This is a genomic window from Pseudomonas sp., from assembly GCF_036404235.1.
Classification (GTDB): domain Bacteria; phylum Pseudomonadota; class Gammaproteobacteria; order Pseudomonadales; family Pseudomonadaceae; genus Aquipseudomonas.
In genome coordinates this window covers 1-57671 of sequence record NZ_DASWOT010000023.1, presented here as the reverse complement: position 1 = coordinate 57671, position 57671 = coordinate 1, and the positions used below count along the sequence as shown (strand labels likewise).

The window sequence follows — 57671 nt, the reverse complement described above, 5'->3', positions numbered from 1 at the left end:
ACTTGGGCTTGCCATTTTTGGCCTCAAGCTTCTCGTAGAAATCAACCAGTGGCTTGGTTTGCGAGTGGTAGACCGACAGGCGATGACGCACGGTGGCTTCAACATCGTCCTTGCGCTGGACCAGCGGCTCGCCGGTCACATCATCGACGCCTTCGACTTTTGGCGGGTTATAGATCAGGTGATAAACGCGGCCTGAACCTTCGTGTACGCGACGACCGGAAATACGCTGAACGATCTCTTCGTCGTCCACCTTGATTTCAACCACGTTGTCGATAGTCAGGCCAGCAGCCAACAAGGCTTCTGCCTGAGGAATGGTGCGGGGGAAGCCGTCGAACAGGACGCCTTTGGCGCAGTCAGGCTCCGACAGGCGATCTTTGATCAAACCGATGATCAGGTCATCGGAGACCAGACCGCCACTGTCCATGACACTTTTGGCCTTCAAGCCCAACTCAGTGCCAGCCTTGACAGCTGCGCGCAGCATGTCGCCAGTGGAAATTTGCGGGATGCCGAATTTTTCGGTGATGAACTTTGCCTGAGTACCTTTACCGGCCCCGGGAGCTCCCAGCAGAATCACGCGCATTGTTGTGCTCCTCAATTTTTTATAAAGATGTCGTCAAACGTGCCTTGCAGGCCCCATGGCAAAAGTCGACGAGCGAAGGTCAGGCAAGGCAAAAACAGGAAAGGAAGCGAAGTCTGGATGCCCTAGATGAGCATTAATCCGCTTCGGGTCGTGCTTCGGACGTTCTCCTTTCAAGCGTCCTGGCCTGTTTTTACGCAGCATCACCGAGCGCAGCCACTTTTGCCATGAGGCCTTGGGCCAACCTAAAAAGAATTACTGACCCAACGGCCAAAGGCTGATCAAGATACACAGCCCACACAGGCGGCACAAGACGTCAAAAGTCGCAGCGACCCCGGACAAATCGGTAGCTTGCTGACGTTTAACTGCTGGTGAGACTCGGCGCAACCTCATGGCGATATACAGTTCCCGCTCATCCCTGCGCCCCATACCTGAGATGAGCGGGGCAATCTTCGTCAGGCATTTGTGTCAACCCGTGTTGCGCAAACCGGCCGCAATCCCCGCGACAGACACCAGCAATGCTTGCGCAAGCGGACTGTCCAACGTGGCGTCTTGCGTGCGTGATCGCGCCAGCAGTTCCGCCTGTAATAGATGTAATGGATCAAGGTAGGTATTGCGCAGGCTGATGAATTCCAGGGTGACTGGGCTGTGCGCCAACAACTGGGTCTGACCGGTCAAGCCCAACACCACCTTGCACGCCTGCGACAATAGGTCGCGTAAATGCGCCCCTAAATGCTGTAGCCGAGGCTCTACCAAGCGCTCGTCATAGAGCTGAGCAATGTCGCTGTCAGCTTTGGTCAGGACCATTTCGAGCATGTCGATGCGCGTTCTGAAAAACGGCCACTGTTCGCGCATCCGGGCAAGCACTTCCCCTTCGTCACGCTCCAGCGCCTTGCTCAGCGCAGCTTCCCAGCCGAGCCAGGCCGGTAGCATCAGGCGAGTCTGAGTCCAGGCGAAAATCCATGGAATGGCCCGCAGACTTTCGACGCCGCCCTCGCGACGCTTGGCGGGACGACTGCCCAATGGCAAACGACCCAACTCCTGCTCCGGCGTGGCTTGGCGGAAATACTCAACGAACTCGGGGTTTTCACGGACCACGGCGCGATAGGCTGCAACACCGTCGGCGGCCAGTTGATCCATCATCGTGCGCCAAGCCGGTTCCGGCATCGGTGGCGGCTGCAGCGTTGCTTCCAGCACGGCCGCCAGATAGAGATTAAGGTTTTGCTCGGCGATGTCCGGCAAACCGAACTTGAAGCGGATCATCTCGCCCTGTTCGGTGGTGCGAAAGCGCCCCGCGACCGATCCCGGAGGCTGCGACAGGATCGCTGCGTGTGCCGGGCCACCGCCTCGGCCGACGGTGCCGCCACGACCGTGGAATAGCAACAGTTCGACTTGTTGCGCGCGGCAGATCTCCACCAGTTTTTCCTGCGCCCGGTATTGCGCCCAGGCCGCTGCGGTCGTACCGGCGTCCTTGGCCGAGTCGGAGTAGCCAATCATGACTTCCTGCGGACCGTTCAGGCGCAGGCGATAGCCGGGCAAACTCAGCAAATGTTCGATCACCGGGCCTGCGTTATCCAGGTCGGCCAGCGTCTCAAACAGCGGCACAACGCGCATCGACCGTTGCAGCCCCGCTTCTTTCAACAACAGTTGCACCGCCAGTACGTCAGAAGCAGCGCCGGCCATTGAGATCACGTAAGAACCCAATGATGCCGCGGGCGCGGACGCCACCACGCGACAGGTCGCCAGCACTTCGGCGGTGTCCGCGGCAGGCTTGAAATGGGCAGGCAGCAGCGGCCGACGGTTACTCAACTCGCGCAGTAAAAATTCAATGCGCGTTTCTTCGTCCCAGTCCTCGTAGCGGCCAAGCCCCAGGTAATCGGTGATTTCAGTCATGGCCGAACTGTGACGCGTCGAATCCTGCCGCACGTCCAGCTTCACCAAAAACAACCCGAAGGTCACCGCACGGCGTAGACAATCGAGCAGTGGCCCATCGGCAATTACGCCCATCCCGCACTCATGCAACGACTGGTAGCACAACTGCAGTGGCTCTAGCAGTTCACGGTTGTTGTGCAACACACCGTCCGGCGCCGGTTGCGTAACTGCCAGCGATGCATGCGCCCAATTACGTGTGGCGCGTAAACGATCACGCAGTTGCTTGAGTACTGCGCGATACGGTTCGGCGCTGTCGTCGGCCAGTGCTTGCAGGGCGGCGCTGGCCTGTTGCATGGAAAGCTCGGCGGCCAGTTGATCGACATCACGCAGGTAAAGGTCGGCTGCCATCCAGCGCGCCAGCAACAAAACGTCCCGGGTGACGGCAGCGGTTACATTCGGGTTGCCGTCTCGGTCGCCACCCATCCAGGAGGCAAAGCGAATAGGCGCCGCCTCCAGCGGTAGATGCAGACCTGTCGCGGCATGCAGTACTTTGTCGGCCTTGCGCAAGTAATTGGGAATGGCCTGCCAGAGTGAGTTTTCGATGACGGCAAACCCCCACTTCGCCTCATCGATGGGGGTCGGGCGAGTGCGGCGGATTTCTTCTGTGTGCCAGGCCTCTGCGATCAACAACTGCAGACGCTCGGTTATGTGCGCACGTTCATGCTTATTGAGGTCGCGATGATCGAGTGCGGCCAACTGCGCGGCGATGGCATCGTATTTCTGGATCAGCGTTCGACGCGCCACTTCGGTCGGGTGCGCAGTCAGTACCAGCTCAATCTCCAGCTTGCCCAACTGCCGTGCGAGGGCCTCAGGAGTATGGCCGGATTGCTTCAGCCGCTCCAACAACTCGCAGAGCACCCTGGACTCAAACGGCTGCGGGGCGCTGTCGTCACGGCGGTGAATAAGCTGGTACTGCTCGGCGATATTGGCCAGATTGAGAAATTGATTGAAAGCCCGTGCGACCGGGAGCAATTCATCGTCGCTGAGGCTTTCCAGGTTCGAACTCAACTGCTCGGTGCTTTGTGTCGACGCCTTTCGCCCCGCCTTGGCACTTTTACGGATGCGCTCAATCTTTTCGAGAAAGTCAGCGCCATGTTGATCGCGAATGGTATTGCCCAATAACTCACCGAGTAGGCGAACGTCCTCGCGCAAACGTGCATCGATATCAGCCATCTAGCCCTTCTCCTTCAGCGTTTTGTCCCGGGATGGTCAGCCTGAACAAGTTCGAAACTGAACGCACGCGAAAAATTCCTCTCTATCTAGAGTCTGTTGCCCTTTGGTTGTAAGCCACAGTCAAAGGGCAACAGACCCTAGCGTGCATAGAGCGACAAATCATACAAACGCGCAAGCCATTGCCTGACTTCTGCCAAGATGCATCTAGTCTCATCCACGAGCCCCACGAAGGCTCAACAATCGCCTGCGCCCGCCATCACGCGGGTCATTGAAGAGGTCTGTATGAAAATTCGCGAACTTGCAAAACACTGGGAGCAGACTGCCAAAGGTCGTCTGACGAAGACCGGCTACGAGGTTCATCTCGACGTAGAGGCCGCTGCACGCCTGGCCGCGATCTCAGAGATGTACCCAAAACGCGCTCCCGAAGAACTGTTGGGCGAACTGATTGGCTCAGCTCTTGAAGAACTGGAGGCCAGTTTCCCGTACATCAAAGGACAGCATGTGGTCGGGACCGATGAGGAAGGCAACCCGCTTTACGAAGACGTGGGCCCTACGCCTCGTTTTCTCGAACTGTCGAAACGTCATCTGCAGGATTTTTCCGACCAGCGAGACAGCCAACAGCACTGATAACGACGTCGTTTTTTCACCCCTGAAACTGCCCGCCAAACCGGTAAAAACGGCTTGGCGGGCATTTTTTTGTGTCAATTTTTCAGCGTCAAACTTACAACACGCAACAAAATCCTGAGACTTAATCCGTAAAAGGTCTGAACTATTCAAAAACCGTGTAGGTCCGAGCAGTTAGCCATTACAGGAAAAGCCGACAGCTGGCAGTGGATCGCAGTCCTTGGAGCCAGACCCTCGTGGCAAATAACTGTTATGGAAAAACCAAGTTTTCAGGAGTTACACAATGGAGTTGACCACCATGAACACCAGCACTGCCAAAACCACGTTCAATGGCCTGCGCGGGCTGAAACTGGCCGCGCTGGCTTTGGGTACCAGCTTCATCCTCGTAGGTTGCGCGGGTAATCCGCCTTCAGAGCAGTACGCAGTGACTCAGTCAGCGGTAAACGCCGCAGTGACTGCCGGTGCTACCGAATACGCAGCGGTCGAGATGAAGTCGGCGCAGGACAAGTTCAAGCAAGCTGAATTGTCCATGCAAGAGAAGAAATATGACGAAGCCAGGAAATACGCCGAGCAGGCCGAATGGGATGCTCGCGTAGCCGAACGCAAGGCTCAGGCCGCCAAGGCTCAGAAAGCTGTGCAGGACGCGCGTCAGGGCGTTAACGAGCTGCGTGAAGAAGGTATGCGTCAGGTTCAGCCTGTCAGCCAATAACTCCGCGCACTTCATGCATTGGCCATTGATTTAAAGGACGAAACTATTATGCGTAAACAAGTACTTATCCCTGCCCTGCTGGCCCTGAGTGTTGGTCTGGCTGCCTGTTCTTCACAACCTAACGTGAATCTTGAGCAAGCTCGTACCAACTATTCGGCACTGCAAAGTAACCCGAAAGCCACTGAACTGGCCGCGCTGGAAACCAAAGACGCCAGCGAATGGCTGGATAAAGCTGACGCCGCCTACCGCAGCCATGACGACGAGAAAAAGGTCGACCAACTGGCTTATCTGACCAATCAGCGCGTTGAGTTGGCCAAACAGACGATCAATCTGAAAACCGCTGAAAACGATCTGAAAAATGCCGCCGCTCAACGTGCTCAAGCACGTCTGGACGCTCGCGATGCGCAGATCAAGCAACTGCAGAACAGCCTGAATGCCAAGCAGACCGAACGCGGTACGCTGGTAACGTTCGGCGACGTGCTGTTTGACCTGGACCGGGCTGAGCTGAAATCCAGCGGCCTGGTGAACGTCAACAAGCTTGCTCAGTTCCTGCAGGAAAACCCTGATCGCAAAGTGATCGTCGAGGGTTACACCGACAGTACTGGTTCAGCCTCGCACAACCAGTCCCTGTCCGAACGTCGCGCAAACTCCGTGCGTACTGCGCTGGTGAAAATGGGCGTAAGCCCTGAGCGTATCGTGGCCCAGGGTTACGGCAAAGAATACCCGGTCGCAGACAACACCAGCGCCTCCGGCCGCGCCATGAACCGTCGTGTAGAAGTCACTATTTCCAACGACAACCAGCCGGTTGCACCGCGTACTTCGATTCAATAATCGACCAACGCTGGGAACCAAAGCCCCACCTGTGAATGACAGGTGGGGCTTTTTTGTTTTACCGAGCGACGCCGATCAAGGTTGTAACTGTTGCGGCGTCTCCTGCCCCATGCAGCGCACCGCTTGCTTCTTGCTATTGAGCAGCACACCGGTCAAGCCTTTTTGCTCGGTGTCGAACAGCACCAACACCCCATCGATGCACTGCGCCACTTGGGCGGCGGGCTCCAATGCGACTTTGTAGTCTTGGCCCGGGATGGTTTTAAGCAGCGTGAACTGATCGAGCAACAGCGCGTCTTCCGGCTTGGCGAAGTGCAGGTAACCGTAATACCACAGCGTACCTATCGTCCCCAGGATGCAGGCGATGCCAGTGATAATCAGCGGGATGGCATTACGCTCTTCGGTCATTTCAGGGTCTCGGCTGATGGGGTTGCAGGCTTGGCGTCAGGGTAATTGGGCACTTCGGCAAGACGTCGCAGGCCGTTGAAGTGCTGTGGATCGTCCAGATAGCGAACCATGACCTCACGCCAGGTTGGATCGGCAAACGTCTGAACATGGGCGCCGCGTGTCAGTTGCAGCACCCGAGGGGGTGGCGCGGCCTGATACAAACTGATGCCATTGGACAGCGGCACCTGCATATCGTCCAGACTCTGGAACAACAGCATGGGTGTGCCTGCCAACTGCGGCATGCCATTGATGGCGCTGTCGGTGTCAGGAATCACCCACGACAGTGGACGCTTGAACGGCCAGGTCAGCCAGGAGGTGCCCAGCGTATAGCGCGCAACCTCGCGGTAGCTGGCGGGCACACCATCAAGCACCAGCGCCTTGACCTGCGCGCGCTGCTGCGGATGCTCGGCCAGATAATGCACGGCCAAAGCACCGCCAATGCTTTGTCCCAACACCACCACGGGTTTGCCTTGAACTTCGGGGGCTTTGTTCAGCCAGTCGAACGCCGCATCGATGTCCTGATAGATCGCGGGCAGACTCGGTTCGCCTTGCGACAAGCCATAACCACGATAATCGAGCAGCAACACTTGGTAGCCCTGCTCAGGAAGCCACCAACTGCCACCCAGATGCCACGACATATTGCCGCCGTTGCCGTGCAGGTGCAGCACTGTGCCTTTGACCGCAACACCCTCTTTGGCAGGCAGCCACCAGCCACGCAGTTGTGTACCGTCGGCGGCGGTCAGCATGACGTCGCGGTATTGCAGATGGGCTTTATCAGGGGTCAGCGGCAGGCCGGACTCGGGGTAGAACAGCAGTTCACTGCAGCCGGAAAGGATGAGCATCAAGGCGAGGGTGAGAAGTGGCTTCAAGCGGGTTCCTTTTTATTTGAGCGTCGATCCCGCAGAAACCCGTGCCTCTGCAGGAGCCAACGTGTTGGCGAAGCGGCTATCACGGTGTCTTAGGCCTGACGCCCCGCGAACACGTTCGCGCCTCCAGAAAATCCATCTCACGAAGGAGCGGTTCTGCTCATAAAATATTCGAGTAGTCCGCTTCAATCCGATCCAGGCTCAAATGATTGAGGAAGTTGGAGAAACACATCCAGGCCGACAATGCATTCATGTCGCGAAATTGATCGGGCAGGTATTTGGGTGGCACTACCAAGCCTTCATCCACCAACTGACGCAAAGTGCGCATGTCTTCCAGTGTGGTCTTGCCGCAGAACAACAGCGGCACTTGCTCAAGTTTGCCTTTGCGTACGGCCAACTGAATGTAGTTGTAAACCATGATGAAGCCCTTCAGGTAGGACAAATCCTTGGTGAAGGGCAGACCATTGGGCACTGAACCACGGAAAACACGACTGGCGTTGCCATAGCTTTCAGACATGCCAAAGCCTTGCTCGCGGTAGAACTCAAACACCTGGAGAAAGTCCGCGCCCTCTTCGGCCATATGAATGGCGCGGGTGCGGTTGGTAAGCTTGCGCAAACGGCTGGGATAGGAGGCGAAAGCGATCACTTCCATGAGGATTGCCAGCCCTTCCTGCGTCACCGTGGAGGACGGTGGGCCCTTGGAGAGAAAGGTGCAGATCGGTTGATTCTGCCCGTTCAAGGTGGTGCCCACATGCACCAGCCCTTCATGAACCTCCAGCGCCCTGACATCGCGCTCGTTGAACATCGCATCGCTGCGGATCTTGATGTAATCGGCACCGGCGGCGGCATCGGCCACGATGCCGTCAGACTCGAACACCCGAATGGTCTCTTGCGCCTCACCAAACACCCGATTCAACCGGGTCTGCAACAACGCCACCGCATCTTTGGCGGTCAGGGTTTTCGGCTCGTCTTTCAAATCACCACGGCCAGCAATGTTGTTCAGGTAGTCCGAAAGCATCAGGCCAAGATCGGCCAACGTCGGATCACCGGCATGGAACGCATCGGACGCCGCGCCATACAGCTCTTGCGAGATCAGCCCGAAGTCTGCTGTGCCACGCGCTTCGAGCATGCGGATGACCATGCGGTATTCCTTGCACATACGCCGCATGATCTGCCCGACCGGGTTGAACTGACCCAGCTGGCGAGTGATGTCGCGCTCGATGTTCTGGAACTCCAGCTTCACCGCGCCGGAATCAAAACCCAGCGGGCGACTCTCGTAATAAGCGCGGTCGATGGCGGGCAATGCCTTGCCTTTGGCTGCGAGGAAACCCTGCTTGATGGTCTCATCCCACTTCACGGCATCAAGTACACGAATAGGGGTCTGCGCCACGACAATTCGGTCGGATAATGCGCGAATGGTTTGCTGGTAATCGTCCACTCAACATTCCTTTTTGATTAGCAGAACTACTGCTTGGTCATGCGCTGATACTGAGCCGCTTTGAGAAACACGTCCGAATTGGCGGTGTCGTCCAGGTAGGCGAATACTGTCTCCAGCGGGCTGGTGATCAATACGCCGGCGCCTTTCTCGGTCTCTGTCGCCTGCCCTTCGAATAGCTTCTGATCGACCAGTTGCTGCATGCGATCCACGTCCAGGTCATAGACCACCAACTCGTCGGCTGAGGTGTCGTTGTCGATCAACTCGAAACCGGCGATGACGTAATTTGCGCCATATTTTTCAGGCAGCGCCGCCGACAAATACCAACGGCTGCCGTGCCTGGATACCGTGAAGGTGTACTCATCGCGGTTCTTGCGATCGCCCTTGCGGTAGCTGACCGCCTTGTACTGATGAGTCCCGCTTCGGGTGATTTCCAGCTCCAGCGGCTCGCCCCAGGCATTTTTGCTGGTCCAGGTGCCCAACAGTTTGCTCGGGGCGGTTTCGTTGGCGGGCAAGGGATCCTTGAAAGTCACCAGGCATCCGCTTAACAGTACGAACGACAAAGCGAGCAGCACGCGCCAGGCTTTCATCGGGTTCTCCTGAAAATGAGCGATCTCACGCGTCTATCGGTTGCGCAGCCCCCAGAACCAAACGCATCTGGCGACTGAGAATAGCGAGCATTTCTTCGTCCGCGTGGGGCTGTGGCCCATTGAGCAGCCCCTGATATTCCATCCGACAGATAATGCCCGTCAACACTTGAGCATCCAGATGAGGCTGTTTAGAGCCAACGACCTCTAGAAATTGGCTACTGCCCTGCAACAATATCTGTTGATGAGCGCTCACCAGGCTCGCCAACCGCGGGTTGATCAGGGCCTCATGACGAAAGGTATGCTCGGCGACCAACTGGTCGCGCCGGGTCAGCAACTGGTGACGAATGTAGTCCATCGCCATACGGGCGACTTCGTCTGCCAGCCATGCGCGAGCTTCAGGACTGCCGTCGTTGCGCGCGAGCATTTCGTGCAGCACAACCTCGGTGTTGGCCCATAGCCTGGCCATGTAAGCCGCGCTGCGCTCGACGTATTGAGCGAAGGTGTCCGTGAGCAGGTCGTCGATGTCCTTGAAGTAATAAGTCGTCGCAGACAGCGGCACTGCGGCCTCGGCGGCAACGGCGCGATGACGCACGGCACGCACGCCATCACGAATGACAATGCGCATGGCAGCATCGAGAATCTGTTGTCGTCGCTGCTCGCTTCCCTGTCGACTGGCCTTGCGGCCCTGATACTGAACACTCTGCGCGACTGCCGTGGCCAGGCCAGCGGCTCCCTTTTGAGTGATCGTACGGTTCACGACAGGTTTTCCTCTTTAGCGTTGGTGATCAATAACGTATGGGAGTGAGGTTTGCTCGCGAAGGGGCGAACCCAGACGACAGTGCATCTTAATCAAACAGGCAAAAAAAACCGCCCTGTTCAGGCGGTTTTTTCATGCAGCTATTACGCTTGCGGACGCATGTGCGGGAACAGGATCACATCGCGGATCGACGGTGAATTGGTCAGCAGCATGACCAACCTGTCGATGCCGATACCTTCACCTGCGGTGGGCGGCATGCCGTATTCCAGCGCACGAACGAAGTCGGCGTCGTAATGCATGGCTTCGTCGTCGCCGGCGTCCTTGTCGGCCACCTGTGCCATGAAGCGCTCGGCCTGATCCTCGGCATCATTCAACTCGGAGTATGCGTTGGCGATCTCGCGACCGCCAATGAACAGCTCAAAACGGTCGGTGACATTCGGGTTGTCGTCATTACGGCGCGCCAGCGGCGAGACTTCGAATGGATACTGAGTGATGAAGTGCGGCTGCTCCAGTTTATGCTCGACCAGCTCTTCGAAAATCATCACCTGCAACTTGCCTAGGCCTTCGAAGCCCAGCACTTTGGCCCCGGCTTTTTTGGCAATAGCACGCGCCTTGTCGATGTCGTTCAGGTCATCGGCGGTGATATCGGGGTTGTATTTGAGGATCGAATCGAACACCGACAGGCGAACAAACGGCTCGCCGAAATGGAACACTTTGTCACCGTACGGCACGTCGGTACTGCCCAACACCAACTGAGCCAGCTCGCGGAACAACTCCTCGGTCAGGTCCATGTTGTCTTCGTAGTCCGCATACGCCTGGTAGAACTCAAGCATGGTGAACTCGGGATTGTGACGGGTCGAAACGCCTTCGTTACGGAAGTTGCGGTTGATTTCGAAGACTTTCTCGAACCCGCCAACAACCAGCCGCTTGAGGTACAGCTCCGGCGCGATGCGCAGGAACATTTCCAGATCCAACGCGTTGTGATGGGTTTCGAAAGGCTTGGCCGCCGCGCCGCCAGGAATGGTCTGCAACATTGGCGTTTCGACTTCAAGGAAGTCACGCTTCATCAAGAAGCTGCGGATGTGGGCGATGATCTGCGAGCGCACGCGGAAAGTCTGGCGCACGTCTTCGTTGACGATCAGGTCGACATAACGTTGACGATAGCGCTGCTCGGTGTCGGTCAGACCGTGGTGTTTGTCGGGCAGCGGACGCAGCGACTTGGTCAGCAGGCGCACGCTGGTCATTTCGACGTACAAGTCGCCCTTGCCGGAACGCGCCAGGGTGCCTTCGGCGGCAATGATATCGCCCATGTCCCAAGTCTTGACCGAGGCCAGGGTTTCTTCCGACAACGTCTTGCGGTTGACGTAGACCTGAATGCGACCAGTCATGTCCTGAATCACCATGAACGAACCACGGTTGAGCATGATACGACCGGCAACCTTGACCGGGATGGCCAGCTCAGCCAGCTCTTCCTTGGTCTTGTCCACGTACTGCTTCTGCAGGTCGTTGCAGTAGCTATCGCGGCGGAAGTCGTTGGGGAAGGCCTGACCCTTGGCGCGCTCGGCGGCAAGCTTTTCCTTGCGCAGGGCGATCAGGGAGTTTTCTTCCTGTTGCTGGGCTTGCGGGTCGAGTTGTTGGTCGCTCATGTCTTTAGATTTTCCATCACAGGTTCATTGCCCCCCAATGCCTTGGGCAGGGGATCGCGGTCAAGCCACGCGCCTACAGGACCGTGGTGCCCGCAACAGTTGTGTCGCAGTTACAGCCCTTGCTTGAGACTCGCGATCAGGTATTCGTCGAGGTCGCCGTCGAGCACTTTGTCGCAATCGCTGCGTTCGACGCTGGTGCGCAGATCCTTGATCCGTGACGCGTCGAGCACGTAGGAGCGAATCTGATGACCCCAGCCGATGTCGGACTTGGTGTCTTCGACCGCTTGCGATGCAGCGTTGCGCTTCTGCACTTCCTGCTCGTACAAGCGCGCCCGCAGCATTTTCATGGCGGTGTCTTTGTTCGCGTGCTGGGAGCGTTCGTTCTGGCAGCAGACCACGGTGTTGGTCGGTACGTGGGTGATACGGACCGCCGAGTCAGTGGTGTTTACGTGCTGGCCACCGGCACCCGATGAACGATAGGTATCGATACGCAGATCCGAGGGGTTGATGTCGATTTCGATGTTGTCATCGATTTCCGGCGACACGAACACAGCCGAGAACGAGGTGTGACGACGGTTGCCGGAGTCGAACGGGCTTTTACGCACCAAGCGATGCACGCCGATCTCGGTACGCAGCCAGCCAAAGGCATATTCACCCTTGATATGCACGGTCGCACCTTTGATCCCGGCGACTTCACCGGCGGACAACTCCATGATGGTCGCTTCGAAACCGCGCTTGTCGGCCCAGCGCAGGTACATGCGCAGCAGGATGTTGGCCCAGTCTTGCGCTTCGGTGCCGCCAGAGCCGGCCTGGATGTCCAGATACGCGTTGTTGGCGTCCATGTCGCCACTGAACATGCGTCGGAATTCCAGCTTCTCCAGCGCTTCGCGCAGACGCTCGACTTCGGCAGCCACATCGTCGACGGCGGCCTGGTCTTCTTCTTCAGCGGACATCAGCAGCAGGTCTTTGGCGTCGACCAACCCGGTGGACATCTCGTCCAGGGTGTCGACGATCTGCGCCAACAAGGAGCGCTCGCGACCCAGGCTCTGTGCGTACTCGGGGTTGTTCCAGACGTTCGGATCTTCGAGCTCGCGGTTGACTTCGGTCAGACGATCACTTTTGTGATCGTAGTCAAAGATACCCCCGAATGCTTTCGGAGCGCTCGGAGAGGTCTTTGATGCTGTTTAGGATCGGGTTGATTTCCATGGTGGGCAGCACTCGCAGACGAAATTTTCAAAGCCGGCGAGTATACCCTAGCCGGCCTGGGGATGGCAGGCCGTTGGGCAGGGGTTGTGGACAGTTTTGGCAAAGATTGGGCTATTACCCCACCACTACCTGATTGCGCCCGTTGTGCTTGGCCGCATACAACCCTTGATCCGCGCTCTGGATCAACTGACGGCTGTGACTCCCTACCTGCGGCACGACGGTGGCCAGGCCAATACTCACTGTCAGCGCCGATTGCTCTGCCGGCGCACTGTGCGGGATGTTCAGGCTGGCGATGGTCTGGCGCAATTTCTCGGCCATCAACCGCGCACCACCCGGCGAGGTATTGGGTAGCACTAATGCAAACTCTTCGCCGCCATAGCGCGCGGGCAAATCAGAGGGGCGACTGGCGCTGGCGCGGATGGCGTTGGCCACTTGACGCAAGGCCTCATCGCCTTCCAGATGCCCGAAGCTGTCGTTGTAGGCCTTGAAGTAGTCGACATCGATCATCATCAGAGAAATCTGACTCTGTTCGCGAATAGCTCGTCGCCATTCCAGCTCCAGATACTCATCGAAATGCCGACGATTCGACAGCCCGGTCAAGCCATCGGAGTTCATCAAGCGCTGCAATACCAGGTTGGTGTCCAGCAACTGCTGCTGGCTGACACGCAGCGCTCGGTAAGCCTCATCGCGCTGCAGCAGCGTCATGTAGGAGCGCGAGTGATAGCGAATGCGCGCCACCAACTCAATGTTATCCGGCAGTTTGACCAGGTAATCGTTGGCTCCGGCCGCAAAGGCTGCGCTCTTGATCAGCGGGTCTTCTTTGGTCGACAGCACGATGATCGGGATGTCTTTGGTCATCGGATTGTTTCGGTATTCGCGCACCAGCGTCAGCCCATCGAGCCCAGGCATCACCAAGTCCTGAAGGATCACCGTGGGTTTGATCTGCACGGCCTGGGCGATAGCCTGATGCGGGTCGGCGCAAAAATGAAAGTCGATGTTGTCCTCATTGGCCAATCCACGCCGGACCGCTTCGCCGATCATCGCCTGATCGTCGACCAATAGCACCATCGCGGCGTTCTCATCGGTCGTCTTCACGCCGTCCAACTGCAAATCATTCATTAACAGTCTCCTGGTCACAGACGGACTGTGAAATCACCTGAAAAATCATTGACTGAATACCTCTTTCAAGCGAGGCGCAATCGTGTCCAATGGACGAATCTCTTGGGCAGCATCAATGGCAGCGGCCGCTTTGGGCATGCCATACACCGCGCTGCTCTGCTGGTCCTGGGCGATGGTCAGGAAACCCTGCTGACGCATCAGCTTGAGTCCTTGTGCGCCATCACGCCCCATGCCCGTCAATAAAACGCCCACCGCCTCACCGTTCCAATAACTGGCCACACTTTCGAAAAACACATCGATAGACGGCCGATAAATTTCGTTTACCGGCTCGGCGGTGTAGGCCAACGTGCCGTTTTTCAACAGCCGGATATGGTGGTTCGTGCCTGCCAGCAATACCGTCCCGGGCTGCGGCGGCTCCCCATCGCGCGCCAACCGCACCGGCAGGCCGGACGAAGAACTCAGCCACTGCGCCATGCCGGTCGCGAACACCTGGTCTACATGCTGCACCAGCACAATGGCCGCTGGAAAGTTTACCGGCAGGCCCTTGAGCAGCACTTCCAGGGCCGCAGGCCCGCCAGCCGATGAGCCGATGGCCACCAGGGCCTGGCGTTGCGCCGTTGCACGTACCGGAACAGGCGCTGCACGCACACGGCTGTCACGCTGACCAATGAGCCAGCCGATATTAAGGATCTTGCGCAACAAGGGCGCCGCCGCGTCCTTCGGGTTGCCGGCGCCAATGGCCGGGGTGTCAACCACGTCCAGCGCGCCATAGCCCATGGCTTCAAACACCCGGTGTACGTTTTGCTCGCGGTCTACCGTCACGATCACGATGGCGCACGGGGTGGCCGCCATGATACGCCGAGTGGCTTCGACCCCATCCATCACCGGCATGATCAAGTCCATCAGGATCACATCGGGGGTCAGCTCGGCGCAACGCTCAACCGCTTCTGCGCCATCGCGGGCGACCCAGACCACCTCATGCGCGGGCTCGAATGCAATGGCCCGACGTAACGCTTCAACGGCCATGGGCATATCGTTGACGATCGCGATCTTCATCCCTGCGCATCTCCTATCAGCTCAACGACGGCATCCAGCAGTGCATCGTCATGGAAGCTGGCTTTGGCCAGATAATAATCAGCGCCCGCGTCCAGCCCGCGACGACGGTCCTCTTCTCGATCCTTGTACGACACCACCATCACGGGCAACGATTGCAGACGACTGTCGCGCCGCAACAAGGTGACCAGCTCAATACCGTCCATGCGTGGCATGTCGATATCGGTGATCAATAGATCGAAATCTTCGGCGCGCAGGGCGTTCCAGCCGTCCATGCCATCCACCGCAACCGCCACGTCATAGCCACGGCCAAGCAGCAACTTGCGCTCCAACTCACGCACCGTCAATGAGTCATCGACCACCAGTACGCGCTTGCGAGTCACGGCATCAGCCTGACGATTGCGCCGGTCGATACGTTCCAGGCGTCCGGTATTGAGCAGTTTTTCCACCGAGCGCAGCATGTCTTCGACATCGACGATCAACACAGCCGAACCGTCGTCGAGCAGCGCCCCGGCAGAAATGTCCTGGACCTTGCCCAGTCGCGGGTCCAATGGCAACACCACCAATGTCCGCTCACCGATAAAACGCTCGACAGCCACGCCATACACAGCATCGCGGTCGCGGATCACCACCACTTTGAGTAGCTCGTCGGTGCTTTGGCTTTGTGGCCGGTTGAGCAACTGACTTGCCGCGACCAGACCGACATGCCGCTCTTCGTGCCAGAAGTGCTGACGCCCTTCCAACTGCACGATTTCGTCGGCCTGCACATCGCGCATGCGTTCGATGTGTGCCAGCGGGAAGGCGTAGGCCTCGCCGCCGACTTCCACCACCAGGCTGCGGACCACCGACAAGGTCAACGGCACCTCAATATGGAAACGGCTGCCTTGGCCTGCCTGCTGCTCCAATTCAACACCGCCGCGCAATTGACGAACCATATGCAGCACGGCATCCAGCCCAACCCCGCGACCTGAGACTTCAGTGACCTTGTCACGCATGCTGAAACCGGGCAAAAACAGGAAACTGAGCAGCTCTTCTTCGCTCAGTTGCGTGGCTGTTTCGATGGGTGACAACTTACGGTCGATGATAGAGCTGCGCAGTTTCTCAAGATCGACACCGCCGCCGTCATCAGTGAGTTCGACCACCAGCAAACCGGCTTGATGCGATGCCCGCAGATGGATAAGCCCTTCTGCCGGCTTGCCCATCGCGATGCGCTGCTGCGCAGACTCAATGCCGTGATCGACCGCGTTGCGCAGAAGGTGCGTCAACGGTGCTTCGAGTTTTTCCAGCACGTCGCGATCGACTTGCGTTTTCTCGCCTTCGATTTCCAGCCGCACCTGCTTGCCAAGCGAGCGTCCAAGGTCACGAACCATGCGCGCCTGACCGGCCAATACATCGGCGAAGGGCCGCATGCGGCAGGCAAGCGCGGTGTCGTAAAGCAACTGCGCACGCTGACCGGCCTGCCAGCCAAATTCGTCCAGGTCCACCGTCTGCTGAATCAACAAATGCTGCGCTTCGCTCAGTAATCGGCGCGCTTCTTCCAGCGCCTTCTGCGCATCGGGATCAACACTGGCATCGAGCAACGCCTCAAGGCTGTCGAGTGCGCGACTGGCGCCACTCTGCGAGCGCTTGACCCGCTGCATGGCGGCCAAATACGGCTTCAGACGCTGGGTCTCCACCAACGACTTGCTCGACAGATCCAGCAGGTTGTTCAAGCGTTCGGCAGTAACCCGCAACACCCGCTCGCCACCTTGAGGGCTGCGTTGCTCGCCACGACGCAGGTCAGCCTTGGCGGCAGGTTCGGGCTCGATTTCAGGTTCTGGTTCGGTACGCGGCGCCACATCGGCAGGCGACGGCGCCAGGTCACCGGGCGCCTTCAGACTGAGCCCTGCCCCCATCAGCAATTGCGCGTTAGCCAGCAGCAGATCATCGACCGAAGGCAATAGAGCCTTTGGCGCAACCGATGCAGTGGACGGTGCGCCGGGGGTGAGCAAATCGTTCATCAGTGCAACGTAGGCGTCGATGTCGGCAGGCCCGATACTGCTCGCACCTGGCGTCGCGATGCGCATTAACAGGTCGGTGCCCATCAACAAAGCGTCGATGTGTTCGGGCTTGAGACTCAGACGCCCTTCCTGGGCGCTGACCAGGCAATCCTCCATGACGTGGGAAACGCTGACACCGGCATCGACGCCGACAATCCGTGCGGCACCTTTGAGCGAATGCGCGGCCCGCATGCAGGCTTCAAGCTGATCGGCCTGGGTCGGATTGCGCTCTAGCGCCAACAGCCCGGCACTCAGTACCTGAGTCTGCGCTTCGGCTTCCAGGGTAAAGAGTTCGAATAACGAAGCGTCACGCATCCAGTCAGGGGTCATGTGAGACTCCGATTCACGGCGGACAACAACTGCTGTTCATCCAGTAGGCGCAAGCTGCGATTTTTCCACTGCAGCACGCCTTGGGTGAGTTTCGCGCTGGTGTGCTGGCCAGGCGCAGACGCGGCGTCCAGCAAATGGGCTTCCATCGCATGGATGCCGTCGACCTCGTCCACTGGCACCACCACTGGCCCGCCCTCGGCAGTAACGATCAACATGCGCGGCATGATCCGCGCTGACGGGTGTACGCTGCTCGACGTGTCGAGCCCCAACAGTTCAACCAATGAGATGCAGGCAACCAACGCGCCACGTACGTTGGCGACGCCCAGCAACGCCCGCGAACGTTGATGCGGTAACGAGTGAATCGCCTGAACGTTCGCCACCTCCACCAGACAGCGGGTCGGCAGGCCTAGCCATTCTTCGCCCAGACGAAATACCACAATCGATCGGGTCTTGATTTCGCCCGGCAATCCGCTGGACTGCGCCACCGCGCGATCCTGTACCGCCAAGGCATAGCGGTCCAGCAGCCGGGTGGCGGCGGCCGAGTACACCAAGCAGTTGCGACAATGAATATGCTCGACCAATAACGGGCAAGAACGGTCGCCGTGAATGCCGATGCGATTCCAGCAATCATCGATGGTGTACGCGTCATCGGTGACCATCTGGCCGTATAACCCGCTCATCAATTACGTCCTTCTTTGTTCACACCGCGTGCTGCACGAGCCTGCACGCGCCTGGCACCCGCGGTGTCGCCTTGGCTCGCCAACAAAGCGGCCAGTTGCGCTAATGTTTCAGGGTGCTGCGGCTGCAAGTACAGCGCCTTGCGATAAAAACCCTGCGCCTGGGCTGTGTCGCCCGCGACTTCACTGAGCAACCCCAGCCAATAAAACACCGGTGCCACGGGCTCGTGCAGCTGCAAATAGCGTTCGCAGGCCGCCTTGGCGTCAGCGGTTTTACCCTCGTTAGCGAGGGCGGCGATGCTGCCGAGCAAGACGCTGGCATCGCTGTTTGAGGTGCGTGCAGCAGGCGCGAAAGACCGCACGGGGTCCGGAGCCTTAAATGGCAGGGCAACAGTCGGCTTAATGGGGCTCCTGGCACGCTCCGTTATCGGCCGGGCGGCAATGACCACGGGCGGTTCAACCGCAACTTCGCGGCGTCGACGGAAGGCAAACGACTGCGGTACTCCAATCGAACTCATACCCATGCGCCCCAACAAGCTGCCTTCGGCGGGGCCGATAAACAGCACACCGTCGTCTCGGGTCATGCGCTTGAGCGCTTCGAACCCAAGACGCTGAGTGGGTACGTCGAAGTAGATCAGCAGGTTGCGACAAAACACAAAATCGTAGGCCGATTGCGCCAGCGGCATGTGTGGGTCCAGCAAATTGCCGGACTGGAAACTCACGCGATCACGCACACGCTCGTCCAGCCGATAACCTTCCTCGACGGGCAGGAAATAACGCTCTCGAAAGCTGATCTGATCGCCGCGGAATGAATTTTTCCCGTACACGCCAAGCCGAGCGCGCTGAATCGACAACGGACTGATATCCACGGCATCGACTTTGAACTGGGTTGGTTCGACACCTGCATCGAACAGCGCCATGGCAATGGAGTAGGGTTCTTCGCCCGTTGAACACGGCAGACTGAGGATGCGCAACGGTCGCGCAGCGCTAAGTGCCCACAACCGGGCCAAGGCCAGTTTGCCCAAGGTGGCGAAGGATTCTGGGTAACGAAAGAACCAGGTTTCGGGGACAATCACCGCTTCGATCAGCGCCTGCTGTTCGTCCGCAGAACCGTTTAGCAGTTGCCAATACGCATCGCTATCGGTCGCGCGCGAAGCGATGCAGCGCTGGCGCACAGCGCGCTCGATGATCGCCTCGCCTACCGACGCTACATCCAGGCCGATGCGATCCTTGAGAAACGTAAAAAAACGCGCGTCGTCGCTCATGGCATTGCCTCGAACGCGTCAATACTCAACGGCTGTGCCGGAAACAACAGTTCACGCACCGACGCGTTGAGCAGGTCCTGAACGCGAACCCACTGCAACAAACCCTGTTCATCCTCGCGCATCGGCCCCAGATAAGGCGCCTGACAGTTATCCACGCCATAATCCTTGAACTCTGTCGGTGCGCAACGCAGGGTGTCAGTGGCCTGCTCCAGAATGAGTCCGAGCAGTTGCGCGGCACGTTCTGCATCCGGGCGGTAATACACCAGCACCAGCCGGGTGCTGGTTCGCGACTGCGCCGGATGACCAAAGGTCAAGGCGCTGAGGTCAATGACCGGCACCACCACGCCACGGTGCGCGAACACACCTGCGACCCAGTGCGGCGCCTGGGCAATCGGCTTGAGCGTCAGACGCGGCAGTACTTCGGCAACTTCGACCGCCTCCAGTGCGTAGCGCTCGCTGCCGATGCGAAACAGCAGAAACAACTTGTTCTTGGACAGCACGGGCGAGCCGCGTCTGGCTGAGTGCTCGATCATCGACCCGACTCAGACCTTGAAACGCGAAACGCCACTGCGCAGTCCGACCGCGACCTGACTCAGCTCGTCGATGGCAAAACTGGCCTGGCGCAAGGATTCGACGGTTTGGCTACTGGCATCACCCAATTGCACCAGCGCCTGATTGATCTGTTCAGCCCCGGTGGCCTGAGCCTGCATACCTTCGTTGACCATCAACACCCGTGGCGCCAACGCCTGCACCTGATGGATGATCTGCGAAAGCTGCTCGCCGACCTCGGTCACTTCGAACATACCGCGACGCACTTCTTCGGAGAACTTGTCCATGCCCATGACGCCAGCAGATACCGCCGACTGGATTTCGCGGACCATTTGTTCGATGTCGTAGGTAGCGACGGCAGTCTGATCGGCGAGGCGACGCACTTCGGTGGCGACCACCGCGAAACCGCGACCGTACTCGCCAGCCTTTTCAGCCTCGATGGCCGCGTTGAGCGACAACAGGTTGGTCTGGTCGGCGACCTTGACGATGGTGACCACCACCTGATTGATGTTGCCGGCTTTCTCGTTGAGGATCGCCAGCTTGGAGTTCACCAGATCTGCCGCGCCCATCACTGAATGCATGGTTTCTTCCATGCGGGCCAAGCCTTGCTGGCCGGAACCGGCAAGAATGGACGCCTGGTCGGCGGCCGAGCTGACTTCGGTCATGGTGCGCACCAGATCGCGCGACGTGGCGGCGATTTCCCGCGAAGTCGCACCGATCTCAGTGGTGGTCGCGGCGGTTTCGGTAGCGGTCGCCTGTTGTTGCTTGGAGGTGGCGGCGATCTCCGTCACCGATGTGGTGACCTGTACGGATGAACGCTGCGCCTGGGAAACGAGTTGCGCCAGATCCGTCACCATGTCGTTGAACCCGGTCTGCACCGCACCAAACTCGTCGTTGCGGTCCAGGTCCAAACGGCTGCTCAGATCCCCCGTGCGCATGGTTTCGAGGATATGCACGATACGACTCATTGGCGCCAGAACGGTGCGCATCAACAGCAGACCGCAGGCACCCGCGGCCAGAATAGCGATCAGCAGGGAAATACCCATGCTGACCTCCGCACTTTTAACCGCGCCAGAGATGGCCTCGGACGCATCGTCCGCTACTTTTTTGTTTGCCAGAATGATGTCATTGAGTATGAGCCGTCCCTCCATCCACACCGGGCTCATGCGTTCTTTGAATATTTGCCGGGCAAGATTGAAATCGTTGGCCTCATAAGCGCGCAGTGTGTCTTCAAGTGCCTTGTTGAGGACCTGATGCTGTTTCTCGAAATTGTCGAAACCTGCCTGATCCTGCGCATCGAAAATGGTTTTTCGATAGTTGTTCATTTGCGTATTCAAGTGTGCTTCAAACGCTTGGTACTGGTCCTTTTCCTCCTTGGTCAAAGGCCGACCTTCGTCTTCGCCCAACAGCCCCAGAGTCAGCAAGTAACTGTCTACCCAAGCGCTGCGGGTCATGGTGCTGTAATAGACGCCAGGAATCGCTTCGTTACTGACCACCTCCGAACTGGACTTAATCGATAACAATCGAGTGTAAGCCACCATTATCATCAGCATCATGATGATGATAATCACAGCAAAGCTCGCCAAAATCCGTTGACGTAACGTCCAGTTCTTCACAGTCAGCCCTCAAGAGTTCAACGCCAGCAATCACGCTGGGGTTCAAGAAGCGGACCAATGGGCGGTCCCAAGCGAGCAGGAGTATAGCCTAGCGTCCTACGCACTTACTGGACTGTTTCCGGTCTCTTTTGATGAATAATCGACATGAATATCAGAATCCTCTTACAAACTGTCGGCATGAAGGACCGTTGCTTGATGGCTTGAGAGGGTTTGCGGCCCCCTGGATCACTGCGCCTGCCGAACCTGGGTCTCCAATTCCACTTTAAGCTCGGGGTCCAGCTTTAACTGCCTGGCCAGCTCATCCAGGTAGGCGCGCTCCATAAAGTGCTCTTCGTCCACCATCATTACGCTGGCAATGTACATCTCGGCGGCGATTTCCGGAGTTTTTGCAGCGCGGGCTACATCCGATGGGTCCAGCGGCTTGTTCAGCTCGGCGTGCAGCCACTGTTGTAATTGCTGGTCGCCGGTCAAACGGGTGAATTCGCCCTCGATCAATTCACGCTCGCGATCATCAACATGGCCGTCAGCCTTGGCAGCCGCCACCAACGCCCGAAGAATGGCTTCGCTGTGCTGTTCAACCTGCGCAGTTGGCACACGGTCAATGGTTTTTGGTTCCGATTGCGAAGCAGCGCCCTGATTGGCCTGCCAGTTGCCGTAGGCCTTATAAGCGAGCACACCCAACGCGGCCAGACCGCCATAAGTCAGCGCTTTGCCGCCCATCTTGCGAGCACTTTTGCTGCCCAACAGCAAACCCATCGCACCTGCGGCCACAGCGCCGCCACCTGCTCCGGAAAGGAAACCACCTAAATTGCCGCCACCGACCTTGCCCAGCAGATCGCCTAGCGCGCCTTGTTCACCGGGTTTTCCGGAAGCGCCGGGCGAGCCACCCGCTTTGTTCTGCAGCAGGTCCTGACCAGATTTGAGCAATTGATCGAGCAAGCCACGGGTGTTCATAGTCGTTCTCCTGGGTTTTCGTCGGACAATTCGAGAGCACGCAGGTTAAAACGAACGGTTCATGGGCTGTTCACGGGTGTGCTTCCAGATGTTGCGACACAACAATGGCCGTTCGATTAAAACGATATAGACTCACCTCATTCGAACAATCAGGCGAGCGGCCCCGTTCATGCCCCGATCTTTGGGCTACACCTCACGGCAAGAACGATGACCACTTGCAGCTTGCTATTGCTTCACGTCCCCTGCCCACAACGCCTATTAAAGAGGGAACCTCCATGTCAGCACGCAAGACCGCGCTTCTGAGCGCCGTAATCACTGCGTTGTTCGCCTGCGCAACGTTGCAGGCCGCCGAAACGCTCAAGTCGGTCGGCAACGGCGAAGGCCAGCTCGATATCGTCGCGTGGCCGGGTTATATCGAGCGCGGCGAAAGCGACAAAGCCTATGACTGGGTCACCGGCTTCGAGCAGGAGACCGGGTGCAAGGTCAGCGTCAAGACCGCAGCCACCTCAGATGAAATGGTCAGCCTGATGACCAAGGGCGGTTATGACTTGGTGACCGCCTCGGGCGATGCATCGCTGCGTCTGATCGCTGGCAAGCGAGTGCAGCCTATCGATACCTCGCTGATTCCTAACTGGAAGAACCTCGACCCGCGCCTGGCGGGCGGCCAATGGTACGTGGTCGACAAAAAAACCTACGGCACGCCTTATCAATGGGGCCCGAACGTGCTGCTGTACAACACCAATGTGTTCAAAACCCCGCCCGTCAGTTGGAGCGTGGTGTTCGAGCCACAGGACCTGCCCGACGGCAAGCCGAATAAAGGCCGCGTGCAGGCGTATGACGGCCCGATCTACATCGCCGATGCAGCGCTTTATCTGAAGACCGCGCAGCCCGATTTGAAAATCGAAGACCCCTACCAACTGACTGAAACCCAATACAAGGCGGTGCTTGATCTGCTGCGTAAACAGCAGCCGCTGATTCACCGCTACTGGCACGATGCAACTGTGCAGATGAGCGACGTGAAGAACGAAGGCGTGGCGGCGTCAAGCTCCTGGGGCTACATGGTCAACGGCTTGCAGGCGGACAAACAGCCAGTGGCCTCGACTATCCCGCAAGAAGGCGCCACCGGCTGGGCCGATACCACCATGCTGCACGCCGACGCCAAGCACCCAAACTGCGCCTACAAATGGATGGACTGGTCGCTGCAGCCTAAAGTCCAGGGCGATGTCGCCGCCTGGTTCGGTTCGTTGCCTGTGGTTCCGGCAGCGTGCAAGGCCAGTGACCTGTTGGGCGCAGAAGGCTGCGCCACCAACGGTTTTGACCTGTTCGAGAAAATCGCCTTCTGGAAAACCCCACAGGCTGAAGGTGGCAAGTACGTGCCGTATAGCCGCTGGACTCAGGACTACATTGCGATCATGGGTGGGCGTTAACGCCCGGCAAAACTACTGTCCCTGTAGGGGCGAACGTGTTCGCGAGACACTGCGCGTCAAGCCATCCGCCAACACGTTGGCACCTACAGAGGACGAGTCGCGGTCTGACAGATTCATTCCTTTTCAGAGTCCACGCTATGCCCCTTGCAGTCCAGTTCACCAACGTCTCCCGTCAGTTCGGCGACGTGATGGCCGTTGATCGGGTTTCCATCGATATCCAGGACGGCGAGTTCTTTTCCATGCTGGGCCCGTCGGGCTCAGGCAAGACCACCTGCTTGCGCCTGATCGCTGGGTTCGAGCAGCCTAGCGCTGGCTCAATCCGTATTCACGGCGAAGAAGCTGCCGGGTTGCCACCGTATGAGCGTGACGTTAACACCGTGTTTCAGGATTACGCGCTGTTCCCGCACATGAACGTGCGCGACAACGTGGCCTACGGCCTGAAGGTAAAAGGTGTCGGCAAAAACGAACGCCTGACCCGCGCCGAAGAAGCGCTGAACATGGTTGCCCTGGGTGGCTATGGCGAGCGCAAACCGGTGCAATTGTCTGGCGGCCAACGTCAACGTGTGGCCCTGGCCCGCGCGCTGGTCAATCGCCCGCGCGTGCTGCTACTCGACGAACCTCTTGGTGCCCTTGACCTCAAGCTGCGCGAGCAGATGCAAAGCGAGCTGAAAAAGCTACAGCGCCAACTCGGTATCACCTTCATCTTCGTCACCCACGACCAGACAGAAGCACTGTCGATGTCTGACCGTGTGGCGGTGTTCAACAAAGGCCGCATCGAACAAGTCGATACCCCCCGCAACCTGTACATGAAACCAGCGACCACATTCGTCGCCACATTCGTCGGCACCTCTAACGTGTTGCGTGGCGAAATAGCCCAGCAGTTGAGCGGCGTGGCTCAGCCATTTTCGATTCGTCCAGAACACATTCGCTTTGCCGAAGGCCCGCTGGCGAACCATGAAATCGAAGTCAGCGGCCTGCTGCACGACATCCAGTATCAAGGCAGCGCCACCCGCTACGAACTCACACTGGATAACGGCCAGATCCTCAGCGTCAGCCAGGCCAACAGCCAATGGCTGGACACCAGCGCGCAACGCCAGACGGGACAGCGCGTTACCGCACGCTGGCCACGGGAAGCGATGACTCCGCTGCATGACACCCTAAACGAGCCCGTGGCCGAGGCACATTGAGATGAGCCAGACATTCGCCCATTCGGCGCCGGTGTCCAGGCAATCGCCTATGCGGCGTTTTTCCAATTTGCTCTATCGTCGGCCGAATCTGTACCTGTCGCTGCTGTTGATTGCGCCCCTGCTGTGGTTTGGCGCGATTTACCTTGGCTCGTTACTGGGCCTGCTTTGGCAGGGCTTTTACACGTTCGACGACTTCACCATGGCGGTCACGCCCGACCTAACCCTGATGAACTTTATGGCGCTGTTCCATCCCTCCAACTTCGACATCATCAAGCGCACCGTGAGCATGGCGATTGCCGTGTCGCTTGCCAGCGGCATCGTCGCCTTCCCCATCGCCTACTATATGGCGCGTTACACCACGGGCAGGACCAAGGCGTTTTTCTACATCGCAGTGATGATGCCGATGTGGGCCAGTTACATCGTCAAGGCTTACGCCTGGACCCTGCTGCTGGCCAAAGGCGGCGTGGCTCAGTGGTTCGTCCAGCACTTTGGGCTAGCGCCAGTGTTGCAGTTCCTGCTTGGGATTCCAGGCATAGGCGGCAGCACCTTGTCGACCTCGCACCTGGGGCGCTTCATGGTGTTCGTCTATATCTGGCTGCCATTCATGATCCTGCCGATCCAGGCTTCGCTGGAACGTCTGCCGCCGTCGCTGCTACAAGCCTCCGCCGACCTCGGCGCCAGACCATGGCAGACATTCATGCAAGTGATTTTGCCGCTGTCGGTGCCCGGTATCGCGGCAGGTTCGATCTTCACGTTTTCCCTGACCCTGGGCGACTTCATCGTGCCGCAACTGATCGGGCCACCCGGCTACTTTATCGGCAGCATGGTTTACGCCCAGCAAGGCGCCATCGGCAACATGCCTATGGCAGCAGCCTTCACGCTGGTGCCCATCGTGCTGATCGCGGTTTACCTGTCCATCGTCAAACGACTAGGGGCTTTCGATGCGCTTTAAGCCTGTTGCAAAGAGTCGCGATCAAGCCTCGTGGGGCCTGAAAGTCGCCGCGTGGGGCGGGCTGGTATTTTTGCACTTCCCGATCCTGATCATCTTTATGTACGCCTTCAACACCGAAGACGCGGCCTTCAGCTTTCCGCCCAAGGGTTTCACCCTGAAATGGATCGGCGTAGCGTTTTCGCGGCCCGATGTGCTGGAGTCGATCAAGCTGTCGTTGCAGATTGCCTGCGTCGCCACGCTGATCGCACTGGTGCTTGGCACCCTGGCCTCGGCGGCGCTGTATCGGCGGGACTTCTTCGGCAAGGACGGCATCTCGCTGATGCTGATCCTGCCCATCGCCCTGCCCGGCATCATCACTGGCCTTGCGTTGCTGTCGGCGTTCAAGACGCTGGGCATCGAACCCGGGATGTTCACCATCATCGTGGGTCATGCGACCTTCTGTGTGGTGATCGTCTACAACAACGTTATCGCTCGTCTGCGCCGTACTTCGCACAGCTTGATCGAAGCGTCGATGGACCTCGGTGCTGACGGCTGGCAAACCTTCCGTTACATCATCATGCCCAACCTCGGATCGGCGCTGCTGGCAGGCGGGATGCTGGCGTTTGCGTTGTCCTTCGATGAAATCATCGTCACCACGTTTACCGCAGGGCATGAGCGCACGCTGCCGATCTGGTTGCTCAATCAACTCAGTCGCCCGCGCGATGTACCGGTGACCAACGTCATTGCGATGTTGGTGATGCTGGTCACCATGTTGCCGATTCTCGGCGCGTATTACCTGACCCGCTCAGGCGAGAGCGTGGCCGGCAGTGGCGGAAAATAACCCGAGAGCAGCGGGAATCTCCTGCGTAAAACCATCGACTATTGCAGGCGCGCGCCCACAATGGCGGCTGATCAGACCACAAAACGACTGGGATTTTTCGCTACCCAGCCCCACAGACGGTTACGGCCCTACCCACTTCGCAATCATCCAGAGCACCAACACTGATCACTCATGACCGCAACGCACTTTCTTGGATCAGCACCCAAGGTGCAACAACCACCGCCCACAAAGGTGGATCTCGCTCCAGCAGGTCCAAGGCCCGCGACTCAGCCACCCTGGCAACCGCGTCGCCACGGAGCCAGTCAGCCACCAGGGCTTCGTTGTTCTCGGCAATCGCCTGTGCAACTGCAATCAAATCCTGTGAAGAGTCGACCCACAACAGGGCACCCTTGGCAAAATACGGTTGCAATTCTTTCCACGTAATCGATGCCGTTTCGCCGAGCAGTTTGGCATAGAGGGTGCTAGGTTCTTGCGTCATGGGTTTCACCAAAAAGAAAATCCGGGCAATGATAGCGCCCCGTTTTCTCAAGACAAACCCAGATTCAAGTGATTGATTGCAGAGAACTTCGCACAAGCCGAGAGATTTGGGGACGTCACTCAGGGACCGACCGGCTTGATTGTGTATCTTTCTGTCGATTAAGCGACATCAATAGGCTTTGCCCCCCGTAGCCAGCTTTTCAAGCGCTCAACCGGCGCTCTAAACTGTTCCGGTACAGTTGCCGGGGGCATGGCCTGGATAAATTAATCGGGTCCTGTGCCTTCTGGCCTTCAGGATTATAAAAACGACAACGCAAGAGTGGAGCATCATGACTAAGGGTATTAATCAGATTTCCAAACTGTTTGCCGCACTGGTTCTGGCGGGGGTTGCCAGCCATTCGTTCGCAGCCGACACCATCAAGATCGGCATCGCCGGCCCGAAAACCGGCCCAGTCGCTCAATATGGCGACATGCAGTTCAGCGGCGCCAAAATGGCCATCGAGCAAATCAACGCCAAAGGCGGCGTGGCTGGCAAAAAACTTGAAGCTGTGGAATATGACGACGCCTGTGACCCTAAACAAGCGGTAGCGGTCGCCAACAAAGTGGTCAACGACGGCGTCAAGTTCGTGGTCGGTCACCTGTGCTCCAGCTCGACTCAGCCAGCGTCCGACATCTACGAAGACGAAGGCATCATCATGGTGACCCCGGCAGCCACCAGCCCGGAAATCACCGCTCGCGGCTACAAGCTGATCTTCCGCACCATCGGCCTGGACAGCGCACAAGGCCCGGCCGCTGGCGAGTACATCGCCAAACAGGTCAAGCCTAAAGTCGTTGCGGTCATCCACGACAAACAGCAGTACGGTGAAGGTATCGCCACTGCCGTTAAACAGACCCTTGAAAAAGACGGCGTGAAAGTCGCTGTGTTTGAAGGCATCAATGCCGGCGACAAAGACTTCTCTTCGCTGATCGCCAAGCTCAAGCAAGCCAATGTCGACTTCGTCTACTACGGCGGCTACCACCCTGAGCTGGGTCTGATCTTGCGTCAGGCACAAGAAAAGGGCCTGAAAGCTGGCTTCATGGGCCCAGAAGGCGTGGGCAACGCATCGATCTCGCAGATCGCCCAGGACGCCTCCGAAGGTCTGTTGGTGACTCTGCCGAAATCCTTCGACCAAGACCCGTCCAACAAGGCACTGGTTGAGGCTTTCGCAGCCAAGAAAGAAGACCCGAGCGGCCCGTTCGTGTTCCCAGCCTACGCCGCAGTTGAGGTGATTGCCGACGCCATCACCACCGCCAAATCCGAAGACACCGCCAAAGTAGCTGCTGCTATCCACGCAGGCACCTTCAAGACCCCGACCGGCGATCTGTCCTTCGACGCCAAAGGTGACTTGAAAGACTTCAAATTCGTCGTCTACACCTGGCACAAAGATGGCACCAAGACTGAAGCGCCTGTGAAGTAATCACACGCTTTGCGTTAACCCAGAGCCCACTGCAACCGCAGTGGGCTTTGTTTTAAAAGGTCCGGATGCAGTTCACAAGACTGTTTCCCCCTGAACATCTTGAAACCGCACCAGTGAATCACTGGGCTCGTGCCGAACGCGGACGTAGATCACGACGCGCGAGCGGGAAAAAGACTTCACCAGTGAAACACCGAGAAGGTTTTTAGGAGCACGCGGCAATGCCCGAGATAGACATCTATCATTTTTTCCAACAGCTCGTTAATGGCATGACCATTGGCAGCACCTATGCCTTGATTGCCATTGGCTACACCATGGTTTACGGCATCATCGGCATGATCAACTTCGCCCACGGCGAGGTGTACATGATCGGATCGTACGTGGCGTTCATCGCCATTGCCGGCCTGAGCATGCTGGGCATCAACAGCCTGCCGCTGGTGATCACCGCAGCCTTCGTCGCCAGTATCGTGGTAACCAGCGCCTACGGTTACGCCATTGAACGGGTCGCCTATCGCCCGTTGCGTGGCAGCAATCGCCTGATCCCTCTGATTTCCGCAATCGGCATGTCCATCTTCCTGCAGAACACTGTGCTGTTGGCCCAGGATTCCAAGGACAAGTCGATCCCTAACCTGATCCCCGGCAACATCGTTTTCGGCAGTGTAAGCACCCATGAAGTGGTGATCTCTTACATGCAGATCCTGATTTTCATCGTCACCCTGATCGCGATGCTCGCGCTGACCTGGTTCATCTCCCGCTCTCGCCTGGGCCGTGCCTGTCGCGCCTGCGCCGAAGACATCAAGATGGCCAACCTGCTGGGCATCAACACCAACAACATCATCGCCCTGACCTTCGTCATCGGTGCTGCGCTGGCGGCGGTCGCTGCGGTACTGCTGAGCATGCAGTATGGCGTAATCAACCCCAACGCTGGTTTCCTGGTTGGCATCAAAGCCTTCACTGCTGCTGTTTTGGGCGGTATCGGCAGTATCCCCGGCGCGATGCTCGGCGGTCTGGTGCTGGGTGTGGCTGAAGCGTTTGGCGCCGATATCTTCGGCGACCAATACAAGGATGTGGTGGCGTTCGGTCTTCTCGTCCTGGTGTTGTTGTTCCGGCCAACCGGCCTGCTTGGCCGTCCGGAGGTTGAAAAAGTATGACCAGGAATCTCAAATCGGCCTTCTTCAGCGCCCTCTTGGTGCTGGCCGTGGCCTACCCGATCCTCGGGCTGAAACTGGAAATCGTCGGGGTCAACCTGACGGTCATCGGCGCCAGCACGTCCACTGTCGTGATCATCTTCAGTTGTGCGCTGTTGATGTTCCTGCGCGTGCTGTTCGCCGAGCAGATCAGCGCGGCCTGGCGCTCATCACCGAGCATGCCGAGTGTCCCGGCCAAGGCCAGCAACTTTCTCACCCTGCCATCGACCCAGCGCTGGTTCTTGCTGGCGCTGGTGGTGGGCGCATTTATCTGGCCATTTTTCGGCTCGCGCGGCGCGGTCGACATCGCCACCCTGATCCTGATCTACGTGATGCTTGGCCTGGGCCTGAACATCGTGGTTGGCATGGCTGGCCTGCTGGACCTGGGTTACGTCGGCTTCTATGCGGTCGGTGCCTACAGCTACGCGTTGCTCTCGCATTACTTCGGCCTGGGTTTCTGGATCTGCCTGCCGATTTCCGGCTTGATGGCAGCGCTGTTCGGTTTCCTGCTGGGCTTTCCGGTATTGCGTCTGCGCGGCGACTACCTGGCCATCGTGACCTTGGGTTTCGGGGAAATCATTCGTCTGCTGTTGCGCAACATGACCGACCTCACGGGCGGCCCGAACGGCATCAGCAACATCGAAAAACCCAGCCTGTTCGGCCTGACCTTCGAACGCAAAGCCGCCGAAGGCATGCAGACCTTCCACGAGTACTTCGGCCTGGAATACAACTCGATCAACAAGGTCATCTTTCTTTACCTGGTAGCGTTGCTGCTGGCACTGGCGGCCTTGTTCGTGATCAACCGCCTGTTGCGCATGCCGATTGGCCGCGCCTGGGAGGCACTGCGCGAAGACGAAATCGCCTGCCGCGCGCTGGGTTTGAATCCGACCATCATCAAGCTCTCAGCCTTTACCCTTGGCGCCGCGTTCGCAGGCTTTGCCGGTAGCTTCTTCGCTGCACGTCAGGGGTTGATCACCCCGGAGTCGTTCACCTTCCTTGAATCGGCGATCATTCTGGCAATCGTGGTACTGGGCGGCATGGGCTCGCAATTGGGCGTGATCCTGGCGGCAATCGTGATGATTCTGCTGCCCGAAATGATGCGAGAGTTCAGCGAATACCGCATGTTGGGCTTCGGCGCCTTGATGGTGCTGATGATGATCTGGCGTCCTCAGGGTTTCCTGCCCATGCAGCGTCCCGTCATGAAACTCAAAGGGGATCTGAGCTAATGAGCCGTCCACTTCTGCAAGCCACGGGCTTGTGCATGCGCTTTGGCGGTCTGTTGGCTGTCAATGGCGTTGGCCTGACCGTTCACGAGAAACAAGTGGTGTCGATGATCGGCCCTAACGGCGCGGGCAAGACCACCGTGTTCAATTGCCTGACCGGCTTTTACAAGCCAACGGCGGGCACCATCTTGCTGGATGGTGAGCCGATTCAGGGCCTGGCCGGTCATGAAATCGCCCGCAAGGGCGTGGTGCGTACGTTCCAGAACGTGCGCCTGTTCAAGGAAATGACCGCAGTCGAGAACCTGCTGGTTGCCCAGCATCGCCACCTCAACACCAACTTCCTGTCCGGCCTGTTCAAAACCCCCGCGTATCGCAAAAGCGAGCGTCAGGCCATGGAATACGCCGAACACTGGCTCGAAGCGGTCGACCTGAAAGAGTTCGCCAACCGCCCTGCCGGGACCCTGGCCTACGGTCAGCAACGCCGCCTGGAAATCGCTCGCTGCATGATGACGCGTCCGCGCATCCTTATGCTCGACGAACCGGCCGCAGGCTTGAACCCCAAGGAAACCGAAGACCTCAAGGCGCTGATCAGTGTCCTGCGTAACGAACACAATGCCACCGTCTTGCTGATCGAACACGACATGAAACTGGTCATGAGCATTTCCGACCATATCGTTGTGATCAATCAAGGAACGCCACTGGCTGACGGTACACCTGAGCAGATCCGGGACAATCCTGAAGTGATCAAAGCCTATCTGGGGGAAGCGTAAATGCTGCGGTTCGATAACGTTTCCACCTTCTATGGCAAGATCCAGGCGCTGCACAGCGTCAGCGTCGAAGTGCGCCAGGGCGAGATCGTCACCCTGATCGGCGCCAACGGCGCAGGTAAATCCACACTGCTCATGACCCTGTGCGGTTCGCCGCGCGCCCACAGCGGCAGCATCCGTTACATGGGTGAAGAGCTGGTCGGTCTGGAGTCGTCAGTAATCATGCGCAAGAGCATTGCGGTGGTGCCGGAAGGCCGTCGCGTGTTCGCCCGCCTGACCGTCGAAGAGAACCTTGCCATGGGCGGTTTCTTCACCGAGAAAGGCGATTATCAGGAACAAATGGACAAGGTCTTGCACCTGTTCCCGCGCCTCAAGGAACGCTTCAATCAGCGCGGCGGCACCATGTCCGGCGGCGAACAGCAAATGCTCGCCATCGGTCGCGCACTGATGAGCAAGCCTAAGTTGTTGCTGCTCGACGAGCCTTCACTGGGCCTGGCGCCGATCATCATTCAGCAGATCTTCGAGATTGTTGAACAATTGAGGCGTGATGGCGTAACAGTGTTTCTGGTTGAGCAAAATGCCAACCAGGCCTTGAAAATCGCCGACCGTGCGTATGTGCTGGAAAACGGTCGGGTAGTGATGCAAGGGACAGGCGAAGAGCTGTTGGTTGACCCGAAAGTGCGGGATGCATACCTCGGCGGCTAACGATGCTTCTGTAGGAGCGAACTCATTCGCGAGACGGCACGGTAGATGTACACCGCTGGCTGCCTCGCGAACAAGTTCACTCCTACAATGCGTCCTGGCCCTACCTGTAGGAGCCAACTTGTTGGCGAGACGGCGTCTTGACAGGGCATTCCCCACAGCCAAACCCGGCTGCTTACAACTTCGCCAATGCCGCGCTGCTGCGCTCGAACCAGGTGGTCAGGTAATCGGCCATGACTTGTGTTCGTCGCGGCAACTGCCCTTCAAACGGATGCACCAAAAACAGCGATGAAATCGGTGTTTGGTAATCGCGCAGCAACCAGTGCAGGCATCCATCGTCGAGTTCGTTGTGGATCATGTATGACGGTAATCGGGCGATACCCGTCCCTGCCAACGCCGCCCGTTTCAACAGATCGTAATGGTTACTGGCGAACATGCCTTTCACAGGCACCCTGTGCAGCTCATGATTCTGGTGATACACCCAGGACTCGCGACCGCTGTAATGACTGTTGAGCAGGCAGCGATGGGAGCGCAAATCTTCCGGCGTCTGCGGTTTGCCGAACTGTTCCAGATACGCGGGGCTTGCGCAGGTCAACTCCTGCATAGCCAGAAGCGGTTTGGCGACCAAGCGCTCATCAACGCCTACGCTGGAGCGAATGCCGAGGTCGAAACCATCGCGGCGCATGTCCCGGAAGTTGTTATTGAGGTCCAGCTCCACCTGAAGCTGTGGGTAAGTTTCGGAAAACTCAGTCAGCAACCCCTCAAAAAATGTCTCACCCAGCGACACGGGAACGGTCAGGCGCACGGTGCCGGACAAGCTCTCACTCAAATAGGCCATGGCGTCACGCACCCGATCCCGTTGCATCAACAACGCACGGGCTTCAGGCAGCAGAATCGCCCCTGCCGAGGTCAGCGTCAGGCTGCGGGTCGTGCGATGCAGCAAGGTCACACCGTAGCTTTTTTCAAGTTTGCTGATGCGCTTGGACAATTGGCTGGTGCTGGTGTCCAGCCACTGCGCGGCGAGGGTGAAGCTGTTCGCCTCAACCAACATGGCGAATGCTGCCAGATCGTCCATTTCACTCATGATTGTTTCCTTATCGACAAACCGGGTTTGCCGTTTACCCCCTTTATCACACAGGTAAACGCGATTCACACTGTGCGCCTGATCCCAATAAGGAAGGACTGCACCGTGAAAATTCTATTGATTGGCGCCAGCGGGACCGTCGGCTCGGCGATCGAAAAAGAATTGGCCCTACGCCACGACATTATTCGCATAGGCCGCAACAGTGGCGACGAACATGTCGATATTAGCGACAGTGCCTCCATCCGGAAACTATTCGAACGGACGGGTTCTTTCGACGCATTAATTTGTGCGGCAGGCAACGTAACCTTCGCACCACTGGCCCAGATGAGCGAAGAATCTTTCGCCCTAGGGTTGCGTGACAAGTTGATGGGACAGGTCAATCTGCTACTGATCGGTCGTCAATTCGCCAATGACGGCGCCTCGTTCACGTTCACCACCGGTGTTCTCAGCCATGACCCCATCGCGGCTGGCGCGTCAGCCAGTCTGGTGAACGGCGCTATCGATGCGTTCGTACGAGCTGCAGCCATCGAAATGCCACGCGGCATGCGGGTTAACTCGGTCAGCCCTAACGTACTGGTGGAGGCGATGGACAGCTATGCGCCTTACTTTCGCGGCTTCAAACCAGTGCCTGCTGCGCAGGTTGCACTGGCCTATGCGAAAAGTGTCGAAGGGTTACAAACCGGACAGACTTATCACGTCGGCTAATCAGCTCTTGTGATGAGCGAACAGGCTGAGTAACGTGGCGGCACTTGTCTGGAGACTCGCCTCATGTTCGCCGTTCGTTCCCTTGTGATGTTCGCCTTGCTGCCGCTGTTCGCTGGATGCCAGATGCTGGCACCGAAATCCGATGACACCAAGATCTCCACTGCGGGGATGATTCGCATGCAGGGCGAATTGACCGGCCAGAATGGCAAGCTGATGTTCCAGCCGTGCGACGAGCACCGTCTGTATGCAGTGCTGGACAAAGGCAACACCGGCATCCTTCAAGAGGCCGCGTCCGTCGTGGACAAGAACGGTAAGGCGTTTGCCGACGTGCGCGGTAACTTCGTGGCAAGCAAAGCAGTGGGCAGTGAAGGCCAATTGAGCCTGTACCAGTTCTACCGCGTCGAGCGCCCCAACGACGCCTGCATGGACCCCAACTTCAAACGCCTGACCCTTCACGCCAGTGGCAACAATCCAAAGTGGAACCTCAATGCCGGCGGCAAGGGCATGGTTTTGGAACGGGAAGGCAAAGAGCCGTTTGCCGTGCCCTACATGGAAGAACAATTGCCTGACGGTCGTTTTAATCTGGTCACCGACGCCAACGACCAGCATGTTGAGCTGTGGGTCGCGCCGCAACGCTGTGTCGATCCGGTCAACGGCTCAGTGCAGCATTTGACCGCCCAATTGCGGGTCAACGGCCAAGTGCAGCGTGGGTGCGCGTACTACGGTGGTGGCCGAAACGATTAACGAAACCCTGTTGGGGCGAGCGGGCGGCGATCCGACTTGCCCGCGAACCGTCGTTCCAATCGACACATCTATCGCCGGAACTGGAGCCTTCGCGGGCAAGCCTCCAACAACAGGCTGTATACGCAAAATCTCTACCAGGCATTCGGACATCCGCTCACTGGCCAATGTGGCTTATAATCGCCGGTTCTTGTAGCGCTGCCGGGCAGAACCTGCGGCCCGGAACTGGACCTTTCAATGTTACGAATCACCGAACTCAAACTGCCCCTGGAGCACGCAGACGACGCGCTGCGCCCTGCCCTCCTGCATCGTCTGGGGATCGATAGCGACGAACTGATCGACTTCACGCTATTTAAGCGCAGCTACGACGCGCGAAAAAAATCCTCCGAGCTGCAGTTCATCTACACCATCGACTTCCAGGTTCGCGACGAGGCTGCGCTGTTGGCACGCCTGTCCAATGATCGACACCTTGCCCCTGCGCCAGACGTCAGCTACAAAATCGTCGGTCATGCGCCTACAGATCTGAGCGAGCGCCCGATTGTCGTCGGCTTCGGCCCCTGCGGTATTTTCGCCGGGCTGTTATTGGCACAAATGGGCTTCAAGCCGATCATCCTTGAGCGCGGCAAGGAAGTGCGTGAGCGCACCAAAGACACGTGGGGGCTGTGGCGCAAGAACGTGTTGAACCCCGAATCCAACGTGCAGTTTGGCGAAGGCGGCGCCGGGACGTTCTCCGACGGCAAGCTCTATAGCCAGATCAAAGACCCGAAATTCCATGGTCGCAAAGTGCTGCATGAGTTCGTCAAAGCCGGTGCGCCAGAAGAGATTCTCTACGTCAGCAAACCGCACATCGGCACCTTCCGTCTGACCGGCGTGGTCGAGAACATGCGCAAACAGATAGAAGCGCTGGGCGGCGAAGTGCGTTTCCAGCAGCGTGTTACCGATGTATTGATCGAAGATGGCCAATTGCAAGGCGTGGTACTCGACAGCGGCGAACGCATCGAGTCGCGTCATGTAATTCTGGCCCTCGGCCATAGCGCGCGGGACACCTTCCGCATGCTCCACGCCCGTGGCGTGTACATGGAAGCCAAGCCGTTTTCGGTGGGCTTTCGCATCGAACACCCACAAAGCCTGATCGACCGTGCCCGTTTGGGTAAATACGCCGGCCACCCGAAACTCGGCGCGGCAGACTACAAACTGGTGTACCACGCCAAAAATGGCCGTTCGGTCTACAGCTTCTGCATGTGCCCAGGCGGCACGGTGGTCGCGGCGACATCCGAGCTTGGTCGGGTCGTGACCAACGGCATGAGCCAATACTCACGTAACGAGCGCAACGCCAACTCGGGGATCGTGGTCGGTATCACCCCGGACGAAGACTACCCAGGCAGCCCGCTTGCCGGGATCGAATTGCAGGAACGCCTGGAAACCCATGCCTACGTATTGGGCGGCAACAACTACGAAGCACCTGCGCAGTTAGTGGGTGACTTCATCGCGGGCAAGGCGTCCAGCGAACTGGGCAGCGTTGAACCGTCCTACAAGCCCGGCGTAAAGCTGGTTGATCTCGCGGACGCACTGCCCGCCTATGCCATCGAAGCGATTCGTGAAGCGTTGCCGGCGTTCGACAAACAGATAAAAGGCTTCGCCCAACATGACGCGGTGCTCACCGGCATCGAAACCCGTACCTCATCGCCGCTGCGCATCACCCGAGGCGACGACATGCAAAGCCTCAACGTCAAAGGCCTGTTCCCGGCTGGCGAAGGCGCAGGTTATGCAGGGGGGATTTTGTCAGCGGGCGTGGACGGTATTCGGATTGCCGAAGCGCTGGCCAGGAGCATGTTGGGGATTGTTGTGCCAGGCCCATCATCCTGAGCTTCACGCTGACGCAATCCTGCAAGCGGTCGCTCGTTGCGAAGCAGACACGGGACCTGTAGGAGCCGCCGAAGGCTGCGATGATGCGCACGCGCCCAATGTGCGGATGCCCCCTGAAGGTCCTGTGGACCTTATCGCGGCCTTCGGCAGCTCCTATAGAGAATCCTTTTATTCAGTTGGTTATGTTGTGTTTGATGAGAACTGCCGGGCTGCTGGCTACAGACAATCAAATCCTCTCCCGTAAAATTCCTTCAGGCAACGCCTCGCCTCGCTCCGCGCATGCCGCCACGGCATTGATCAAGCCAGCCAATTCAAACCCCTGAGCCTTGAGCCAGTCCGGGTGGTAATAAGTGGTGGCGTAACGGTCGCCGCCGTCACATAGAATCGCCACGATGGAGCCCGTTTCTCCCGTCTGGACCATCTGCTGCGCCGCCATCAGGGCACCGATCAGATTGGTGCCGCTTGAGCCTCCAACCCGGCGCCCCAGCCGTTGCGCCAGGTAATGCATGGCCGCCAACGATAATGCGTCCGGCACCTTGATCATCGCGTCGATGACGTTGGGCAAAAACGATGGCTCCACACGAGGCCTGCCGATCCCTTCGATGCGTGATCCATGATCGAGCAGCAAACCCGCATCGCCGCTGCGATAAAAATCGAAAAACACTGAGCGCTCGGCGTCGGCACACAACACACGAGTGGGGTGCTGACGATAACCGACATAACGCCCGAGCGTGGCGGTCGTGCCGCCTGTACCGGGGCTGGAAACCAGCCATGCAGGCTCTGGATGCGTTTCAAAACGCAACTGCTGGAAGATCGATTCGGCGATATTGTTGTTTGCCCGCCAGTCCGTGGCGCGTTCAGCGTAAGTGAACTGGTCCATGAAATGCCCGCCCGTTTCACGCGCCAGGCGTTCTGATTCGGCGTAGATCTGCGACGGGTCTTGTACCAAATGAACTTGGCCACCGTAGAACGCTATCTGATCGACCTTTTCCTGCGAAGTCGCGGCGGGCATCACCGCGATAAACGGCAAGCCGAGCAAACGCGCAAAGTAGGCTTCGGAAATGGCCGTGGAACCACTGGAGGCCTCGATTACCGGAGCGCCCTGCTTGAGCCAGCCGTTGCACAACGCATACAGAAACAGTGAACGCGCCAGCCGATGTTTGAGACTACCCGTTGGGTGGCTGGACTCGTCTTTGAAGTACAAATCGATACCGGGAAAACCGGGGAGTTCCAGGGGAATCAGATGGGTATCGGCGCTGCGTTGAAAATCCGCTTCGATGATACGAATGGCTTCGCGGGACCATTGGCGCAGGTCGCTCATGATGAAAACCCAATAGTAAAAAAATGAGATTGACGCGACGAGTCGCGGTAACAGCGCAGGCAGGTTAGCCAAACACGGCGCTCACGCCGGCCAAGTTTCGTCGACTACCTAATATTCAGAATAATCTTACTTATCAAAAAGGCGCTGCCCTACCGCACTTTACAATCCAACTGACAGGGGCTTTGTAAAGACAGCAACACGCATTTTTTTATAATAAAAACGAATATAAATTTTGTTTTCAGAAGTAAATGCACAGGTTAGGGTGGCGCTTCTTTTGCGCACAGACATGGAGAGCCACCTTGCCAGCTCGCATTACATTCAAGCAATTCTTCCAGTTGGAGGCTGCCGGTGGCTTGCTACTGATCGCTGCCGCAGCACTTGCATTGATCATCAATAACTCGCCGCTTTCGTGGATCTACAACGGATTGCTTGAAGTTCCGGTAGTCGCCCAGGTGGGCGCGCTGAAAATCGCCAAACCGCTGTTGCTCTGGATCAACGACGGCTTGATGGCGCTGTTCTTTCTATTGATAGGGCTGGAGGTCAAGCGCGAGGTCGTGCAGGGACATTTGTCCAAACTGTCGCAAGTCGTCCTGCCGGGTGCCGCAGCCGTGGGTGGCATGGTGATCCCCGCGCTGATCTTCTGGGCACTCAACAAAGACCACCCTGCGGCCATGAGCGGATGGGCTATCCCGATGGCCACCGATATCGCGTTCGCACTCGGCGTACTGGCGCTGCTGGGCAAACGGGTGCCTGTATCGCTGAAGCTATTCCTGATGACGCTGGCAATCATCGATGACCTGGGCGCAATCATCGTCATCGCGCTGTTCTACTCCGGTGAGCTGTCCAACCTGTCGCTAACCCTGGCGGGTGCATCGATCGTTACACTGGTCGCCATGAACCGAATGGGCGTGGTCAAACTGACACCGTATATGGTCGTCGGTACGCTATTGTGGATCTGCGTGCTGAAAAGCGGTGTGCATGCCACATTGGCGGGCGTGATTCTGGCGTTCTGCATTCCAATCAATGTAAGGCGAGAGCAATCCTCACCGCTTTTAAGACTGGAACACGGTCTGCACCCCTGGGTGGCCTACGGCATTCTGCCGCTCTTTGCATTTGCCAATGCGGGGGTATCACTGGCTGGCGTAACGCTTGAGAGCTTTACCCATCATGTGCCAATGGGTATCGCGCTGGGCCTGCTGCTGGGCAAGACGCTCGGTGTGTTTGGCTTGACATGGCTGGCGGTCAGGACCGGCATTGCCGTGTTGCCCACTGGAGCGAACTGGGGGCAGGTGCTGGGCGTGTCGATCCTTTGCGGTATAGGCTTCACCATGAGCTTGTTCGTCGGATCACTGGCGTTCGTTCCGGGTCAGAGTGAATTCGCCGGAATGGACCGGACGGGTATCTTGACCGGGTCCATCCTTGCCGCATTTGTCGGCTACGCCATTATCGCGATGGCAAGTAGCAAACAGACAGTCGCCAGCAAATAGCCCTCTTTAGGATGCAAAACGCCCCGACAAATCGGGGCGTTTTGTGTAGCAACGTTCTATATCAGCACAAACCGATGAAACCAGGCTTAGTGCGCAACGCGGCTGGTGCCGTTGACCGTCATGATACGAACACGTTCGCCAACACGGAAAATCTCGTTTTCCTGAACTTCCTGAACGTAGGCTCGCATAGTGCCGTCGTCTTCACGTACGGTGATTTCCACGCCTTGAGTACGGGTCAGACCTTCTTCAGTCATCGACCCCAGCAGACCACCTGCTACAGCACCGATGACCGCAGTCACAATGCTGCCTCGACCACCGCCAATCGCGCTGCCGCCGACACCGCCAACAATCGCACCGGCACCGGCGCCGATAGGCGTTTTGGTGCCTTCAATCTTCACGGGGCGCAGGGATTCCACGGTCCCCAAACGAACGGTCTGGACTGTCCGGGCTTCGTCCCGGGAATAGGAATCGCCGGTCAGATTGGAAGTACAGCCGCCCAGTGTCAGCGCCATGGCGGTAAACGACGCAACCAACAGAACAGACTTACGCATAAAGGTTATCTCCAGAGGAACAGGTAGCCATTAGACTCCGCGACGCTAATCGATGTCACGGTCCTGTACCGATAATTTACGTTCATTCAGGCGCGATACAGATACGCGAGCGTCTACATTTATGGACGACCGCGCACTCATTTGATTCAAACAAAACAACGCCATCCGCCGAACTGTATCAGGGCGCTAGACGTTCTCGCGTCCACTGACTGTCCACCAGACGATAATTCAGCCGGTCATGAAGCCGACTAGGACGCCCCTGCCAGAACTCGATACGATCCGGCACCAGACGATAGCCGCCCCAGTGCTCCGGGCAATGGGGCTGGCTATCGCTGAAACGTTGCTCGGTGGCAACCAGCAGGTTTTCCAGCTCAGCGCGGTCGGCAATCACCCGGCTTTGAGGCGACGCCCATGCGCCTAGGCGACTACCCAACGGTCGAACCTGATAGTAGGCGTCGGACTCTTCGGCAGTCACCTTGACCACCCGACCTTCGATACGCACCTGACGCTCAAGCGTGGGCCAGAAGAAGGTCATTGCGCCAAAAGGACGTGCAATCAGTTGCTGGCCTTTGGCGCTGTCATAATTGGTGAAAAAGGTAAAACCTTGCTCATCGAGCCCCTTGAGCAATAGCACTCGATTGTGCGGACGCCCATCGGCATCCACCGTGGCCAGGGTCATGGCATTGGCCTCCACCGGCGGTTGCTCAGTCTTTACGGCCTCGGCGAACCACTGATGAAACAGCGCAAAGGGTTCATCCGTCGCCTGCGCTTCGGCCAAACCATCGCGGGCGTAGTTACGACGCATATCGGCCAGACGTTCAGTCATCGCTTGCTTCCTTAATCGGCATCCGTGGTCAGGATGCCGATATTACGTCAGTTGGCGCTGGCTTGAGTATCGGCGGGCTTCTTCGTCGCGGCTTTTGCTGGGGCTGCTTTGGCTGGAGTGGCTTTCTTTGCGGCAGGTGCTTTCTTGGTAGATGCTTTGGCAGTGGTGGCCTTCTTCGCCGGCGCTGCTGCCTTTTTCGCTGGAGCGGATTTCTGCGCTGGGGCAGAAGCCGGGGCAGGCGCTGCCAAAACGGGCTTGGCGTTCTGAACGGCTACCAACGTCGGGGCGGCCTGCATGTTGTACTTGGTCAACAGGGCGACCATGGTTTCTTGCGGCGTCATGATCATTTCGACCCGACGGTTGAGAGCACGGCCCGGCACGCTATCACTGGCGGCACGCGGCATAACGTCGCCCATGCCACGCAGGTTCAGGCGATTACGCTGCAGACCGCTGAGGCGGAAGATCGCTGCAACAGACTGTGCGCGCTCCTGGCTGATCTTCAGCGGAGCGTCACCGGCAACGTCGGAGTGTCCCAATACCAACACCGCAGTTTTGGGGTCCTTCTCCAGCATTTTCGCCAGGTTGGTAATCGGCCCCAGGTTGACCGGCAGCAACATCGCAGGACGGTCAGGGTTGAAGGTACTGTCAACCGGCGCAGTGATCACCAAAACGTCTTCGCGGCGTTCAAGCTCAAATTTGCTGCCCTTGATGGCATCACGCATGAGCGGCTCGTTTTGATCGAGCCAGGCCTGGGTGACTTTAGGGTCTACTTTTGCCACGACTGGCGCGGAGGCGTCCTTTTTACCTTCGGCACCGAACGGCCACCACCATTTGCTACCGTCATCGGCTTTTGCAACCACTGGAGCGGCTTTGGCGGCAGGCTGGGTCGCCGCCAGCTCTGGTTTGCTTTCAGTGACGCCGTGATCGGAACCGAATGGCCAGTACCAGTGAGCCCCTGTTTCGGCCTCGGCCTTTTTCACTTCAGCAACGGCGGGCGGCACTCCCGATTTGGCAGGTGCGGCGTCAGCCGTTTTATCCGTACCAAACGACCACCAGTGGTCGTTATTGGCAGAGTTGTCCTGAGGCGTCTGAGCGCAGCCAGTTATGGCAAGGCAAAGAGCAAGAGCTAGGGTTTTATTGGTAGACATTGGGGCGACCCACAAAAATTGATCAGAAAATGAACGAAGCTGCGCTCATATAACACGCATAAACAGTCAGTTGGAAAAAGAAACCGCTCTACGGTTCCCATATGAGTGAAATAACTGACAGTCGGTTATAAACAAGCACTTATCAGCGATACCTATTGCAAACACTCACCAAGAATCCGCGCCAGATTTTGCGCCCGTGGGTCCATCAGAACGTAAGGCCCGAGGGTGTTGGTAACAAAGCCAAAAGCAACATCACGCTCAGGGTCGGCAAAGCCTACAGAACCACCCGCGCCAGGGTGTCCGAAGGCTTTAGCGCCTAGGCCGTAAGTCGCGTTCGGCACGTTAGGTTGATCGAGCATGCAGCCCAGGCCAAAGCGAGTCTGGGTCAACAGTGTCTTGTCCTGCCCCACACTGTGTTCGCGGGTCAGCTCATTGAGCAGCTCGGCTTCAAGTAACGTGCCGTCCAACAGCCCACTGTAGAAACCCGCGAGACTGCGGGCGTTGCCATGACCGTTGGCAGCAGGCTGCTGCATGCGACGCCATTCAGGCTTGTTGGTGCTGGTCATGATCGAAGGTGGATTGGTGAAGGCTCGCGCAGTCATTGATGTTGGCTCGCGCATCGTCATCTGCACCAGGCGTTGCGCGGCTTCGTCGCCCATGTTGCCCTTGCCGCGTGCGATATGGGCAACCCGGTGAAATTCTTCATCGGCCAGACCGACATGGAAATCCAGCCCCAGTGGGCGGGAAATACGCGCCGCAATGGACTCGCCCGGCCCGCGACCATCGGCGCGGCGAAGCATTTCGCCAACCAGCCAGCCATACGTGATAGCAGCGTAGCCATGACCCTGCCCCGGCGTCCACCAGGGTTGTTCGGCCGCAAGCGCCGTGGTCATCGCTTGCCAGTCGTAAAGCGCCTGGGCAGGCAACAATTCGCGAATAGCTGGCAACCCGGCTTGATGGCACAGCATCTGACGCAAAGTGATATGGCCCTTGCCCGCCACCGCGAACTCCGGCCACAACTCGGCCACGGGCCTGTCCAGATGCAGCTTGCCCTCGTCGACCAATTGCAGCGCCGCGACCGCCGTGAAGGTTTTGGTACACGAGAACACGTTGGCGATGGTGTCGCTGTGCCAGGCGTTGGCACCGTCCTTGTCAGCAGTGCCAGCCCACAGGTCGATGACAGTCTGGCCGCCTATTTGAATGCAAAGCGCTGCACCGCGCGTCTGTGGATCGTCGAACAGCGCCGCGAATGCTTCACGTACTGCCTCAAATTGAAGCTCGAAATAACCTTGGGTCTGCACGTGTTCGCTCCCGCTCTACCGCTGCGTGAAATGGCGAGCATTGTTCCAGCGATTAAAGGGTTTGTGAACCGCGACGCATCAGCTCATCCCAATGAATGTCAGGATATTTCGCGGCGAAACGGAGGCAGAGCATTAAGGATGGCCTTGCCATAGCGTTGGGTGACCACACGGCGATCCAGCAACGTGATGGTGCCGCGATCCGCTTCAGTACGCAGCAGACGCCCGCAGGCCTGGATCAGGCGCAGCGAGGCATCAGGTACCGCGATCTCCATGAACGGATTGCCTCCTCGCGCTTCGATCCATTCGGCCAACGCGGCCTCAACCGGATCATCTGGCACGGCAAAGGGAATCTTGGCGATCACCACGTGCTCGCAATAGGCGCCGGGCAAGTCCACGCCCTCGGCGAAGCTCGCCAACCCAAACAGTACGCTGGCATCGCCGCCGTCAACCCGCGCCTTGTGCTTGTTGAGGGTTTCCTGTTTGGACAGGTTGCCTTGAATGAACACACGTTTGCGCCAATCGCGTTCAAGCCCATCGAACACTTCCTGCATTTGCTTGCGAGAGGAGAACAACACCAGAGTGCCTTTGGAGCCCTCGACTAGGTCCGGCAGGTCGCGAATGATCGCCGCCGTGTGCTCGGCTGCATTGCGTGGATCGGCCTTGAGGTCAGGCACTCGCAACACACCAGCATCGGCATGATGAAAAGGGCTAGGAACCACGGCCGTAACAGCACCCTTGGGCAGCCCGGCACGCATGCGGAAACGATCAAACTTGCCCAGCGCGGTCAACGTCGCCGAGGTGACCAGCGCGCCGTAGGCCACATTCCACAAATGACGACGCAGCATTTCGGCCGCCAGGATCGGGCTGGCATTAACCTCGATGTCGAACAACGAACCGCTGTCAGCCAACGTCAGCCAGCGCGCCATCGGCGGGTTGTTTTCCGGGTCTTCGGCGGTAAAGGCGGTCCACAACTCCCAGTTGCCGTGGGCACGGGCCAGTAGGCTGCCAAACAGCGGATACCACTCTTCAGCCTGATGGCTGGCGATGCCAATGTTGACCTCGCCATCCATACCTTCCTTGAGCAATTCGGTCAGGCGCGTGAACAGATCGTCGAGCCGCGCAAAGCCCTTCTTCAACTCGATACCCATCTCGCGCATGTGTTCTGGCACCACGCCACCAACGAAGCGATGTCGAGGTCGCTCGCGGCCTTCCATGTCTTCGCCAGCCTTGAAGTCAGCCAGTTGCTCACAGGCGGTGAACATGAATTGCTGTTGAGTCTTGATCTCTCGCGCAAGTTCAGGAACCTGCTCGATCAGCTTGCCGAGGTCGCCTGGCAGTGGATGCTGGGCAAGCAATTTGGTGAGATTCTTGGCGGTCTGTTCCAGCCAGTCGGCCGTGGAACGCAGACGCGTGTAATGCGCGAAGTGGCCGATGGCCTTATCCGGCAAGTGATGACCTTCGTCAAACACGTACAGCGTGTCGCGCGGGTCGGGCAATACCGCGCCGCCACCCAAGGCAAGATCCGCCAGCACCATGTCGTGGTTCGTCACGATCACGTCGACTTTTCCCATGCCTTCGCGAGCCTTATAGAAAGCACATTGCTGAAAGTTCGGACAATGACGATTCGTGCATTGGCTGTGATCGGTGGTCAACCGCGCCCAATCCTGATCCGCCAACTCCTGCGGCCAGCTGTCACGATCACCGTCCCATTTATTGCCGGCAAGCTTCTCTATCATCGTGGTGAAAAGCTTCTGGCTGGCCTCATCGACCTCGATCTTGAAGCCTTCTTCCTCGAAAAGCTGCGCCGTGGCGCTTTGCGCGTCGCCTTCTTGCAACAACACGTCGAGCTTGGACAGGCACATGTAACGGCCGCGCCCCTTGGCCAATGAGAAGGTAAAATTCAGCCCGCTGTTGCGCATCAGGTCGGGCAGGTCTTTGTAGACGATCTGCTCTTGCAGCGCGACCGTCGCGGTCGCGATTACCAGGCGCTTGCCCGCCGCCTTGGCAGTCGGAATCGCGGCAATCGCGTAGGCGACGGTCTTGCCGGTACCTGTGCCCGCCTCGACCGCGACCACCGCCGGGTCGCCTGAACGACGGCCTTCTTCATCGGTATCGATATCTCCCAGCACCTTGGCGACCTCGGCGATCATCAAGCGCTGGCCGTACCGCGGCTTCAGGCTTTTGGCTTCAAGGAAACGCGAGTAGGCGCCCTGAATCTGGGATTTGAGTTCGGTGCTGATCATCGGGCTACGGTCTTCGCTCGGGCGCTAAACAGGTACTGGGTGGCAAATAACACTAAAAAACTGCTGGATATATCTTCAGTGGTTCCAGAGGGCGGCTATCATACCGCGCTTAATCTTTGCGCGCAGAACGGAGTTCCCTATGACACTCTTTGCCCTTGTCTATACCCTGCACGTGCTGGCCGCGTTTCTTTGGGTCGGCGGCATGTTTTTCGCCTGGATGATCCTGCGACCAGCGATCATCGTGGCACTGGAAGGGCCGCAACGCCTGAAACTGTGGGTGCAGGTGTTTGCCCGATTCTTCGTCTGGGTCTGGGTAGCGGTGGTCGTTCTGCCAATTACCGGGATCGGCATCATTGAGTTGCGCTTCTCCGGCTTCGAAACCGCACCACGCTATGTACAGGTGATGATTGGGTTGTATGTGGTAATGGTCGCGCTGTTCATCAAGATTCAATCGGTGCAATTGCCTGAGTTGCAGCGTGCGGTGGACGCGCAGAAGTGGCCCGATGGCGTGGCTGCACTGGGCAAGATTCGGCGGCTGGTGGGGGTCAATCTGATCGTGGGGATTGTGTTGGTAGCAATTGCCGCAGCACGGCCCGGGTTTTGAGGCCACTGCTGTAACCTGCTCAACCCAAGCGCTGTAGGAGCCAACTTGTTGGCGAGGGGCTGGATTCGGTGTGCCAGATACGCCGCCTCGCGAACAAGTTCGCCCCTACAGTAGAACGTCAGCCTCGCATCACAACCGCTTGATATTCACCACACCCGCCGCACCCGTTGCGCCGTCCTGGCCTTTCTCGCCAGTCTTGCCGGATTTTGCGCCGTCGGCACGGTAGACAACGCAGCCTTTGGACGCTCCGCCTTTGCCACCCTTTCCGCCAGCGCCACCCTGACCACCGGCGCCGCCCTGAACATTCACCTTCACGCGGTCGTCCGGGAAATCACCTGGCAACTCCAGACGGACCAAACCACCTGCAGCGCCTTCATGACCATTGCCGCCGTTGTCGCCATTGGTGCCGCGACTGGCAGAACCCCAAGTGCAGCCCGGATCTTCGCCATTGCCGCCGTCGAGCCCCACATAACCGGGCGCACCCGCACCGCCGCGCGCGTCGATGGATAAAATCTCAGCGCTTAGCTGCTCAACGTGAAAGGTCAGGTTGCGCCCTGGCAATGGGGGTTTCTCGAACGTCCCCGGGGCACCACGGGCGGTGATCTGGCTACCACTGCCGAGTTCGCCATGCTTGATCTGCAGGCTGAACGGCTGCGAGCCTGGCACGATAGCGATGCGTGCTTCGTGGCCCATCAGCAATTGATCGACCTTCACTTCAGTCAACCCGGGAGGAATAAGCAACGTGGCGTAATCGGCCACTTCCAGACGCTCAAGCTGCAATACGCTGGTACTGCTGGGCAACCGCATCAGCGAGTGCGACTCGACCGAAATGGTCTGTGCCATAGCCAAGGAACTGCTCAACGCCGACAACAGCCCTGCCGTCATCAGCAACCCATTACGCATGTTGAACCTCCCCAGAACGACGACCGAAAGATTGCAGATGAAAAATACCGAACAGCAGAATCAGCAACCGATCACGCCACGGCTGTGGACGTCCATGCAAGCTGCCATTAAACAGAAACAGTTCCAGAACATGCGTCAGCAATAACAGACTGCCCGCCAAGTTGATCAACACACTGAACGGGCTCGGCAGCAAGACGGCCTGATTGACCAGCACCACCGCCCAAAACCCCAGCGTCAACATTTTCCCCAAGCCCCAAAACACCCTCATGACACGCCCCTGCTGTTTTCTTTCTTTTTAGCCAGTCTTTGAAACACATCGTTGATACGAGAATTCTTCGCGCACAGTACGGCGACTGCAACGACTATGCCAGAGCCCCATGAAAATAGTTGAGTCCACGCCCGCAGCAAAGAACGTCTCGCCCCCAAAAAACACCCTGGTACGAGGTTGCAATGATGTTCAGCTTTATGGCGTGTACGGCTTTTTCGCCTTTTGTTCATGCTTTGTGTATTGCCAGAAAGCGATAGCGGACTAATATCAGTTTCGCTGGAACCAGAGCCTCAAGTTACCCCCCCTGTCGACCGACACAGTGATGATCGCCAAACTGCCTGCGCAGAACGGTGCCTGTACAGAATGACAGGATCAAGCGTTGTCAATGGCGCTTGACCTCAGGGTTTGCTTTGCCAATGCTTGCAATCAGTCACCCGCTCTCAGCATGGATGAAGGAATGCCCATTTGAAGCTGGAACTCAAAAATAGCTTGTCGGTGAAGCTATTGCGTGTGGTACTGCTTTCGGCACTGATCGTGGGCGTTGTGTTGAGTTGCGCGCAGATTATTTATGACGCGTACAAAACCCGCCAGGCAGTGGCCAGCGATGCCGAACGAATCCTCGATATGTTTCGCGACCCCTCGACCCAGGCGGTGTACAGCCTGGACCGTGAAATGGGCATGCAGGTCATAGAGGGACTGTTTCAGGACAAGGCTGTGCGCATGGCCTCCATCGGCCACCCGAATGAAACCCTGCTTGCCGAGAAAACCCGGGATCTCAAGGTCTCACCGACCCGCTGGCTGACCGATCCGATTCTTGGTCAGGAGCGCAGCTTCACCACTCAACTGGTGGGCCGCAGCCCGTATAGCGAGTATTACGGCGACCTGCGCATTACCCTGGATACCGCCACCTATGGCGAAGGCTTCATCATCAACTCTTTCATCATTTTCGTATCCGGCGTGCTGCGTGCGCTGGCGATGGGGCTTGTGCTGTATCTGGTCTATCACTGGCTACTGACCAAACCGCTGTCAAAAATCATTGAACACCTGACCAGCATCAACCCCGACCGCCCCAGCGAGCATCAACTGCCGCTGCTCAAGGGTCATGAAAAGAACGAGCTAGGGGTTTGGGTCAACACCGCCAACCAGTTGCTGGCCTCCATCGAGCGTAATACCCATCTGCGTCACGAAGCGGAAACCAGCCTGCTGCGCATGGCTGAATACGACTTCCTCACCGGCCTGCCCAATCGTCAACAGCTACAACAACAGTTGGACAAGATTCTGGTGGATGCCGGCAAAGTGCAGCATCGGGTGGCTGTGCTGTGTGTTGGGCTGGATGACTTCAAAGGCATCAACGAGCAATTCAGCTATCAAACCGGCGACCAACTGTTGATGGCGCTGGCTGATCGTCTGCGTGGACACAGCGGGCGTCTGGGCTCCCTGGCACGATTGGGCGGCGACCAGTTCGCACTGGTCCAGGCCGATATCGAACAACCTTACGAAGCGGCCGAACTGGCGCAAAACATCCTCGATGATCTGGAAGCCCCTTTCGCGCTGGATCAACAGGAAATCAGGCTGCGCGCAACCATTGGCATTACGCTGTTCCCGGAAGACGGCGACAGCACCGAAAAACTGCTGCAAAAAGCCGAACAGACGATGACGCTGGCCAAGTCCCGCTCGCGTAACCGCTATCAGTTCTACATCGCCAGCGTCGACAGCGAGATGCGTCGCCGTCGCGAATTGGAAAAAGACCTGCGCGAAGCCTTGGTACGTAATCAGTTCCACCTGGTGTACCAGCCGCAGATCAGCTATCGCGACCACCGCGTGGTGGGCGTCGAAGCATTGATTCGCTGGACACACCCAGAGCACGGCCTCGTACCACCGGATCAGTTCATTCCGTTGGCCGAACAAAACGGCACGATTATCCCGATTGGCGAGTGGGTGCTGGATCAGGCCTGTCGTCAATTGCGCGAATGGCACGATCAAGGGTTCAGCGAACTGCGCATGGCAGTCAACCTGTCAACGGTCCAACTGCACCACGCCGAACTGCCACGTGTGGTGAACAACCTGTTGCAGATCTATCGCCTGCCGCCACGCAGCCTGGAGCTGGAAGTCACCGAAACCGGTCTTATGGAAGACATCAGCACCGCAGCTCAGCATTTACTGAGCCTGCGTCGCTCCGGCGCGCTGATCGCCATTGATGACTTTGGCACCGGTTACTCGTCACTGAGTTACTTGAAGAGCCTGCCACTGGACAAGATCAAGATCGACAAGAGCTTCGTACAGGATCTGCTCGATGACGATGACGACGCCACCATCGTGCGCGCGATCATCCAACTGGGTAAAAGCCTGGGCATGCAAGTGATTGCCGAAGGGGTGGAAACCGCCGAGCAAGAGGCCTACATCATTGCCGAGGGCTGCCATGAGGGTCAGGGCTATTTCTACAGCAAGCCGTTGCCCGCACGTGAATTGCTGGCCTACTTAAAACAGGCAGAGCGCACGCAGATGGGGGTTTTGTAGCCTTAGAGCGCGTACAAGCGCGATATCGAGGGGACAGTAATTCCACGCTGAAACCCCTTGTTACACCTTGAAATACCTCACCGCACGACTCGGGGCATTTTGCCTTTACACAGAATGCAAATCTTTCGCATTATGTCGCAGTTTTTCTGGCGCTTGCCGCCGCCCTCACTCTCTCGACGCAGGATTCCGTCATGATTCGTATGCCCTTGGCAACCGCTAGTCTGTTGGCCATTGCTATCTCACTCGCCGGGTGTGGCGACGACAAGGACAAGCCCGCCGCTGCAGCGCCGGCCCCAGCCGCGGCGACCACAGCGCCAGCCGCAGCAGCGCCGACGCAAACCAACGATGCCGCCACCAAGGCCGTGGTCGCCAACTACACCAACATGGTCTTTGCCGTGTTCAGCGACGCCGAATCCACCGCCAAGACTCTGCGCACAGCGGTCGACACCTTCCTCGCCAACCCAAACGATCAGACCCTCAAAGCCGCACGTGAAGCATGGGTCAAGGCCCGCGTGCCTTACATGCAGAGCGAAGTCTTCCGCTTCGGCAACACCATCATCGATGATTGGGAAGGACAGGTTAACGCCTGGCCTCTGGACGAAGGCCTGATCGATTACGTCGCCAAGGATTACCAGCATGCGCTGGGCAACCCGGGCGCCACTGCCAATATCATCGCCAACACCACCGTTCAAGTCGGTGAAGACAAAGTCGACGTCAGCGAAATCACCCCGGAAAAACTTGCCAGCCTCAATGAGCTGGGCGGTTCCGAAGCCAACGTCGCCACCGGCTACCACGCCATCGAATTCCTGCTGTGGGGCCAGGATCTGCACGGCAACGGCCCAGGCGCGGGCGAACGCCCAGCCAGCGATTACATCGAAGGCAAAGGCGGCACCGGCGGCCACAACGATCGTCGTCGCGCCTATTTGAAATCCGCAACTGACTTGCTGGTCAGCGATCTGGAAGAAATGGTCAACAACTGGAAGCCAGGCGTTGCCGACAATTACCGCGCATCGCTTGAAGCCGAGACAGGTGAAAGCGGCCTGCGCAAAATGCTCTTCGGCATGGGCAGCCTGTCGTTGGGTGAACTGGCAGGCGAGCGCATGAAGGTGGCACTGGAAGCCAACTCCAGCGAAGACGAACACGACTGCTTCAGCGATAACACCCACAACTCGCACTTCTACAACGGTCTGGGCATTCGCAACGTTTACCTGGGCGAATACACCCGCGTAGACGGCAGCAAAGTCACTGGCCCAAGCCTGTCGTCGCTGGTCGCCAAAGCCGATGCAACCGCAGACAGCACGCTGCGCGCCGATCTGGACGACACTCAGGCCAAGCTGCAAGTCATCGTCAATCACGCCAACAAAGGCGAGCACTTCGATCAACTGATCGCCGCCGGCAACACCGAAGGCAATCAGATCGTGCGCGACGTCATCGGTGCGTTGGTCAAACAGACCGGTGCAATCGAGCAAGCAGCGAGCAAACTGGGCATCACTGATCTGAATCCTGACAACGCTGATCACGAGTTCTGATTCGCCCTGCATCACTCGCCTCACCCTGTGTTTAAAAACGAAAACCGGTCGCTCACACGACCGGTTTTTTTTGCCTGAGGTTTCTGGAGAGCCCGATTACAGAGGGTTTCCACGGATACGTCTCTAACTTGCGTAGGGCATTTCCCATTCATGAGTTGTCGGATTGATGCTTGTGTTTACCGCGCCGATCATTTGCACTTTCTTGATCCACCCCATCCAGGAGGGGAGACAGCCAGTGCCAACAAAAGACAGAAAAAGGCGCATCGTCAAAGACGTTAATCACAACGACTACGGCATTCACTTATTGATCGGCGCAAAAGGGCCCCGAGCATGGAAAGTCACGATTTACCGCGACGGTCTGGTCTATAACCGTCTGTTTTCCTTCTCACGCTTCGGCGGGCGTGAGGCGGCCCGCAAGGCGGCAGATGCCTGTCGGGACGAACTGATGCTGGCCAACCTGCCCAAGCTCAGCCGAGACATTCGACAACGGTTGATCAGCACCAATACCAGCGGCCATCCGGGTGTGCATTATCGTTGTTATACCGGCGTCGCTTACTGGGTAGCCCGCACGACGCTGCGTAACGGTAGCAGCGTGACCAAATCGTTTCGGGTCGAGTTCTATGGCCACGAACATGCAAAGGAGCTAGCGATTCGCGAGCGCGAGCGGCAACTTGATCTGCTGGGCGATTACCGCTCCTTCAAAGTCGCTCAAGGGGAAAAACGCCTTATCCAACTAATCATTGAAAACCCATCACTGGAAATCGTTGGCGTTTGAATGCGTCGAAACGGGCACAACATGACTAATTGGTAACAACACATTGCCAGGGACATCCCCAAACGCAAATCCCTCTTATTCATGGCACGCTGGGCTGGTAAGCTTGCTCGCCTTGATTTGTGGCCCGTTGCAGGATGTGTATGACCCCGCGGTTTCATCTTTTGCTTCTCCTGCTGATGGCTTCGGCCATTGGCGGGTGCGATGACGCCCCGCGTTTCACCCAACCCGAACCACGCGAACGTTTTTCCGGCGGCACCGCGACGGTGAGCACCCTTGATCGCAATGCCTTCTCGCTGCCGTCAGGTAACTTGCAGCCGTCGCGACGCCTGGACTTCAGTGTTGGCAACAGTTTCTTTCGCAGCCCTTGGGTCATTGCACCGTCCACCACCACCGCCCGCGATGGACTGGGGCCGTTGTTCAATACCAATGCCTGTCAGAACTGCCACATCAAGGACGGCCGCGGTCACCCGCCAGAGCCGGGTGACAGCAACGCGGTATCGATGCTGGTGCGGCTGTCCATTCCCGACGAGCCCGCCTACGCCGAACGTATTCATCAGTTGGGGCTGCTGCCCGAACCCATCTATGGCGCGCAACTGCAGGACATGGCCATTCCCGGCGTCGCGCCCGAAGGCAAGGTACGCGTCGAGTACGACTCGATGACGCTGCACTTTCGAGACGGCACGCCCATTCATCTGCGCCGCCCTACCCTGCAAATCACTCAATTGGGCTACGGTCCAATGCATCCCCAGACGCGTACTTCCGCACGTGTTGCGCCGCCAATGATCGGCCTTGGTTTGCTGGAGGCGATCCCGGTGTCGGCGATTCTGGCCAACGCCGACCCTGAGAATGAAAAAGGCACCGGTATTTCCGGACGTCCCAATTGGGTATGGGACGACGCGCAACAGAAAATCGTACTCGGACGCTTCGGCTGGAAAGCCGCGCAACCCAGCGTCAACCAGCAGAACGTGCATGCGCTGGCCGGCGACATGGGCCTGACCTCAAGCCTTAAAACCATTGATGACTGCACACCTGCACAGACCGACTGCCTCAATGCGCCGAATGGTAAAGGCCCTCAGGGCGAGCCGGAAGTCAGCGACAATATCCTGCGCCTGATCACTTTCTACACGCGCAACCTGGGTGTCCCGGCACGGCGCGACGTCGGCGAGCCCGCCGTGTTGCAGGGCAAGAGTCTGTTCTTCAAAGCCGGTTGCCAGCAATGTCACACACCCCAGTTCACCACCCGAGCCGACGCCAGCGAGCCGGAACTGGCCAATCAGTTGATTCGTCCCTACACCGATTTGTTGCTGCACGACATGGGCGAAGGGCTGGCTGACAATCTCAGCGAATTCCAGGCATCCGGACAGGAATGGCGCACACCGCCCCTGTGGGGTATAGGGCTGACCAAAACCGTCAGCGGCCACACTCAATTTTTGCATGACGGTCGCGCCCGAAGCCTGATGGAAGCTGTGCTCTGGCACGGTGGCGAGGCTCAAGCGGCGCAACGACAGGTACTGGCATTCGACGCAGAACAGCGCTCGGCGCTGCTGGCATTTCTGAATTCTCTATAAACGCATCTCTTGAAAAACAAGGAGCCGGACATGTTCCGTCCCAAGCTGTTGTTCACCAGCCTCGCCGCGCTTGCGCTGGGCGCTTGCGCGCCATCGGACCCGCAGGCCGTGACCTCTGCCGCCATCGCCAAACAGGTCATCCTGCCGACCTACAGCCGTTGGGTCGACGCGGACCGGCAGTTGGCCGTCAGTGCGCTGGCGTTCTGCCAGGGCGCATCGGATCTGGACACGGCCCGCACCGACTTTCTCCATGCGCAAAAAGCCTGGGCACAATTACAGCCCTTGTTAATCGGGCCACTGGCCGAGGGCAATCGCTCATGGCAAATACAGTTCTGGCCGGACAAAAAAAACCTCGTGGGGCGTCAGGTCGAGCAATTGGTCACCGCGCAGCCGCAAATCACGGCTGAAGCACTCAGCAAGTCCAGCGTCGTGGTGCAGGGCTTGTCGGCTTATGAATACATTCTGTTCGACGCCGACATCGACATGGCCAACGCCGAACAGAAAGCCCGTTACTGCCCTTTGTTGATAGCCATCGGCGAGCGGCAGAAAGGCCTTGCCGAGGAAATCCTCAACGGCTGGAACAGTACTGACGGCATGCTCGCGCAGTTGAGCAAGTTTCCTAACCAGCGCTACGCCGATTCCCACGAAGCCATTGCCGAACTGCTGCGCGTGCAAGTCACCGCGCTGGACAGCCTGAAAAAGAAACTCGGCACACCGCTGGGCCGTCAGAGCAAGGGCGTTGCGCAGCCATTCCAGGCTGAAGCATGGCGCAGCAAGTCGTCGCTCAGCAGCCTGCAAGCAAGCCTGGAAAGCGCCGAAACCGTCTGGGCCGGGGTTGATAACCAAGGCCTGCGCGGCCTGTTGCCAGCAGAGCAGAAACCACTGGCCGATAAGATCGACGCAGCCTATGCGGCCAGCCGAAAATTGCTCGCTGAGCTCAAGCCGCCCCTCGCCGATTTGCTGGCCAGCGAAGAAGGTCGCCAACAGCTCAACGCGCTCTACGACAGCCTCAACGTGGTTCATCGCCTGCACGAAGGCGAGCTGGCCAAAGCGTTGGGCATTCAACTGGGCTTCAATGCCAACGATGGTGACTGATATGTTGCGACGCCAGGCCCTGGCTCTCGGCAGCCTCGTTCTCAGCGCATGCACCTTGGGTGGCTGGACGCTGTTCAAGAAAAAGGATGAAAGCCCACTGCTGCTTTCGGCCCGCGATGACGGCAATGGTCAGCATTACGCCATGGGTTATCGGGTGGACGGCACTCAGGTGTTCGCGACGCAGGTTGCCCAGCGTTGCCACGACATCATCAATCATCCAGAACTGCCAATTGCTCTCTTCGTCGCCCGCAGGCCGGGCACGGAAAGCTACTTGATCGACCTGCGCGACGGTCGCCTGCTGCAGACCATCAACTCGCCAGCAAACCGGCACTTCTATGGTCATGCGGTGATTCATCGCAGCGGCGAGTGGTTATACGCAACCGAGAATGACACTACTGATCCGGGCCGTGGACTGCTGGGCGTGTACCGTTTCGTCAATGAGCGGCTGGAACGTGCAAGTGAAATTTCCACCCACGGGGTCGGGCCACATCAAGTGTCGTGGATGCCGGACGGTGAAACGCTGGTGGTGGCTAACGGAGGGATTCGGACCGAAGCTGAAAGCCGGGTCGAGATGAACCTAAATGCCATGGAGCCCAGCCTGGTATTGATGCGGCGTGACGGCACACTGCTGAGCAAAGAGACGTTAGCGCAGCAGATGAACAGCGTTCGCCACCTGGCGATTGCCCGCGACGGCACCGTTGTTTCGGGTCAGCAGTTCATGGGACCGTCTTATGAATCGTCCGAGCTGCTGGCAATCAAGCGTCCCGGTCAGCCTTTCACAGCGTTCCCGGTGGACGAAGCGCAGTTGCAATCGATGGGGCATTACACCGCCAGCGTCGCCATCCACAGCGAACTGCGCCTAGTGGCGTTGACGGCGCCGCGAGGCAATCGGTTTTTCATCTGGGACCTGGACAGTGGCGCTGTGCGGCTCGATGCACCGCTGCCCGATTGCGCAGGTGTTGGGGCGGTGGCTGATGGTTTCGTCGTGACGTCAGGCCAAGGCCGCTGCCGATTCTACGACTGCCGCCAGGTAACGCTGGTCGGCCAGCCGTTGGAGTTGCCCGCAGGATTGTGGGACAACCATTTGCATTTGGTCTGATGACATAGCAACCACACGCGCCTGTGAGGTTGCTTGGGTCGCTTTTGCCTTGATCCCCCTCATCCAACCTCTCTACGATTCTTTTCCGGCTGACAGGTAATGCACGCCTGCGGCATGATAGGCGCCCTTGCCCCAAGGAAAAAAAATGAATCTGCCACCCCGTCAACAGCAGATCCTCGAGCTGGTCCGTGAGCGCGGCTATGTCAGCATCGAAGAAATGGCCCAACTGTTTGTCGTGACACCGCAAACGATCCGTCGCGATATTAATCAGTTGGCGGAAATGAACTTGCTGCGTCGCTACCATGGCGGTGCTGCCTACGATTCCAGCATTGAAAACACCGCCTACGCCATGCGAGCGGATCAGATGCGCGACGAGAAACAGCGCATTGCCGAAGCAATTGCCGCGCAGATTCCCGATCATGCTTCGTTGTTCATCAACATTGGCACCACCACCGAATCCATTGCCCGCGCCTTGCTCAACCACAACCACCTGAAAATCATCACCAACAACTTGCACGTCGCTTCGATTCTCAGCGCCAAGGATGATTTCGAAGTGCTGCTGGCGGGTGGCAACGTGCGTCGCGATGGTGGCGTGGTCGGTCAGGCCAGTGTCGATTTCATCGCGCAGTTCAAGGTCGATTTCGCCTTGGTCGGGATCAGCGGCATCGATGAAGACGGCAGCCTGCTGGATTTCGACTATCAGGAAGTGCGGGTTTCCCAGGCGATCATCGCCAATGCCCGACAAGTCATCCTCGCGGCGGACTCCAGCAAGTTCGGACGCAATGCTATGGTGCGCCTGGGCCCTATTACCTTGATCGACTGTTTGGTGACCGACCAGGCGCCGGTGCCCGCGCTGGCACAGTTGCTGACACAGAACAAAATTCGATTGGAAGTGGTGTAGACCCGAGGGCAAGCCCGGCTTCTGCATGGCGGGTCAGGGCCAGAACGCACGGTAGGAGCGCGGCTTGTCCCGCGATCTGGCGCGCAGCGGCAGTAAATCCGGTACGTGCGGTCTGCCTGTCACACCGTGTGCGCAGGTTTACGACGGGTTCCCCGCCGATCGCGGGACAAGCCTCGCCAACAAGATCCAGTGTTTGCTGCACAACAGCGCGGCGTCTGAACGACGGGGATCGTCTACAAAAGTCGATTCGGCCAACGCTCCTTTAATCACTACATGCGCGCATGTTCACAATTGTTCCTTTCTTTTCTTCTTTATCAGTATTTTCAATCAATACTGAGTGGATAGTCCGTTCTCTTTACGCTACCATTTTCGAATATGAACATATATGTTCGAATTCGCCATTTTTTCGATCATTGTTCGAATTCAAGATTTGAAGACAGGAGAGGCCCAAATGCCCCATTCCACACAGCCAATGCCCCCACTCTCTGAGGTGTACGACATCGCGGTCATTGGCGGTGGCATTAATGGTGTCGGGATTGCGGCAGATGCTT

The 57671-nt window shown here is 58.1% G+C and carries 52 protein-coding genes (1 of these 52 running past the window's edge); 25 read left to right on the top strand and 27 right to left on the bottom strand.

The features are described from left to right. Positions 1-580, bottom strand: the 5' portion of a protein-coding gene (gene adk, locus VGC62_RS03185; protein ID WP_331185618.1) for an adenylate kinase. Its footprint begins 68 nt before the window's first position; the window shows 580 of its 648 coding nt (coding positions 1-580); it begins with the start codon at positions 578-580; its stop codon lies off the left edge, out of view. A gap of 465 nt (positions 581-1045) precedes the next feature. Then, positions 1046-3682, bottom strand: a complete 2637-nt coding sequence (gene ppc / locus VGC62_RS03180) for a phosphoenolpyruvate carboxylase (protein ID WP_331185617.1) — start codon at positions 3680-3682, stop codon at positions 1046-1048. 282 nt (positions 3683-3964) lie between these two features. Here ppc and VGC62_RS03175 point away from each other — a divergent pair, with 282 nt between their 5' ends. The 3 genes from VGC62_RS03175 to VGC62_RS03165 all read left to right on the top strand — a co-directional run bounded on the left by VGC62_RS03175 (position 3965) and on the right by VGC62_RS03165 (position 5846). Then, positions 3965-4309 (top strand): pilin assembly protein, encoded by a 345-nt coding sequence (locus VGC62_RS03175; protein ID WP_331185616.1) that lies wholly within the window; start codon positions 3965-3967, stop codon positions 4307-4309. A 280-nt stretch (positions 4310-4589) separates the two neighbouring features. After that, positions 4590-5015: a DUF4398 domain-containing protein gene (locus VGC62_RS03170; protein ID WP_331185615.1), complete on the top strand. Its 426-nt coding sequence runs from the start codon at positions 4590-4592 to the stop codon at positions 5013-5015. Between the two features lie 48 nt (positions 5016-5063). Then, positions 5064-5846, top strand: a complete 783-nt coding sequence (locus VGC62_RS03165; RefSeq protein WP_331185614.1) for an OmpA family protein — start codon at positions 5064-5066, stop codon at positions 5844-5846. 75 nt (positions 5847-5921) lie between these two features. Here VGC62_RS03165 and VGC62_RS03160 read toward each other — a convergent pair whose 3' ends face one another. The 15 genes from VGC62_RS03160 to VGC62_RS03090 form a co-directional block, all read right to left on the bottom strand. After that, a complete protein-coding gene (locus VGC62_RS03160; RefSeq protein WP_331185613.1) occupies positions 5922-6251 on the bottom strand; it encodes a hypothetical protein in 330 nt (109 codons plus the stop codon). Continuing rightward, on the bottom strand, positions 6248-7132 hold the full coding sequence (locus VGC62_RS03155; RefSeq protein WP_331185629.1) for an alpha/beta hydrolase: 885 nt from the start codon (positions 7130-7132) through the stop codon (positions 6248-6250). The genes VGC62_RS03160 and VGC62_RS03155 overlap by 4 nt, the downstream gene beginning before the upstream one ends. A 184-nt stretch (positions 7133-7316) precedes the next feature. Beyond that, a complete protein-coding gene (locus VGC62_RS03150; protein WP_331185612.1) occupies positions 7317-8594 on the bottom strand; it encodes a flavohemoglobin expression-modulating QEGLA motif protein in 1278 nt (425 codons plus the stop codon). A gap of 26 nt (positions 8595-8620) precedes the next feature. After that, complete coding sequence (locus VGC62_RS03145) at positions 8621-9181, bottom strand: hypothetical protein (protein WP_331185611.1); 561 nt, start codon at positions 9179-9181, stop codon at positions 8621-8623. 25 nt (positions 9182-9206) lie between these two features. Then, positions 9207-9938, bottom strand: a complete 732-nt coding sequence (locus VGC62_RS03140) for a TetR/AcrR family transcriptional regulator (RefSeq protein WP_331185610.1) — start codon at positions 9936-9938, stop codon at positions 9207-9209. Positions 9939-10081: 143 nt separating this feature from the next. Beyond that, positions 10082-11584, bottom strand: a complete 1503-nt coding sequence (gene lysS, locus VGC62_RS03135) for a lysine--tRNA ligase (RefSeq protein WP_331185609.1) — start codon at positions 11582-11584, stop codon at positions 10082-10084. Positions 11585-11694: 110 nt separating this feature from the next. Beyond that, a protein-coding gene (prfB, locus tag VGC62_RS03130) for a peptide chain release factor 2 (protein ID WP_331185608.1) occupies positions 11695-12790 on the bottom strand; the annotation gives its coding sequence in 2 pieces (ribosomal slippage) (positions 11695-12717 and positions 12719-12790; 1095 coding nt in all). Positions 12791-12904: 114 nt separating this feature from the next. Further along, a complete protein-coding gene (locus VGC62_RS03125; protein WP_331185607.1) occupies positions 12905-13909 on the bottom strand; it encodes a PleD family two-component system response regulator in 1005 nt (334 codons plus the stop codon). 45 nt (positions 13910-13954) lie between these two features. After that, entirely contained in the window at positions 13955-14965 is a 1011-nt protein-coding gene (locus tag VGC62_RS03120; protein WP_331185606.1) for a chemotaxis response regulator protein-glutamate methylesterase, read from the bottom strand. Beyond that, a complete protein-coding gene (locus VGC62_RS03115; protein WP_331185605.1) occupies positions 14962-17331 on the bottom strand; it encodes a hybrid sensor histidine kinase/response regulator in 2370 nt (789 codons plus the stop codon). Before VGC62_RS03115 ends, VGC62_RS03120 begins: the two co-directional genes overlap by 4 nt. Next, positions 17328-18011 (bottom strand): chemotaxis protein CheW, encoded by a 684-nt coding sequence (locus VGC62_RS03110; protein WP_331185604.1) that lies wholly within the window; start codon positions 18009-18011, stop codon positions 17328-17330. The genes VGC62_RS03115 and VGC62_RS03110 overlap by 4 nt, the downstream gene beginning before the upstream one ends. Continuing rightward, positions 18011-19273 carry a CheR family methyltransferase gene (locus VGC62_RS03105; RefSeq protein ID WP_331185603.1) on the bottom strand — a complete coding sequence of 421 codons (1263 nt, stop codon included), beginning with the start codon at positions 19271-19273 and terminating at the stop codon, positions 18011-18013. The genes VGC62_RS03110 and VGC62_RS03105 overlap by 1 nt, the downstream gene beginning before the upstream one ends. Further along, the gene (locus tag VGC62_RS03100) at positions 19270-19806 is read right to left on the bottom strand and encodes a chemotaxis protein CheW (RefSeq protein WP_331185602.1); all 537 of its coding nucleotides are present in this window, start codon (positions 19804-19806) and stop codon (positions 19270-19272) included. Before VGC62_RS03100 ends, VGC62_RS03105 begins: the two co-directional genes overlap by 4 nt. Positions 19807-19815: 9 nt before the next feature. Beyond that, positions 19816-21438, bottom strand: coding sequence for a methyl-accepting chemotaxis protein (locus tag VGC62_RS03095; protein ID WP_331185601.1), 1623 nt, complete (start codon positions 21436-21438; stop codon positions 19816-19818). Between the two features lie 225 nt (positions 21439-21663). After that, positions 21664-22392 (bottom strand): tellurite resistance TerB family protein, encoded by a 729-nt coding sequence (locus tag VGC62_RS03090; RefSeq protein WP_331185600.1) that lies wholly within the window; start codon positions 22390-22392, stop codon positions 21664-21666. Between the two features lie 275 nt (positions 22393-22667). Here VGC62_RS03090 and ydcS point away from each other — a divergent pair, with 275 nt between their 5' ends. From ydcS to VGC62_RS03070, 4 genes are all read left to right on the top strand, one after another. Then, a complete protein-coding gene (gene ydcS / locus VGC62_RS03085; RefSeq protein WP_331185599.1) occupies positions 22668-23819 on the top strand; it encodes a putative ABC transporter substrate-binding protein YdcS in 1152 nt (383 codons plus the stop codon). Positions 23820-23956: 137 nt separating this feature from the next. After that, positions 23957-25006 carry an ABC transporter ATP-binding protein gene (locus VGC62_RS03080; RefSeq protein WP_331185598.1) on the top strand — a complete coding sequence of 350 codons (1050 nt, stop codon included), beginning with the start codon at positions 23957-23959 and terminating at the stop codon, positions 25004-25006. 1 nt (position 25007) lies between these two features. Next, complete coding sequence (locus tag VGC62_RS03075) at positions 25008-25958, top strand: ABC transporter permease (protein WP_331185597.1); 951 nt, start codon at positions 25008-25010, stop codon at positions 25956-25958. Further along, entirely contained in the window at positions 25948-26778 is an 831-nt protein-coding gene (locus VGC62_RS03070; protein ID WP_331185596.1) for an ABC transporter permease, read from the top strand. Before VGC62_RS03075 ends, VGC62_RS03070 begins: the two co-directional genes overlap by 11 nt. Before the next feature lie 169 nt (positions 26779-26947). Here the strand turns inward: VGC62_RS03070 and VGC62_RS03065 are convergent, their stop codons facing one another. Beyond that, the gene (locus tag VGC62_RS03065; RefSeq protein ID WP_331185595.1) at positions 26948-27256 is read right to left on the bottom strand and encodes a DUF2288 domain-containing protein; all 309 of its coding nucleotides are present in this window, start codon (positions 27254-27256) and stop codon (positions 26948-26950) included. A gap of 328 nt (positions 27257-27584) precedes the next feature. Here VGC62_RS03065 and VGC62_RS03060 point away from each other — a divergent pair, with 328 nt between their 5' ends. From VGC62_RS03060 to VGC62_RS03040, 5 genes are all read left to right on the top strand, one after another. After that, positions 27585-28712, top strand: a complete 1128-nt coding sequence (locus VGC62_RS03060; RefSeq protein WP_331185594.1) for a branched-chain amino acid ABC transporter substrate-binding protein — start codon at positions 27585-27587, stop codon at positions 28710-28712. Positions 28713-28930: 218 nt separating this feature from the next. Next, a complete protein-coding gene (gene livH / locus VGC62_RS03055; protein ID WP_331185593.1) occupies positions 28931-29860 on the top strand; it encodes a high-affinity branched-chain amino acid ABC transporter permease LivH in 930 nt (309 codons plus the stop codon). Beyond that, the gene (locus VGC62_RS03050; RefSeq protein ID WP_331185592.1) at positions 29857-31122 is read left to right on the top strand and encodes a high-affinity branched-chain amino acid ABC transporter permease LivM; all 1266 of its coding nucleotides are present in this window, start codon (positions 29857-29859) and stop codon (positions 31120-31122) included. The genes livH and VGC62_RS03050 overlap by 4 nt, the downstream gene beginning before the upstream one ends. After that, positions 31122-31889 (top strand): high-affinity branched-chain amino acid ABC transporter ATP-binding protein LivG, encoded by a 768-nt coding sequence (gene livG, locus VGC62_RS03045; RefSeq protein WP_331185591.1) that lies wholly within the window; start codon positions 31122-31124, stop codon positions 31887-31889. The genes VGC62_RS03050 and livG overlap by 1 nt, the downstream gene beginning before the upstream one ends. Continuing rightward, complete coding sequence (locus tag VGC62_RS03040; protein ID WP_331185590.1) at positions 31890-32591, top strand: ABC transporter ATP-binding protein; 702 nt, start codon at positions 31890-31892, stop codon at positions 32589-32591. A gap of 172 nt (positions 32592-32763) precedes the next feature. On the opposite strand, the gene VGC62_RS03035 is transcribed toward VGC62_RS03040, so the two are convergent. After that, entirely contained in the window at positions 32764-33672 is a 909-nt protein-coding gene (locus VGC62_RS03035) for a LysR family transcriptional regulator (RefSeq protein WP_331185589.1), read from the bottom strand. 105 nt (positions 33673-33777) lie between these two features. On the opposite strand from VGC62_RS03035, the gene VGC62_RS03030 reads away from it, so the two are divergent. The 3 genes from VGC62_RS03030 to VGC62_RS03020 all read left to right on the top strand — a co-directional run bounded on the left by VGC62_RS03030 (position 33778) and on the right by VGC62_RS03020 (position 36984). Next, complete coding sequence (locus VGC62_RS03030; RefSeq protein WP_331185588.1) at positions 33778-34377, top strand: short chain dehydrogenase; 600 nt, start codon at positions 33778-33780, stop codon at positions 34375-34377. Positions 34378-34440: 63 nt separating this feature from the next. Next, positions 34441-35121, top strand: a complete 681-nt coding sequence (locus VGC62_RS03025; RefSeq protein WP_331185587.1) for a hypothetical protein — start codon at positions 34441-34443, stop codon at positions 35119-35121. A gap of 234 nt (positions 35122-35355) precedes the next feature. After that, positions 35356-36984, top strand: a complete 1629-nt coding sequence (locus VGC62_RS03020; RefSeq protein ID WP_331185586.1) for an NAD(P)/FAD-dependent oxidoreductase — start codon at positions 35356-35358, stop codon at positions 36982-36984. A 226-nt stretch (positions 36985-37210) separates the two neighbouring features. Here the strand turns inward: VGC62_RS03020 and VGC62_RS03015 are convergent, their stop codons facing one another. Next, positions 37211-38305, bottom strand: coding sequence for a PLP-dependent cysteine synthase family protein (locus VGC62_RS03015; RefSeq protein WP_414705735.1), 1095 nt, complete (start codon positions 38303-38305; stop codon positions 37211-37213). Positions 38306-38604: 299 nt separating this feature from the next. On the opposite strand from VGC62_RS03015, the gene nhaA reads away from it, so the two are divergent. Continuing rightward, complete coding sequence (gene nhaA / locus VGC62_RS03010) at positions 38605-39792, top strand: Na+/H+ antiporter NhaA (RefSeq protein ID WP_331185585.1); 1188 nt, start codon at positions 38605-38607, stop codon at positions 39790-39792. A gap of 86 nt (positions 39793-39878) precedes the next feature. Here nhaA and VGC62_RS03005 read toward each other — a convergent pair whose 3' ends face one another. The 5 genes from VGC62_RS03005 to dinG form a co-directional block, all read right to left on the bottom strand. Next, the gene (locus VGC62_RS03005; protein WP_331185584.1) at positions 39879-40343 is read right to left on the bottom strand and encodes a glycine zipper 2TM domain-containing protein; all 465 of its coding nucleotides are present in this window, start codon (positions 40341-40343) and stop codon (positions 39879-39881) included. 178 nt (positions 40344-40521) lie between these two features. Next, on the bottom strand, positions 40522-41169 hold the full coding sequence (pdxH, locus tag VGC62_RS03000) for a pyridoxamine 5'-phosphate oxidase (RefSeq protein WP_331185583.1): 648 nt from the start codon (positions 41167-41169) through the stop codon (positions 40522-40524). Between the two features lie 47 nt (positions 41170-41216). Next, positions 41217-42317, bottom strand: coding sequence for an OmpA family protein (locus VGC62_RS02995; RefSeq protein WP_331185582.1), 1101 nt, complete (start codon positions 42315-42317; stop codon positions 41217-41219). 152 nt (positions 42318-42469) lie between these two features. Beyond that, on the bottom strand, positions 42470-43618 hold the full coding sequence (locus tag VGC62_RS02990) for a serine hydrolase domain-containing protein (RefSeq protein ID WP_331185581.1): 1149 nt from the start codon (positions 43616-43618) through the stop codon (positions 42470-42472). A gap of 98 nt (positions 43619-43716) precedes the next feature. Then, complete coding sequence (dinG, locus tag VGC62_RS02985) at positions 43717-45861, bottom strand: ATP-dependent DNA helicase DinG (protein WP_331185580.1); 2145 nt, start codon at positions 45859-45861, stop codon at positions 43717-43719. A 139-nt stretch (positions 45862-46000) separates the two neighbouring features. Here dinG and VGC62_RS02980 point away from each other — a divergent pair, with 139 nt between their 5' ends. Next, positions 46001-46465 carry a CopD family protein gene (locus tag VGC62_RS02980; RefSeq protein WP_331185579.1) on the top strand — a complete coding sequence of 155 codons (465 nt, stop codon included), beginning with the start codon at positions 46001-46003 and terminating at the stop codon, positions 46463-46465. Positions 46466-46594: 129 nt separating this feature from the next. On the opposite strand, the gene VGC62_RS02975 is transcribed toward VGC62_RS02980, so the two are convergent. Continuing rightward, positions 46595-47368, bottom strand: coding sequence for a collagen-like protein (locus VGC62_RS02975; protein WP_331185578.1), 774 nt, complete (start codon positions 47366-47368; stop codon positions 46595-46597). Then, on the bottom strand, positions 47361-47636 hold the full coding sequence (locus VGC62_RS02970; protein ID WP_331185577.1) for a DUF1145 domain-containing protein: 276 nt from the start codon (positions 47634-47636) through the stop codon (positions 47361-47363). Before VGC62_RS02970 ends, VGC62_RS02975 begins: the two co-directional genes overlap by 8 nt. 465 nt (positions 47637-48101) lie before the next feature. On the opposite strand from VGC62_RS02970, the gene VGC62_RS02965 reads away from it, so the two are divergent. The 8 genes from VGC62_RS02965 to VGC62_RS27570 form a co-directional block, all read left to right on the top strand. After that, complete coding sequence (locus VGC62_RS02965; protein ID WP_331185576.1) at positions 48102-50153, top strand: putative bifunctional diguanylate cyclase/phosphodiesterase; 2052 nt, start codon at positions 48102-48104, stop codon at positions 50151-50153. A gap of 191 nt (positions 50154-50344) precedes the next feature. Then, positions 50345-51682 (top strand): imelysin family protein, encoded by a 1338-nt coding sequence (locus tag VGC62_RS02960; RefSeq protein WP_331185575.1) that lies wholly within the window; start codon positions 50345-50347, stop codon positions 51680-51682. Between the two features lie 235 nt (positions 51683-51917). Continuing rightward, on the top strand, positions 51918-52457 hold the full coding sequence (locus VGC62_RS02955) for a hypothetical protein (protein ID WP_331185574.1): 540 nt from the start codon (positions 51918-51920) through the stop codon (positions 52455-52457). Positions 52458-52597: 140 nt separating this feature from the next. After that, the gene (locus VGC62_RS02950; protein WP_331185573.1) at positions 52598-54025 is read left to right on the top strand and encodes a di-heme oxidoredictase family protein; all 1428 of its coding nucleotides are present in this window, start codon (positions 52598-52600) and stop codon (positions 54023-54025) included. 30 nt (positions 54026-54055) lie between these two features. Continuing rightward, entirely contained in the window at positions 54056-55120 is a 1065-nt protein-coding gene (locus VGC62_RS02945) for an imelysin family protein (RefSeq protein WP_331185572.1), read from the top strand. 1 nt (position 55121) lies between these two features. Further along, positions 55122-56219 carry a DUF1513 domain-containing protein gene (locus tag VGC62_RS02940; protein WP_331185571.1) on the top strand — a complete coding sequence of 366 codons (1098 nt, stop codon included), beginning with the start codon at positions 55122-55124 and terminating at the stop codon, positions 56217-56219. Positions 56220-56364: 145 nt separating this feature from the next. Beyond that, positions 56365-57120 carry a DeoR/GlpR family transcriptional regulator gene (locus tag VGC62_RS02935; RefSeq protein WP_331185570.1) on the top strand — a complete coding sequence of 252 codons (756 nt, stop codon included), beginning with the start codon at positions 56365-56367 and terminating at the stop codon, positions 57118-57120. Positions 57121-57571: 451 nt separating this feature from the next. Then, on the top strand, positions 57572-57671 hold a 100-nt coding region (locus VGC62_RS27570; protein ID WP_414705736.1), incomplete at its 3' end, for a hypothetical protein.

Coding starts and splice junctions, on each gene's coding strand:
- ppc (WP_331185617.1), bottom strand. CDS start 3,682: ATGGCTGATATCGATGCACGTTTGCGCGAGGACGTTCGCCTACTCGGT.
- VGC62_RS03175 (WP_331185616.1), top strand. CDS start 3,965: ATGAAAATTCGCGAACTTGCAAAACACTGGGAGCAGACTGCCAAAGGT.
- VGC62_RS03170 (WP_331185615.1), top strand. CDS start 4,590: ATGGAGTTGACCACCATGAACACCAGCACTGCCAAAACCACGTTCAAT.
- VGC62_RS03165 (WP_331185614.1), top strand. CDS start 5,064: ATGCGTAAACAAGTACTTATCCCTGCCCTGCTGGCCCTGAGTGTTGGT.
- VGC62_RS03160 (WP_331185613.1), bottom strand. CDS start 6,251: ATGACCGAAGAGCGTAATGCCATCCCGCTGATTATCACTGGCATCGCC.
- VGC62_RS03155 (WP_331185629.1), bottom strand. CDS start 7,132: ATGCTCATCCTTTCCGGCTGCAGTGAACTGCTGTTCTACCCCGAGTCC.
- VGC62_RS03145 (WP_331185611.1), bottom strand. CDS start 9,181: ATGAAAGCCTGGCGCGTGCTGCTCGCTTTGTCGTTCGTACTGTTAAGC.
- lysS (WP_331185609.1), bottom strand. CDS start 11,584: ATGAGCGACCAACAACTCGACCCGCAAGCCCAGCAACAGGAAGAAAAC.
- VGC62_RS03125 (WP_331185607.1), bottom strand. CDS start 13,909: ATGAATGATTTGCAGTTGGACGGCGTGAAGACGACCGATGAGAACGCC.
- VGC62_RS03120 (WP_331185606.1), bottom strand. CDS start 14,965: ATGAAGATCGCGATCGTCAACGATATGCCCATGGCCGTTGAAGCGTTA.
- VGC62_RS03115 (WP_331185605.1), bottom strand. CDS start 17,331: ATGACCCCTGACTGGATGCGTGACGCTTCGTTATTCGAACTCTTTACC.
- VGC62_RS03110 (WP_331185604.1), bottom strand. CDS start 18,011: ATGAGCGGGTTATACGGCCAGATGGTCACCGATGACGCGTACACCATC.
- VGC62_RS03105 (WP_331185603.1), bottom strand. CDS start 19,273: ATGAGCGACGACGCGCGTTTTTTTACGTTTCTCAAGGATCGCATCGGC.
- VGC62_RS03100 (WP_331185602.1), bottom strand. CDS start 19,806: ATGATCGAGCACTCAGCCAGACGCGGCTCGCCCGTGCTGTCCAAGAAC.
- VGC62_RS03090 (WP_331185600.1), bottom strand. CDS start 22,392: ATGAACACCCGTGGCTTGCTCGATCAATTGCTCAAATCTGGTCAGGAC.
- ydcS (WP_331185599.1), top strand. CDS start 22,668: ATGTCAGCACGCAAGACCGCGCTTCTGAGCGCCGTAATCACTGCGTTG.
- VGC62_RS03080 (WP_331185598.1), top strand. CDS start 23,957: ATGCCCCTTGCAGTCCAGTTCACCAACGTCTCCCGTCAGTTCGGCGAC.
- VGC62_RS03075 (WP_331185597.1), top strand. CDS start 25,008: ATGAGCCAGACATTCGCCCATTCGGCGCCGGTGTCCAGGCAATCGCCT.
- VGC62_RS03070 (WP_331185596.1), top strand. CDS start 25,948: ATGCGCTTTAAGCCTGTTGCAAAGAGTCGCGATCAAGCCTCGTGGGGC.
- VGC62_RS03065 (WP_331185595.1), bottom strand. CDS start 27,256: ATGACGCAAGAACCTAGCACCCTCTATGCCAAACTGCTCGGCGAAACG.
- VGC62_RS03060 (WP_331185594.1), top strand. CDS start 27,585: ATGACTAAGGGTATTAATCAGATTTCCAAACTGTTTGCCGCACTGGTT.
- livH (WP_331185593.1), top strand. CDS start 28,931: ATGCCCGAGATAGACATCTATCATTTTTTCCAACAGCTCGTTAATGGC.
- VGC62_RS03050 (WP_331185592.1), top strand. CDS start 29,857: ATGACCAGGAATCTCAAATCGGCCTTCTTCAGCGCCCTCTTGGTGCTG.
- livG (WP_331185591.1), top strand. CDS start 31,122: ATGAGCCGTCCACTTCTGCAAGCCACGGGCTTGTGCATGCGCTTTGGC.
- VGC62_RS03040 (WP_331185590.1), top strand. CDS start 31,890: ATGCTGCGGTTCGATAACGTTTCCACCTTCTATGGCAAGATCCAGGCG.
- VGC62_RS03035 (WP_331185589.1), bottom strand. CDS start 33,672: ATGAGTGAAATGGACGATCTGGCAGCATTCGCCATGTTGGTTGAGGCG.
- VGC62_RS03025 (WP_331185587.1), top strand. CDS start 34,441: ATGTTCGCCGTTCGTTCCCTTGTGATGTTCGCCTTGCTGCCGCTGTTC.
- VGC62_RS03020 (WP_331185586.1), top strand. CDS start 35,356: ATGTTACGAATCACCGAACTCAAACTGCCCCTGGAGCACGCAGACGAC.
- VGC62_RS03015 (WP_414705735.1), bottom strand. CDS start 38,305: ATGAGCGACCTGCGCCAATGGTCCCGCGAAGCCATTCGTATCATCGAA.
- VGC62_RS03005 (WP_331185584.1), bottom strand. CDS start 40,343: ATGCGTAAGTCTGTTCTGTTGGTTGCGTCGTTTACCGCCATGGCGCTG.
- pdxH (WP_331185583.1), bottom strand. CDS start 41,169: ATGACTGAACGTCTGGCCGATATGCGTCGTAACTACGCCCGCGATGGT.
- VGC62_RS02995 (WP_331185582.1), bottom strand. CDS start 42,317: ATGTCTACCAATAAAACCCTAGCTCTTGCTCTTTGCCTTGCCATAACT.
- dinG (WP_331185580.1), bottom strand. CDS start 45,861: ATGATCAGCACCGAACTCAAATCCCAGATTCAGGGCGCCTACTCGCGT.
- VGC62_RS02980 (WP_331185579.1), top strand. CDS start 46,001: ATGACACTCTTTGCCCTTGTCTATACCCTGCACGTGCTGGCCGCGTTT.
- VGC62_RS02975 (WP_331185578.1), bottom strand. CDS start 47,368: ATGCGTAATGGGTTGCTGATGACGGCAGGGCTGTTGTCGGCGTTGAGC.
- VGC62_RS02970 (WP_331185577.1), bottom strand. CDS start 47,636: ATGAGGGTGTTTTGGGGCTTGGGGAAAATGTTGACGCTGGGGTTTTGG.
- VGC62_RS02960 (WP_331185575.1), top strand. CDS start 50,345: ATGATTCGTATGCCCTTGGCAACCGCTAGTCTGTTGGCCATTGCTATC.
- VGC62_RS02950 (WP_331185573.1), top strand. CDS start 52,598: ATGACCCCGCGGTTTCATCTTTTGCTTCTCCTGCTGATGGCTTCGGCC.
- VGC62_RS02945 (WP_331185572.1), top strand. CDS start 54,056: ATGTTCCGTCCCAAGCTGTTGTTCACCAGCCTCGCCGCGCTTGCGCTG.
- VGC62_RS02940 (WP_331185571.1), top strand. CDS start 55,122: ATGTTGCGACGCCAGGCCCTGGCTCTCGGCAGCCTCGTTCTCAGCGCA.
- VGC62_RS02935 (WP_331185570.1), top strand. CDS start 56,365: ATGAATCTGCCACCCCGTCAACAGCAGATCCTCGAGCTGGTCCGTGAG.